Origin of the sequence: Pseudoalteromonas prydzensis (assembly GCF_001661495.1) — a bacterium.
In the GTDB taxonomy this organism is placed as follows: Bacteria; Pseudomonadota; Gammaproteobacteria; order Enterobacterales; family Alteromonadaceae; genus Pseudoalteromonas; species Pseudoalteromonas prydzensis.
On sequence record NZ_BDDT01000006.1, the window covers coordinates 171,647 to 229,317 of the forward strand.

Consider the following 57,671-nt stretch of genomic DNA (forward strand, 5'->3'; position numbering starts at 1 on the left):
TGCGAACGCATTAAAACAACTCGGTTTAAATACCCATGTTGTCGAGTTTGCGCCACAGTTAATGGCGGTTCAACTTGATCAGCAAGGAGGGAAATTACTCAGAAATAAAATCGAAAACTTAGGTGTTAGCGTGCACACAGGTAAAGCAACTAGTGAGATAGTTGCTGGTGAGCAGTGTCGTTACCGCTTAAATTTTGCTGATGGTAGCCACTTAGAGACCGATTTAGTGTTGTTCTCAGCAGGTATTCGCCCATACGATACCCTAGGGAATAAAGCGGGGCTTACTTTAGGTGAGCGCGGTGGAATCGTGATCAATAACGCATGCCAAACGTCTAATAAAGATATTTTTGCGATTGGTGAATGCGCATTATGGGATAAAAAATTATTTGGTTTAGTCGCCCCTGGCTACAATATGGCACGGGTTGCAGCAAGTCAGTTGTCAGGTGGCGACCTTCAATTTAACGGCGCCGATATGAGCACCAAGCTTAAGTTATTAGGTGTTGAAGTAGGATCTATTGGCGATGCGCATGGAGCGACAGCCAATGCGAAGGAACTGATATATCAAGATCCAATTCGTGATTGCTATAAAAAAATCGTCCTCAACGAAAGCGGTGATAAGTTACTGGGCGCAGTGTTGGTTGGTGACACCAGCGACTATGACACACTGCTCCAGTATATGCTCAATGATATGGCGCTGCCAGAACATCCTGAATGCCTGATTTTACCAGACAGCGCAGGCGGCGCGCCAACACTGTCAAGCAGTGCCCTACCCGATACAGCCACTATCTGCTCATGCCACAACGTCTGTAAAAGTGACATTATCAGCGCTATCGATAATGGCGCAAACGAACTTGGCGCAGTAAAAACCTGCACTAAAGCCAGCACCGGTTGTGGCGGCTGTACCGCATTACTTAAATCAGTGGTCGATGCTGAACTTGCCGAGCGTGGCGTTGAGGTAAATAACCATCTATGTGAACACTTCGCTTATTCTCGCCAAGAACTATTACACCTTGTTAAAGTAGAGAAAATCAAAACATTCGCTGAGCTGCTTAAAAGTCATGGTGAAGGCCATGGTTGTGAGATATGTAAACCGGCTGTGGGTTCAATTTTAGCTTCAACATGGAATGACTATATCCTGAGTGAGCAACATGTCAGCCTACAAGATACCAATGACAACTACTTAGCTAATATGCAAAAAGATGGTTCATATTCCGTGGTACCGCGTATTGCCGGTGGCGAGGTGACCGCTGAGAAGCTGATTGTACTGGGTGAAGTCGCCAAAGAATTTAATCTATATTGTAAAGTGACTGGCGGCCAACGCATTGATTTATTTGGCGCACGTCTTGAGCAACTGCCTGTTATTTGGCAAAAGCTGATAGCCGCAGGGTTTGAAACCGGCCACGCTTATGGAAAATCATTACGTACCGTTAAGTCTTGCGTTGGCAGCACATGGTGTCGTTATGGCGTTCAAGACAGTGTTGGTCAAGCCATTGCTATTGAAGATCGATACAAAGGCTTACGCTCCCCGCATAAAATAAAAATGGCCGTGTCAGGATGTACCCGTGAATGCGCTGAGGCGCAAAGTAAAGATATCGGCATTATTGCAACCGAAAGTGGTTGGAACCTGTATGTCTGTGGTAATGGTGGCATGCGTCCACGTCACGCAGACTTATTTGCAACTGACTTAGACACCACCACTTTAATCACCTATATCGACCGTATTTTAATGTTTTACGTTAATACTGCTGACAAGCTACAACGTACCTCGGTATGGCTTGAGAATCTTGAAGGCGGCTTAGAATATTTACGCCAAGTGGTGATTGATGACAGCTTAGGTATTTGTGCAGAGCTTGAACAACAAATGGCGCATATCACTAACACCTATGCATGTGAGTGGCTGCGCACAATTGAAGATCCAAATGCAGTTAAGCGCTTCCGTCAATTTGTGAATAGCCCAGATACTGATGAAAACATTGTATTTGTACAGGAGCGAAATCAAATTCGCCCCGCGACTGAAGCTGAAAAAAGTGCCCTTAAATACGCACAGCAGCGCCCTATCGCAGTAACAGAAATTACACAGGAGCAAGAAGATGTCTTGGTATAAAATTGGTACATTAAATGATCTCGTTTTAAATAGTGGGATCTGCGCACAAGTTAAGAATCAACAAGTTGCCGTGTTCTATGTTCCTAACGATAAACAGTCCGTATTTGCTATTAGTAACTTTGACCCAATCGGCAAAGCAAATGTGTTAGCCAGAGGGATTGTCGGCTCACTGCAAGCACAGTTAGTTGTCGCTTCGCCATTGTATAAACAGCATTTTTGCCTAAAAACCGGTCAATGCTTAGAAGCAGAAACAATTCGCGTACCTGTCTATAAAGCAAAAGTAGAACACGATCAGGTTTTTATTAGTAGCCAGCCAGTACTAGCAGCTAGCTCGGTCAGTTAAAAAGTGAGATAACTATGAGCGTATTTTCATATTTTTCAAGGATAGAGAATAACTGGCTTGATAATATTTTGACTCGATACAGCACTGGCCAAAATCGTAACAATAAAACTGGCCAAGTATATCTGATCGGCGCAGGCCCTGGCGATCCTGAACTTATTACCGTAAAAGCACAGCGTATATTAAACAGCGCAGATGTGGTTTTATATGATTGGCTGGTGGCAGATGAACTCATTACCTCACTACCAGCCAGCTGTAAACGCGTATTTGTTGGTAAACGCGCTGGCAAACACTCAATGACGCAACCGCAAATTTGCCAACAACTAGTTAAGTTTGCTCAGCAAGGCCTTACCGTGGTGCGTTTAAAAGGCGGTGATCCGAGTATTTTTGCACGTATTTGTGAAGAAGCTGAAGCACTCCAACAAGCTGCCATAAAGTTCGCCATTATACCCGGTGTAACAACCGCATGCGCCACGTCCGCTTATACCGGTATTCCACTCACTAAACGCCATGTAGCAGCAAGTATTACCTTTATGACGGCTCAATTTAGCGATCCTAAAAAACAACCTGATTGGCATAAATATCGTCACATGCCTAATGGTGATAATTCCACACTGGTGGTTTATATGGGATTAAATAGATTAGAGCAGTTGGTGTCGGGGCTGGTTTCGGTCGGTTGGCCGAAAAATACCCCCATCGCGCTGGTTGAGCAAGCAACCACCTTAGAGCAGCGCGTTAATACATCAACCTTGGAGAAAGTATCTAAAATCCCCTCATCAGAGGCGATCCATGGCCCTACGCTGATTATTATCGGTGAGGTTATCAATCACACTATGCCAATTAGTCCCGAGTTATTAAATGTCACAGCCTATGGCGTTTAACGCCTATTAAAACAAATCATACGCGCGCTTGCTCTCACCTACAGGAGAAAAAAACTGAGCAAGCGCACTTTAAGCATCTTAGCAGTGCACTGCATGCACCAAAATACACCACTGCAGGCTATCCACTTGACTTGCAATAATTCACAAACGCTCACTTTGCTATCAAGTCACTGTAATTTAATGAATTTAATTTTATCTTTAATAAATTTGTGATTTATTTTTAACTGGAATGAAGGTTGCAGAGTTAGCATAAATAACAACACAAAAATAACTATCTATGGCTCACAATAATTCGCTTACTAAAAAATTTCTATTAGCCGCTAAATACGAAGAGATCCATGCGTTAGAACAATTACAAAAAAGTTGTTACAACCTGATTAAACTCGGCCAGTTTGTGCATCAACTACAAAAAGAGCGTGCGATGAGTAATATTTACCTCGCCTCAAACAGAACGCTTTTTGAACAGCAACTACAACAGCAAATAAAACATTCTGATGTATTACAACAAGCCTTGTTTGAATCACTTGCGCAAACTTATTTATGTACAAAACCTGGGGTTGGTAATAGCCGCTTATATAATTTAATAACTATCAGCCTGCAATCCCTTGATACACTTTATTCCTTACGTGAAAAGGTAGCCAAGCAAGCACTCAGTGCGAGTCAATCGACGCAGTCTTTTACGCAAATAATTAGCAGTTTATTAAATGTATTTTTAGAAACCGCGGATGGTGCCAGTGATCCTGTGATCACCCGCCTGTTAGTTGCTTATTTTAACTTTATGCAAGGCAAAGAATACGCAGGACAAGAGCGTGCATATGGTGCAATGGCTTTTGCCAGTAATAAATTTGATACCGAACAAAAAGCATTGTTAAGCCATTTTCAACACAACCAACAAACCAGCTTTGAATTTTTTAGCCAATATGCCGATGAGCAACTCATAGCAAGCTACAAGCTACTGTTACAGGATGAGTCAAACCAAGAAATAGACAAATTACGCACTATGCTACAACAATTAGCGCCAAACAATAACCAAGAACTGTCACAGCTCAGTGAAGTCTGGTTTGACGTAGCAACTGCAAGAATCGATATCATGCATCAAATAGAACAACAAATTTCTAAACGTTTGATAGCAGCGGCTAAAGAGCAAATTGTTGCAGCAAAACAAAGTTTAGACACTCATCAAGGCACACTGGCTATAATTACTAAAGACAGTCCTGATTTTAGTATATCAACCACCGCGACCCTTTTATCTGCAGAGCTAAATGGTTATACCAACACCAATATTGCCGCCGAAAAACTCGCTGCAAATAAAACCATGTATGATTTGATAGCCGAGCAAAGTCAGCATATAAAACTAATAAATAATGCGCTCAGTGAAGCCAGAAACGTCATCAATGAACAAAAAGTCATTAACCAGGCTAAGTTTATTTTGATTGAACAATTAAAATTAACAGAAGCCCAAGCGCATAAGAAGTTACAAAAACAAGCAATGGATAACCACATCAGTTTACATAAAGTCGCAGAGCAAATAATTACGCTGGTAGATTAAGTAGAATATTAAGCGCTGCAAACTCGCTATGATGATCGAAGTGGCTTTAAGAAAAAGACCTAGCCGGCAACGCAATAAACGACTTTGTTTAGTGATTTAGAGTTCACCATAAACGGTCAAAAAGAACAATAATGCCTATTGGCTAAAGGCTCATATGTGTTAGCTTTTTACTCACCGACATGAATTTTTAACAAAACCTCACTACCATCTAAGTTTTTAACTAGTAATGGTAATATTTCACCTGTTTCTTTAGCCATTAGTTTTTTAGCTTTATCCGCTGGGCAGCCTGGGATTTTGCAACCATCCAGTTCAATAACCAATTGACCAGCTTTAATTCCAGCTTTTTCTGCAGGGGATCCAGACTGAACGTTATCAATTTTAAACTCGGTTATTTCAGGACTAAAGAATCCATCAACAGACACACCTGCGACAATGCCAATTTTACCTTCGGCGAGAGCAGCAAATGGTAAAAACAAACTAATTAATATTATCTTCCTAATTGAATTCAAACGCCTTACTCCTTTAAAAACCGAAACACAGCATTAGCTGTGCCAAACGCTTGCCATCGTTAAGCAAGTGTTTGGATGTCCCCATAAATGCTTTGTATGCTGTGGCTAATGTAATCCTATTTCCAACTCATCACACTATCGTAGCCTTCACAACTCTCGACAGCATCAGATGCATTCGTGATAAAAACTTGTTGCTGCTGCGAAACTGGATAACTTAGATATTCTGAGCATTGGGCGCTTTGACCATTACCTACAACAACTTTCGTTCCTGCCTTCAAGGTACATTTCACCAACTTATCAAGCGGTGACCATTGATAACAAATTTCATAGTCTTCTCTATATTTGGCTGTATTTCCTGACGGGAATTGAAATGACCACCACTGACCAAACTCACTCTGCGGGTTTGTACTGTTCCATGCACGATAGATTGTCACCTCATCTGTACTTTCATAAACAGTACCCTGACATAACTTGCCCTTTAAGGGCTCACCGATTGCCTGAGCAAGAAGCGCGGAGTCTTGAACCTGCTTAAATTGGTTACCTAAATCGCCTGCAATCACAGTGCTACCGATACAAGGTGCTGGGGGTAATTGCCCGGTGTCCTTAGGTACATTCGCACATCCTTGTATCACAACGAGCAACGCACCGATTAAAATCCTTTTCATTTCTTCACCTATATTTAATTAATAGTCGCTACGGCATAACGTTTATTCGATCCAATTTGGCGGGATTATAACCGCCAAAACGGCGTATATTACAGCGTAATATACTTCCACTAAATCATGTTCATGTAAATAACTTATTGCAAATGTTATAAAATGAACTTGTTGTTACATCCCAAAACGATTGGTAATCACGTTATAGGACAAAATAACAACCACGGTATATAAATTTACGCTGATAGATGACTGCGAACTGTTTTGTTGTGTATGGTTTCAATCCGCGGCCCATTTTTGTTGTGCCTGTACATCACTGGCTTTAAATTCAACCCACTGCGAAGAATGACTGAAATGTTCTTTTTTCCAAAACGTGGCTTGGGTTTTTAAATAATCCATAATAAATTGCGCACCATCAAAGGCACTTTGCCGGTGTTTGCTACTCACGCCCACAAATACAATTTGCTCGCCAAGGGGGAGATAACCAATTCGATGATAAATGCTAATTCTGCCCAGTTGCCAACGGTTTTGAGCTTGCTCTGCAATGCTTAACAGTAGTTGTTCGGTCATTTGTGGGTAATGCTCAAGCTCCAGTGCCACCACGTTATCGCCATGACTGAATTCTCTCACTAAACCTGTAAAAGTAACCACTGCGCCTTGCTGCACATTACCTATTTGCAGTGCATCATGCAGTACTGCAATGTCAAAATCATCATGGCTGATGGTTATTTCAATACTCATTAGCCACCTGTTACGGGTGGGAAAAAAGCTACTTCATCACCCCCTTTAACAATCGCTTGCTGTTGCGCTATTTGCTGATTCACTGCCGCTATCAGTAAGTCATTATTAAGCGCTGCTTGCCAACTAGGCTGTAAGCTAATCAAATGCGATTTTAATTGTTTAATTGAAAGCGGTTGCTTAATAGCTAAATTATAACTTGCGCATTGTAAGCGCTCTTTTAGTTGACCAAAAAACAATAGCTTTACTTGCTCAGCGTCGTTGCCAGTCACCATGTTTACCTCCTGATTTTTTTATCACCCGAATAGAGTGAATTTCCATATCCGGATCAGCGGCTTTGCACATATCAAATAATGTCAGTGCGGCAACTGATACTGCGCTAAGCGCTTCCATTTCAACTCCAGTTTTGCCTGAGAGTTTACATAAGCTGGTTATTTTTATAATGCAGTCTTGCTCGTCTAGCTCAAAATCAACGGCCACTTTGGTCAACGCCAACGGATGGCACAGCGGGATAAGATCAGCGCATTTCTTTGCTGCTTGAATACCCGCAATACGTGCAACCCCGATGACATCACCTTTTTTATTCTCATTGGCCACTACCTGTGAAAAAGCTTCTTTCGACATCGATATCATCCCTTGCGCAATCGCTTCTCGGGTGGTGATTTGTTTTAGTGAAACATCAACCATATTCGCTTGGCCGTGTTCATCAATATGACTTAACATGTTTAACCCCTAGTTGCACAGCGACTGCCAACACTAATATGTGGCACAAAATTACATGGCTTAAATGTTGCGCTTAATTGCTGCTCAATAATGCCCGTCCACGCAGTTTTGCACGCTCCCGTTGAACCTGGCATGCAAAAAATAACGGTGTTGTTTGCAAGTCCCGCAAGCGCCCGAGATTGAATGGTCGAGCTGCCAATTTCACTGTATGAAATATGTCTAAATAGCTCGCCAAATCCGTCGACCGTTTTATCAAATAACGGCAGCATTGCTTCAGGCGTTGAGTCTCGCTCAGTAAACCCTGTGCCACCGGTGACTAAAATGGCTTGAATAGTTTCATCTGCAATCCATTGCGAGGCAATTGCCCGCATTTGATATACATCATCTTTAACGATTTTTTTATCAAGCAATTGATGCCCAGCATCTTGTAAAGCTTGCACTAGATAATGTCCTGAAGTATCAGTATTTTCATTGCGAGTATCACTGACGGTTAAAACCGCAATATTGACCACGCTGTTATCTGTTGTATTAGCCATAATTTTATTACTTCTTTTTAATAAATTAATTGATTCAATTCTTTAATACCGTGCGCCTTACATAATTGGTTGTATTGCACTGGGGTATTAATATTACTAAATGCGTCGGTTTGTGCGCTTTCAAGCGACTCACCTTGGCATGTTTTTATAAACTGTTTAATCGATAAGTTACTGTCAGTTACACTGAGCACAGAAAATAAATAGTCCTGTGTCACTTGATTATTTTTAATGTAAATGGGTAATGGAAAGTCACTAAAATGCACTAAATTCATGGTTTCAGTGTGCATTTTATGCTGATAAAAATTAACTAAGCGTGTTAATAACGCGCCATTGAGTAATGGCATATCAATCGCCACGACCAGTAAATCGTTCTTAGTGTGTTTAAGGGCGCTGTAAATTCCCCCAAGAGGCCCTTTATTTGGATATATATCAGCTAGATAATTTGGGCAACCGTTGCGACTGATCAATACCTCACTAAGCCCAACGCTGTGCAATAAATCAACACTGTGTTGCTGCAAGGTTTTATCGCCAAACAGCAGCTCGGCCTTATTGGTTTTCATGCGTGAAGATTTACCACCAGCGAGCACTAACCCAGTCACAGCCATTGCTCTATCCCCCTAACATCGCTAAATGCTTAGTTGCGCCCGTTAAGCGCTTATCAAGCTCGTGACTAATGGTTTTGTTACTCATGGCGCTGCGGATCAGTTTAATCGTTTGCTCAGCGGCGTGTTCAGTGGTACAACTATTTAATGCACTGCGTAAGTCGATACCTTGATCAGCAAATAAACACAAATGTAATTTACCCAGCGCCGAAACACGCAAACGATTACAGCTTTGGCAGAAATCTTTGCTGTAAGGCATGATCAAGCCAATACGGCCTTGATAATCGGGATGCCAAAATTCTTGCGCAGGACCATTCAACGTGCCCTTTACGACTTGTAACCAGCCTGCTGCTAGCAAACTATCTTTAACGCCTTGGCCACTTAAATGATTTTGTTCAAAAAATTGCGTGCCATTACCGGTTTCCATCAATTCAATAAAGCGCACTGTTACTCTCTGGTGCTTTATCCAAGCAAGGTAATCTTTTAGCTGGTTATGATTAAATGCTTTCGCCAATACGGCATTAACTTTAATACGCTTAATGCCAATCTGCTGAGCTCGTGCAATGCCGTTTAAAATATGTTGTAGCTTGTCGTGGCCAGTTATTAGTTGAAACATTTTCGGATCTAAGCTGTCGATACTGACATTAATGGCATCAAGTCCAGCGGCTTTATATTCATCAACATTATTTAATAAGTTAAAACCGTTGGTTGTCAGCGCGACTTCGCTAATTCCGCTAGTCGCTTTACAGCGTTTGATGATCTCTGGCAAATCTTTACGTAGGCATGGCTCGCCGCCCGTTAAGCGAATTTTTTTAGTGCCTAACTTGGCAAAAGCACTCACTACAGTAGTAATTTCTGCTTGTGTCAAGAACTCACGCGGCGTATCACACTGATAACCATTCGGTAAGCAATAACTACAACTAAAATTACAGACATCAGTAATCGAGAGTCTTAAATAATTAAAACGGCGTCCAAATTTATCTTCAAGTTGATAGTTGTCTTCACGCATAAATTGTTCTACTTATTATTTTTATATACATCTGCTTTGGCATAACAACTACACCGTGACCAGCACATCAATTTGCTGCCCTTGAGCAATCACAGCATGGCGCTTAATGAGCTGACTTAATTCAGTTTTACATGAGCCACAATTAGTCCCGCACTGTAACTGCAAGCCCAGTTCATCAACCCGATGCGTCCCCGCTTTTATGGCATCAACAATTGGCTTTTCTCTGACTTTAAAGCAGCTACAAATTTGTCGCCCTTGGCTAAACTCTTCGTCAGGTGTGGCCGTTAATAATGACTGCAGTTGTGCAAAGTTCAGTGCCGATTGGCTAAACAAGTGATTGATCCACTCAATTGATGTGGTTACTTGCTCATTCGTTACCATCGCCACAAACACTAATCGACCATTGGCAATACATTGAATACGTTGCGTAGCGCCTTCATAAAAACCTGACCACTGCCCTTTTATGCCACTGCTTTGTTGGCACCAGTAAAGTGCATCTGCGATAACATCGTTAAATGCGAGCTGATATTGGCTGCAATTACTGGCATTAACTTTTAACCAATAATCACTTTGCGCCGTTAGATCAGCCTGGCAGTTACTTTGCTTATTAACAAATACATCCATATATTGGCTAAACTCTACCGGTTGCAGCTTTATGGCCGTAAACTTCGTTTCTGGTTGACCTGAAATAGGATCAGCAATGGACGAATATAATTTGCCAACATTAGCTGATGAGGCAAATTGCTGATTCCAATGGATCGGCATAAAACATTCACCCGCTCTGAGTGAGTCGGTAATTTTGGCATTCGCTATTACTTCGCCCACCTTTGACTGCGCTCGAACTAAATCATCATTGTTGATGCCAAGCCGACTAGCATCCTTCGGATGAAGCTCAATATAAGGACGCGTAATATGGGTTGAAAGCGTTGCAGATTTGCCCGTACGAGTCATGGTATGCCATTGGTCGCGAATACGCCCAGAATTCATCACTAACGGATATTCACTTGAGGTAACTTGCTTAGGGAGTTGCGGCGTAATGGCAATAAAACGCGCTTTTTTATTCGTTGTGCTGAATTGATTTTGGCTGAACACTTGCCCGTGTTGGTAGTTATCGCCTTTAATACAGGGCCATTGGATAGGCCTCAAGGCATTATATTCGCGACTGCTCATGCCCGCTAAAGCAGATAAATTAAGCTGTCGTGACCCGTTATTCTCAAAGCTTGTTAATCGCGCCCACTCATCAAAAATTTCACTTGGCTGGGTAAAATCAAATCCACTGAAACCCATTTTTTTTGCGACATCACAGAGTATTTGCCAATCGTTTTTTGCGCCAGCGAACGGCGCGATAATTGCTCTTTGGCGAGAAATACGGCGCTCTGAATTGGTCACGGTGCCTTCTTTTTCTCCCCAACCAGTGCTGGGTAGTTTGACATGGGCATAATCAAGGGTGTCGTTACTTGCCACGCAATCCGATACCACCACCAGTTCACAGGCTTTCAGTGCTTCAGCTATTGCATCGGTATTTGGTAGGCTAACCATCGGATTGGTCGCCATGATCCACACCGCTTTGATTTTACCAGCGCGGATCGCATCAAACATATCCAGCGCTTTCGCGCCTGCTTGAGTGGCGATAGTCGGTGATTGCCAAAAACGCTTTACTAATGATTGATGCTGCTCATTTTCAATGTCTAAGTGCGCAGCAAGCTGATTTGCCAACCCACCCACTTCGCGTCCGCCCATGGCATTGGGTTGACCTGTGATAGAAAACGGCCCAGAGCCTGTTTTTAATAACTTCCCTGACGCTAAATGGGCATTAATAATCGCATTACATTTATCAACCCCTGACGATGATTGATTAATGCCCATTGAGTAAAAGCTAATGGCTGAGGCGCTAGTGGCAAACTCGCTATAAAATTGGCTAACTTCGTGGCGACTTAGTTCACAATAGCTGGCAACCTCATCTATCGTCCATGACTGCGTTGCTGCTAATGCAGTTGCAAAATCATCGGTGTGCTTTGCAATAAAATCATCATCAAGCAGTTGGTTATCCGCTAAGTAACGTAATAAACCGTTATACAGTGCGGCATCTGTGCCTGGCTTTAGTTGTAAAAACCTATCGGCCAGCTCTGCGCTATCGGTGCGTCTTGGATCGATAACCACCACTTTCATGGTTGGGTTCATGCGCTTTGCTCGTGCGATGCGCTGATATAACACAGGATGTGTCCATGCCGCATTAGAGCCAATTAAAATAAGCAGTTCAGTGTGCTCTAAGTCTTCATAATCACAAGGCACTACATCTTCACCAAAAGCGCGTTTATAACCCGCCACCGCAGAAGACATACACAAGCGTGAATTGGTATCAATGTTGGCCGAACCAATATAACCTTTCATGAATTTATTGGCGATGTAATAATCTTCGGTTAACAACTGCCCAGAAACATAAAAAGCCACCGCATCTGGGCCGTGCTCGGCAATTATTTTGCTGAATTCACTCGCCACGTAATCACTCGCCTCAGACCAGCTTACTTGTTTATTGTTAATTTCTGGTGCGCTAAGGCGATTCTCGTTGCTAATTGTATCTAATAAATGGGTGCCTTTTACGCATAACCGGCCGTAGTTTGCCGGATGCTCAGGCATCCCTTCTAGCTGTGTCGGTTGATTGCCCGCTAAGGCAACATCAACGCCACAGCCTACACCACAATACGCACATGTTGTTTGAATTAAACTCTCTTTTAAAGTGGTCATGGCGCTCTCTTATGCAAGTTCGGTTACGGGGATCAATGCGCTATCACTGAGTCGCTTAGGCTCTGCTTGAGTGACGGCTAAGCTGTGTTCGGTTACACAGTGTTCGATAATGCAATTTACTCGGCTTTTGCAGCTGCCACAGCCAGTGCAGGCTTTAGTGACTGTTTGTACACCCACTAAATCGATGGCGCCGGCTAACACGGCTTGTTCAATCGTGTGTTTAGTTACTTGGTGACAACTGCAGATCATTGCTTCAGCAGGTAAATCAGCAATTGAAATCGTATCTGCTGTCGGGGCCAGCGGGAAAATAAGTGATTCAGGGGCAACACTAAGTGCCAAATCGTTCAAGTGATATTGCAGTAAGTTGTCATAATCGCTGGTATCACCCACCAATACTGCACCAATCAAACGGGTACCGGCTGGATCAGTGACTATTTTTTTGTAAACACCGCTGAGTTGATCATCAAAAACATAACTACGAGCATCCTGCGTCCGCCCATGAGCGTCACCAATTGAGCCTACTTCAACGCCCATTAGTTTTAATTTGGTGCTCATATCAGCACCAGTAAATGCACAATCACTATGACTAGACAAAATATGTTTAGCAGCAATTTTCGCCATAGCGTAACCCGGTGCCACTAAACCAAAGATAAAGTTACTCCACAGCGCACATTCGCCAATAGCATAAATATTTTGATCTGATGTTTGGCAATGATCATTAATAACAATGCCACCACGCTCACCAACAGCTAAATCAAATTCTCGGGCTAAATTATCATAGGGACGGATACCCGCTGAAAATAAAATAAGATCGGTTTCTAGCGTTTCACCACCTTTAAAGCACATTTTGTAGCGACAGCTATCTCCATCGACAATTTCTTCTGTGGCCATCGAGGTATGAACCTGCACACCTAATGCGCTAATTTTATCTTTCAGTAATCGCCCGCCGCCGCCATCAACTTGTACGCCCATTAATTGCGGGGCAAACTCTACAACATGAGTTTCAAGACCCAACTGCTTCAGCGCATTCGCCGCTTCTAAACCGAGTAAACCACCACCAATCACCACCCCCACTTTACTGCTGCTGGCAGAGTGTTTAATCGCATTTAAATCAGCAATGGTGCGATACACTAAGCAATGTTCACGGTCTTTGCCTGGGATAGGCGGTACGAAAGGAAATGAGCCAGTTGCCAGTACCAGCTTGTCATAATCAAAGATTGCGCCTTCACTGGTCGTTACTTGCTGCTTTTCCCGGTTTATATGAGTGACTTTTGCATTGGTGTAAAAACGCACTTGCCAATCCGCATATATTTGCTCGTTTGTTAGCGCAAGGTCATCGGCTGTTTTGCCAGCAAAAAATTCTGATAAATGCACTCTATCGTAAGCTAAACGCTCTTCACCACTGAGTACTGTCACTTCAGCATCTGAACTAGGGTTTATAAGGCTGGTAATTTGCTCCACGAAATGATGCCCAACCATTCCATTACCGACGACAACGACTCGTTGTTTGTGGTTCATCAGTTCACCCTACTTGCTATATATTTATTGTTATTAGCAATTAAAGCAAGGGCCATACCAAACATTTAAATTCAATATATACAACAACTTAAATTTTAAATAAATATTAAAAGCTAGGTACAGCACCACGACGATCCATTGCTTGCACCACAGTGATACTGCGTTGTTATTTAATGATAAGCACCGTGAGTAAGCAAAGGAATAAACAAATAGCGATCACTTGCCATACCATCACGGGATTACGCTGATAAAAACCAGGTTTATCTATTGGCGTGATACTCAGCTGTGAGTTTGGGGTATTGAGATCGTTAATAAACTCTGAAAATGAACTATAGCGATGCTCAGGCTTTACCGCTGTGGCTTTCATTAACGTTTGGTCAAACCAAAATGGGATATCACTACGATAGTCACGAATACTGCGATAATGCCAAAGAGTACTACCTGAAGGTGCTTGTTGAACAGAAGATAACGATTTATACGGTAACTGCCCAGATAATAGCTCGTAGATAATCACTGCAAGTGAAAACAAGTCACTTTTAAAATCGGCGTTTAAAGTAACCAGTGTTTCTGGCGCTGTGTAACCAAGCGTACCTTGCGGACACTCATCCACTATTTGATTAATATCATCATGCATAGCAGCAATTTTTACGGTGCCGTAATCAATCAAGGTGACTTTACCATGCGCATCAATCATGACGTTATCTGGTTTTAAATCACGATGCACCATGTCAAGACGCTGAAAAGCTCGCAACGCTTGAACCATTTGCAAAGCAATGTTTCGCACTTGGCTTATTTGTGGATCGGGCGTGTCTGCTAGCCACTGTCTTAGAGTTTGGCCATCCATATATTCACAAATATGATATAAAAAATCACTGTCATCGGCAGTATTAAGGACTTTCATAACATTGGGATGGTTAATACGCTGGCCAACCCACCCTTCCCGCATAAATCCTTGCAAGTAATGAAGGTCGTCTGCGAAGTTTATCGAGGGCGTTTTTAATACTACCGGTGCGGCATACTCGTTACTTTGCACTAAGTAAATATGTGATCGCGTACTGGCGTATATTTGCCGAAGTACTGTGTACTGATCAAGTTGCTGACCAACCTGCAATACCGCTGGGATTTTACGTTTAGTGAGATCGCGATATCGTTCATCTAAACATTTTTTGGGGATCTGCTGCACTTTTACCAGTAAACAACTCACATTGTCATCACTGCCTTGGGCAATCGCGCGCTGCGTGATAGCTTTAGCCGCAGCTTCAAGATCATTATGACTATTAATACACTCAATAATCTGTGTTTGAGTGACAAAATCGTGCACACCATCACAGCTCAATACATAAATATCATGCTGTTTTATTTCAAACTGATAAACATCAACTTCTTGGTGTAACTCTGCCCCTAAGGCCTTGGTTAAATGTTGATTAACTTTATGATCACGGGTTAATTGAGTGAGTTCACCATCGCGTAATTGCGCAACACGCGTATCACCCAAATGGAAAATAAAGCCACTGGTTGATTTTAAAATCAGTGCAGTAAACGTAGTCATCCAGTGGGCTTGACGGTGCATTTGTTGACTATTAGTCGGTGTTTGCGAATAAAGCCACAAATTTAAACTCGCCAGCACTTTTGATACTGATTTTTTTACCGACCAACTAGGCTCGGTAGCTAAATATTCATTAATAAAGTGACTGACCGCTAAATTAGCCGCTTCTTTGGCGAATTTAGCGCTTGAACAGCCATCCGCAATACACGCAACAATACCTTTGTAATCACGGTCATGACCTTTGGTATGCAGGGCTGCAAAAGCGTCTTGATTATCGGCTTTATTGCCTGGCGCTGAATGACCACCAAATGACACCTGTAGCTCATTTTTAGCATGCATATTTACAGTCCGTTTATTAACTTGGCTGCTCGCTTTGGCGGTTTCAGCTATCATCTAATTTGCCTTATGTGACAGAAATTAATTCAACCGAGCCGTCTTCATTCACTTCTGTGATATGGCCCTTCGGTTCTTGCATAAACATTAACGCTATCAGTCCCACTAACGCACTGCCTGCGATAACAAAAAAGAAGGTTTGATAATCAACCATTGATAATACCGTTAAATACACCACCGCCCCTACGTTACCATAAGCCCCTGTCATACCGGCAATTTGCCCAGTTAAGCGACGCTTAATAAGTGGCACCGCCGCAAAAACAGCGCCTTCACCGGCTTGCACAAAGAACGAGCACGCCATTGCAGCCACAACCGCTAACCAAAGCGGCCAACTTGCATCAACTAGCCCCATAACAAAATAACCTACTGCTAGACCCATGGTTAGCACGATTAAGGTAATTCTACGTCCGAGTTTATCAGAGATCCAACCACCACCTGGGCGCGATGCGAGATTCATAAAAGCATACGCAGAGGCGAGTAATCCGGCATAAACCATATCCAGACCAAAAACCTCACTAAAAAATAACGGCAACATAGAAATAACCGCCAACTCTGAGCCAAACGTTGTAAAATATAAAATATTCAACACCGCTACTTGTTTAAACTCATAACGCTGTGACTCTGGGACAGGATGCTTAAAAATAGCTTTATTGATATCGTAGGTTTTATATACTTCATAAACATAAAGTGAAATAAGAACAACATATACGCCTAGCACAAAGTTAGCTGATATAAGATTGGCACCACTTGGCGAAAGTTTCCAACTTAGTAATGCCAATGCCGCATACATAGGAATTTTCATGATCAACAGTAAGACAAAATCGCCTTTACTGGTTACTTCCATTGCGCCAATTTTTTTCGGTTTAAAATAGGTTGCCCCTTTTGGGGTATCGCTAACATTAAAAAACCAAATTAGCCCAAATAGGATGCTAATTACCCCAGTTACAGCAATCGCATAACGCCAGCCATCATCACCGCCAAATAGCAGTGCAATCGCAGGCAATGACATCGCAGCGGCAGCTGAGCCAAAGTTACCCCAACCACCATAAATACCTTCGGCTATGCCAAGTTCATTAGCAGGAAACCATTCACTAACCATGCGAATGCCCACCACAAAGCCAGCTCCGATAAAACCCAGCGCAAAACGGGCAATTGCAGCTTGTTCAAAGGTCGTAGCCGCAGCAAACATAAAACACGGAATACTACAGGTAATAAGTAATGCCGAATAAACAATGCGCGGGCCATATTTATCGGTGAGCATACCCACCACCACCCGTGCTGGTATCGTTAATGCGACATTCAAAATCAATAAGGTTTTAACTTCACTCATACTGATACCCAATGAACTGGCTATTGCACCTAACATCGGTGCATGATTAAACCAGACAAAGAATGACACGAAAAAAACCATCCAACTAAGATGGAGCACTTTCATCTTGCCCCGAAATGATAATAAATTGAATCCTGTAGTTTGCTGCATACGACACGCTCCTGACGCTATTTTTATTAGAATAAAATCTTAAAATACTTTTAATACTATTTTTTAGTTCTAAGTAAGTTAAAAGCAGGTAAGGGCGAGCAAATTATGAGCCACATAATTATTTTCAATTATTTCAATATGGTAGGGATTTAAAATTATCTAAAGCAGGCCTGTTGCACTATTAAGGGAATGTTAATGTGCTGTATCGGTGCAAAATAGCGTACTAAATTGCATGCGGTTGTGCATACAAGGTTTGTCCTGTCGTTATCGCCAACTGCTGCCATGCCAGCGGGTTGAGACTACACAATAATGTTTGCCCATCAACATCAAGATACAGTAGCGCTTCATGCTGCTGCAGCTGACAACCCACAAACGTACAGTGCAGAGTATTGATGCAGCTGCTATTTTTTTCAGGCGCTGTGCTAACACTGATGTCATTTGCGTTTATACAAATTTTATAGTTGTTTCGATCATCAAACTGATTGATATAAAGTACTTGTTGGCTTTGGCTAAGCGTGACTTTTGTTAAGTTATACTCAGGTAATGGGCTCGGTTGTTGAAAGTTAATAAAACTAAAATGTGTAGTACCTTGCTCATTATTAATATGTTGGCTAATAATATCTGTATCGCCAAATCGAATTATTTTTCCTCGGCTTAATTGCAGTAGTTTATCAGCGCAATAACTAAGCTCTTTCAGAGAGTGACTGACAATAATAAAGGTAATCTTTTTATTTTTTGCTAAGTATTTAATTGCCGAGAGTAACCGCTGTTTTTTTTGCCAATCTAGTGCAGAAAAAGGCTCATCTAACAAAATAATATTTTGGCCAAGCAATAAAGTTCTAGCAAAAACAATTCGTTGCTGCTCTCCACCGGATAAGCTGCCAACCTCACGGTTTAGCAAGTCTGCAACACCTAGTAACGAGACAATCTCGTCGATCATTAATTGATTATTATTTTTAGGGCGATGCTTATAGGCAAAATTTAAATTTCCCTGCACATTTAAATGGGGGAACAACGGACACGCTTGCAATTGTAAGCAAATACCGCGTTTATCTGGTGCAAGCGTTGCTAAATTTAGCTGGTTATTAATAATAGACTGCCCAGTACTAATACCACTAATTGCAGCTAATAAACTCGATTTTCCTGCACCAGATGGACCATAAACACCAACAATAATGCCCTGTTCAACTGCAAACTCTACATCTAAAACAAAGTTTTCAAGTGGCTGATTAATATTAACTTGTAGCATTAGCGCCTCTAAAGCCAAGGTTTGATCTATTAAACTTAAACAGTAAAACTAGGCAGATAAATGAAATTGCAAATAAAATCAGTGATAACTCATGGGCGGCTTGATAGTTAAGTGCTTCAACGTGATCATATAAAGCAATTGAAACAACTTGTGTTTCACCGGGTATATTGCCGCCGATCATAAGCACTAAACCAAACTCGCCAAGTGTATGGGCAAACCCAAGCGAAAAAGCACTTAAAATTGTACTTTTGAGTAACGGGATCAATAAATAGAAAAACCGCTTTCTCGCACTAAAACCAAGCGCAATCGCCGCGCTGTTATATTGACTATTTACTTGGCTAAAACCAACCAATAAAGGTTGCATAACAAAAGGCAGTGAGTAAATGAGTGAGCCAAGCACAATCCCTGAAAAGCTAAAAGCTAACTGATGACCCGTCAGGCTTTGCCAAAACTCCCCTAAAATTGTATTAGGTGAAAAAGCCACCAGCAAATAAAAGCCAAGCAATGTTGGCGGTAAAACTAAAGGTAGCGCAATGACCGCTTCAAAATACGGTTTCAAACGACCTCTGTAGTTTGATAATAGCCAAGCAATTGGAAAACAAATAATCAGCAATAATAAGGAGGTTATAACCGCTAATTTCACAGTCAAAAATAATGCTGTAAAGTCTGTCTCTAGCATTGGCTACAGGCCTTTTGATAGCCGAGTTCTGTGATCTCACTTTGCACTGCGGGGGAGAGTAAATAACTCAGTACCTTATTAGCGGCAGCTAAATTGTCAGTTGATTTTAACACCACAACTTGTTGCGTTATGGCTGGGTACTGCTGATAAGGGAGCTGCGTATATGCTAAATATTTATCATTAGCGTGTTGCTGATACGCAGCTTTTAAACTAGCCAAAGCAACAATGCCCTGCCCCGCATTGCCGCTGTCTACAAACTGAAATGCCTGCGTAATATTATGCGCCAGTACAAATGATAAGTTGGTTTTAAGATAACGGTCGTTATAATATTTTGCAGCTTCGCCATAAGGTGAAGAGCGAGGATTAGCTATCGCTATATAAGAGTTTGACGAATTTAATTCAGGTTGCCAAAGTGCCAATACTCCCGTTGCATAAGTATGAATACTCTCCTTAATAATTAGGTCTTGTTGCTTTAGTAATGCCGGCCTTTTAGCATCTGCTGAAAGAAACATATCAAAAGGCGCACCATGAATTATTTGCGAATACAATACACCACTTGCGCCAGCTGACAGGGTTATTTCAATTTCATCAGCAAAAGGGGCTTTATTTAAAAGTTGCTCTAAAGGGGCTTTAAAGTTACTGGCAACCGCAATATGCAGGTTTTCTGTTGCCGATACGCTATTAATATTGAGTAATAACACAAACCAAAAATAGTAACAGACTCTATTGTAAAGCATTGACATTATGAGTATTGTTTTAATTATCTAATGAATAAGAAGAATCAATATATATGAATGACTGCTTTAATGCATCCGCTTTATTATCGGTTGAAGACGCGATTGAAAATATCTTATCGACAATAAAACCCATTGCACAACATGAACAGATCAGTCTGTTCAATTCTTTAGATAGGGTTTTAGCCAAAGAGCTAGTCTCCAACATAAATGTGCCTATTCATGATAACTCTGCAATGGATGGCTACGCTATTTGTTATCAATCGTCAGCTAATAGCTATCAACTTATCGGAACCGTGCTTGCTGGCGAATACTTTGAGCAGCCGTTACGCCCAGGCGAGTGCGTTAGAATTATGACCGGTGCTCCCATACCTAAAGGCTGTGACGCAGTTATTATGCAAGAAAATGCCACTAAAGTAGGCAATCACGTCACTATAAATCAAAAAATCAAAATGGCCGATAACATCCGCCGCGCCGGTGAAGACATCACCAAAGGTGAAACCGTTTTAACCATTGGCCATAAGCTAACCCCAGTTGACCTAGGTTTACTTGCCTCGCTGGGCATTGAGCAATTAACAGTTTATAAAAAATTAACCGTCGCTGTATTTTCAACCGGTGATGAACTAACACTGCCCGGCCAGCCATTAAAAGCCGGTGCAATTTATGAAAGCAATCGCCCGGTACTTATTTCATCACTGCAAAAGCTTGCGTTTGACGTTATTGACTTAGGGATCATTAAAGATACTAAAACAGCGATAAAAGACGCATTTTTAAAAGCTGACCAAGCTGCTGATGTTATCATTAGTTCTGGTGGGGTCTCTGTAGGTGATGCTGATTATACTAAGGAAGTGCTGAACGATATTGGTGAGATCGGATTTTGGAAAATAGCCATGAAGCCAGGTAAACCTTTTGCGTTTGGTAAACTTCCTAACAGCTATTTTTTTGGTTTACCCGGCAACCCAGTCTCTGCAATGGTGACTTTTATGCAACTAGTATGCCCTGCACTTAATTACCTTTCAGCCCAACCTCGCGCAGAACAAACAAATAAACTCACTGCTATTACCACCACCGCAATTAAAAAACGCCCTGGACGCACTGATTTTCAAAGAGCGATTGCAACGATTGATAACGAAGGCTTTTACACGGTAAGCGCGCTGCCTTATCAAGGTTCTGGCGTGCTGACATCGATGAGTAAGGCAAACTGCTTTATCGTCCTCCCAGCGGATTCAGCAAATGTAGCTGAAGGCTCGCGGGTAGAAATTGAAATGTGTAAATAGATTGGCATTAGCAATTCATTCTTTTTATTAACTTTAGTTATCGTCTTTTTTAAGTTGTTAAATGTACATATGCGACTAAGCTGTAAGGATAATTACAAAAACTTATCAAATAAATGAGAAAGTACTTACTCTTTTTATTTTTGTTCAGTGGGTGCGGCTACGCGACTATGACCACTGTTGCTTATCAAGTCGGTGAGCAAACGATCATTGCACCAGCTGTACGCTATGAATATGGCTATGCTTATAACCTTGAAGCCAAAAAACGTTTAAAGCTAGTCACTTTAAATTGGCCCCCCTATATTGATGAATCACTTTGCAACAATGGCTGGCTTTTTCAACTAACCGTTAAACTACTGCTGCAAAAAGGCTATGGTGTACATATAGAGTTTTTCCCATGGGCGCGAGCGCTTAGAGCAGCAGAATTAGGCAATGCGGATATTTTGTTTCCTGAGTATTTTATTGATGCTGAAGTTATGTCAGAAAATAGGCAAGGTAAAGCACGTAACGACTTAATGGCTTTATCCACGGAGATACCCGGTGGCAACTTGTCACTGATCGGGCTAAGCGGCAGAGAATCAAACTATGACGGCAGTTTAGAGTCAATAAAAGGTCAAACTCTTGGTGTCGTTCGCTCGTATAAAAACACTCCAGAACTCGACAAACTGATTAACTCAAAACAAATTAGTACCATTGTTGCTAACAATGAGTTCCAGCAAATTCATTTACTCATGAACCTGCGGGTTGATTTGATTGTAGCTGATTTTGACGTGTTAATTGCAAGTATTGAAAAGTCTCAGCTCTTCGAAACAGAAAAACAGCAAATGAAAAATGCGCTGGTGGCATTGTCCCCTGCACTTGCTTACAAGCCTTTATATTACTCGGTAAGTAAAGCAAACCCACAGTGGCAGGAAATTTTAGCCGATCTCAATAACGAGATAAATAAAATGAAAGAGCAAGGTGAACTTTTAAGCTATATTGAAGAAAAGAAAAACCAGTGTAATCGCAAATAACTGGGCGCTTAAATGTTCGCAAATAAGCGCCTTTATATTGTTAAAACAATGACTCAAATGTGCCATCAGGGAATAAAATACCCGGTACACCTCTTACCGCTGTTACATCTGCGATTTGCGTGTCGCCAAAATATAATCCGCCACTGTAATTACGGCCTTTTTGTTTAACGTCTAACCAACGCCCTTGCGCACCTTTGATCACTGCGTTGATATTATTTCCTACCGTACGTAGGTTTATTTCAAGTGCTCTGTTTTTTAATCGTAAGGCAAGCTCTGCATTGGAAATTTCAGCTAAGCGATTCAACCTACCTACATATGCAAATTGAAAATCTTTAGCACCGTTTAATGACATCATCAATTGCACTGCAAATACAATATTCGCAGATACTTCATCAATAAATGGTGTGGCTTCTATCGCTTGCAAATTAAACGGGGTTGTTTGATTTTCGCTGATCAGTTGCCCTTTAAAATCAAAGCCTGACAGTACTGTAACAAGTTCTTCAAAGGGTGTTACAAAGCGATTGGCTGTTAGCTTGATATCCCCTGTTAACGAACTGTGTTCGTTTTCTAAACTAACGTTTGTGGCAATTTTTAGTTGCCCGGTTGTTTCACTTTGTTCAGCTGAGAATGGATCGTCAGTGCCATCAAACGACACGACTAATTCTCTCGCATCTACATTTAATTGCGTATCTGAGCCAGTCACTTTAGCGTTCATAATGCCACTAACTTGATTTCCTAATAGGCCACTTACACGCCATTGTGGGATACTTAAATCAATTTGCACATCATGGTTATCATACTGCCCTGTGATCTCCCACGAGTAAGGCGAGTGTTGATAATTAATTGTCAGCCCTTGTAAAGTATAAATGCCTGCGTCAGTATCATTCAGAGGTGAAAAATTATAAATCACATCATATAGTACGTTCGCCAGCACGATGAGCGTCTGTTGTGACTCTTGATCTAATATATCCTCAAACTCAGTTAAATTTTCGGTTAATTCATCACTGTATTTTTGCTCTTGTAGCCGCGCAACGCCCAATATGTTGCGTACATCTTCTAGTAGTTCTTTAGAGTGTAATTGCGGTTGTTCAAGTGCTCGTGTAGCTATGTTTTGTGCATCACCGATGCTTGCCAACTTTTGTTTCACTTCCCCTACTACTGCTTGCAGTAACTGGTTGCCGTTCACATTTAGTAAGTTTTCTGACACATAACGATCTGCATAAGTGCGATAAAATGGCAAGCTAACTAACTGGGCTTGTTGTTCGATAACACTATTACCAGTTGTATTTAAACTCTCCTCAAGGTCAGCGGCTCTTTTTAAAATAACACCAAAGGTCAATGCGTTAGTTAATAATTCGGCTTCTAGATTATCATTTAACTGACTATGCGTAAGGTGGTAAAAAGGTGTCGCACTTAAACTTTCTAAAGTAATATCTAAATTCTCATCGCTGATAACTGAACTGACTGGCGATAAATACAGTTTATTTTCACCCGGTGCAGCAACAAAATCAGCCCGATAACTCAGCGTCATGTCCATCACTTCTTGATAATCAAGACGCCGGTTGTTGTTCTCATCATACGGGTTATCTCTAAAGGTACGACCACAACCTGCAAAGCTTGGACAAGGGATCGTTGTGCCATCTGAGACAAATTCAACACGATAGAAATTTAATGTCGCTGCAGATAACGTCACATTGTTAATATCTGCAACCGCAATGCTTTGTACATTTCCCGTATTATCATTAGTTAGGGTTAACGTGCCTGTTTTAGATTGCCAAGGAGCAATGTAAAAGCTCACTAATGACGAAGTGCTTTCTACTGTCACTGGCGCAATACTGGTTTGCCTATCATCTGATGAACCACCACAGCCGACCAATGACATAAGTAAACTAACTGATAAAAGTTTTTTTAACATCATGATCCTTAAAACGCCCACTTCAGATACCAATTAATATTGGCATAATAGGCTTTATCTATATCTAAGTTATCTGTTTGAATATTTAAACCAAAATAATCATTTTCGATACCAAGCAAGAAGGCCTCACTTTTTGTTTCGTAGCCACCAATCACGGCCCAATGATCCCAAAAATGCATCCGCCCTTTTAACTGCGAAAAGGTATCTTGATCAAATCGTTTAACCATAAGCTCCGTTGAGAACAAATCATTGATCCGATAATCCGCGTAGACTTTTATGCGCATTGGCATGTCGAATTTATGCGTGACTTGGTTACCATTTTCAGAGGTTGCTAAACGAACTGTAGGCTCAGTAACAATATCGCCATCGTCATTTTCGGTAAATGGTACTTCTGTGGTAAACCCATTTACAAAACCACTTTGTTCATACTCAGTTTCATAAAATAGGTCTTGTGCAAGTACGCCTAAAGTTAGATCTTGATTTACTTTCCAATGCGCAGACAAATCAAAACTGTAGCCTATCCCTGACGGGTTCTCATCCGGGGTAAATCTTTTAAATAAAATATCTTTTGAGAAGTAATAATCGACCGTCAATGCGCCTTGAATTTCATCACTATATACTTGCCCTTGCACATTAGCATCTTGATAGTGCGTACTGGAAAATATGGTTAATTTAGGGGTGATGGTCAGCGCATCCGCCTGTAAAAACTTAAAGTCATATGAGAGGAATAGGCCATTACTGGTTGCTTGTTTACCGTCTAAATAGTAGTTGTAGTGTCTGTCTTCAAAAGGTAAGTCATTTTTTTCAGTATGTAGATACAAAGCAGTATCGGGATCAAAATTTAATGCATAATCAAAACGACTTTGAAAACCAAACTTAAAATTACCGTAACCAACACCAAATTCAAAAACATTATAAGTGAATGCGCTGTCACCAGATGTCAAAGGCGCATCAAAGTCATCAATAAAAGCTTTTACAGGTTGTGCTTCTGTGTAAACTTCAGAATCGAAGGTGGTGAATATTTGCAGCTTGTCTTCAGCGTAACTAAATGGGGTAATTAAAAATGCAGAAAATCCTAACGTGAGAATTTTTTTTTTCATACTTATATCACTTGTTATTATTTAAGAGGGAGAATCACTCCCCCCTCTTATTTTTTATGTTACTTAGATGAGTCTAAGAAACTAATGTCGGTGTAATCGATTACTTCGCCATCGATATACTCAACAGAAATACCATTCGTGATTTCTGTTACTGTACCAAACTTCATCATGGCGCCTGCAAAATTTGCATTGACGCTGCCCATAAAGTCTTCACCTTCTTCAGCCATTAACGACAGTTTGTAACCTATATCATTATGAAGCTCGACATCTACTGCATAAATATCGTCTTCATTTTCCCAATCAAGAGATAGCATTGCAGTGAAATCTATTTCACCTGTCATACCCATTGCACTTACCGTAGCAAGTTCAGACATATCAGTGCCACTAAGGCTCAATGTACCTACAAAGCCTGAGTCTTGATCGATTATCTCAACACGACTCCAGCCATCAACCGATAAAACTTTGCCATCAATAGCAGTATCAGAGGATACTTCGTCTTCAAAGTTAATGACTAAACAAGAATCTGCTTGGTCTTTAGGTATACTACCAGTATTTGCAGCTATACAGTCTTCTAATGCAATACTCATATCATCAATGGTTTGCACATGAATTTTGGCACCATCTGCAGTTTCAACCATGCCACCAAATGCAAATATAATTGCCTTGTTATTGATTGAGCCATTTACTGTTATCATATCGCCAGTTTCAGTATTAGCTAAATCAAGCTCTAACGCATCTTTATCAAAACTATAAGTCCAATCTGGGTAACGAGTAGAAACCACATCGCTACCTTCGTCACCTAAGTCCCAGGCCTCACTCAGCACATCGTAAATCACTTCTGCGGTATCAAATAATGCTTTACCGCCAGATTTTGTCACCAAGGTTACATTACGAATATCATCGGTGCTTGCTTTCACATCGACTAACACTGTAAAGGTAGCAATAGCAGCCATAGCCTCTGATTCAAGTGAGGTAGCGCTTGCAAGGGCAATACTTGCTTGTTCATCTGCTGCGATTGCAGCAGTTGCACTCAACTGTGCGTCTTCTGCCAAGGCAGTTGCTATTTGTTTATCAGCATCTTCGGTCGCTAGATCCATCAGTGTGGCCGCAGCTGATTTTGCTTGTTCGGCTGCAGTTGCCAATGCAGATGCTTTTGCTAGTAAGTCTGTAGCAGCGACAATAGCCGTTTGTGCTGATGTTAGCGCAAGCTGCGCATTGGTTTGGTTATCAAGCATAGCTGCATCAACAGCAATCATTGCTGTTGCTAAATCAGCTTGTGCAGTCATTACAGCATCGCTTGCTGCATCTAAACTTGCAGATGCAAGCTGTGCATTATTTTTAGCTACATCAAGTTCTAAACCTAACGCTGCGACCGCTTCATCTGAGCGGGTAACTTCATCACTAATACCAGCAACTAAAACAGTCACTGCTGCTAATTGTGTTGCGACATCATTAGCAAGTGCACTCGCTTGATCAGCTAATTGTTGATATTGCTCACCTAAGCTAGCAGCAGTTGCAGCAATCGCTCGTGCTGATGCCAGTTTACCTGTTAGTTCTAGTTGTAACTGGCTATACATTACTTGTTGAGCTGACAAACTAAATACAGCACCGCTATACGCTAAAACTTGCTCAGTTGTATCTAAGCCTGCGTCGCCTAATGCTTTTACTGTAGCAAGCTCAGCCGCTCCTGCCGAAACGGAAGTTTCTGCAGTTGCTAACTCAGCTGTCAAAGCCGTTATTTGTAGTTCTAACTCTGCTGCAGCTTTTGCGATAAAGTCATCGCCTGCTTCACAGTTGTTTTCACAACCAATTTTCTTAAGTATTTTTTTAAGTTGCTTAGCCGTTTCTTTTAAGTCTTTATCAAGACCCTTTTCTTTTGCTTTTGCTTGAACTTTCTCTACCGCTTTGGTGGCTTTATCTTTTAATTTTGCAATCGCATCCGCATCTGTAATGCCTAAGTTTTCAGCTACTTTTGCAAATGCTTCGTCGATACCTTCACCGGTGATCACAGCAGCAAAAATTAAACTGGTGTTTTCAACTGCCTTTTGTAATTCAGCAGCAATTTTTTGCACAACTTCATTGTCGCTATTGATTACTTTACCTTCTTGAACCGCAGCAGATAAACTTGCGATCAAATCTTTTAATGAACCATTCGCACCAGCCCCTGCAATAGATTGTAAAGAAACAGCTGTTTGCACTAATGCCAGTGTACCTGCATCAAGCGAATCGCCATCAACAATATCACTAAAATCAACAGCCCCACCGAGTGAAACGTCACCTAACAGACCAGCGGCTTTTATAGCAGCTTCAGGACCTAATATTTGAATCAAAGTTTTTAAACTTGCTGCAGCAACAGCTTCATCTGACACTGCATTTCCATTTTTAGCGCCATCAACGAGCATTTTTGCGGCAATACTTGTGAAAAGAGTCACATTAGCAAAATATTGCTCTACACCCGTGCCATCACCTTCAGCAAAGTTAATACCACGAACACTCGCAGCAGCTGCGGATGGGGCTTTGATAAATTTAACAACTTGTAATTCAAGATCGTCTTTATACCATTCACCAAAATCAATGCTAGTATCACCATTGTTAACCATACCAGCGACTTCTGACATTTCAGGTGCGCTGTCATAATCACCACAGCCAGTGAAAGAATCGCACTTCACCATACTGTCGTCACCTTCTTTCGAAGTGCTTACCGTAATATAAAGTGGACCAGTAAAACCATCTTCAAGGTAAATGCTATAACCACCTGAGGCTGATGTCATTGCATCAGCAGGATTAGCAGCCGTTAACATAGCAAGAGCTTTTGCATCGGCATCCGCTTGAGACGTTGTCGACTCTGCAGTATAACTTGCATCCGCAGCGGCTTCTAAACGAAATGCAACTGGCACAGTTTCACCTGCCTCATTTAGCGTCGACACGGCCACTGCCGCATTCATCAACGACCCTTTTACGGCTTTACCTGACACTTGAGTATTGAAGTTAGTACTGATCTGCGCTTTATATACAGTAGCTGGAACTGGTTTGTTATTATCATTATCCGAACCACAACCCGCTAATCCGAGGGTCAATGCAACCGAGGCTGCAATTGGGGTAAATTTTATTATTGTTTTCGCCATTAAAATCTCCTGATGCTTGTTAGCAAATATCACTGTTAAAACGTAGCCTATATGATTATCAACAGTCATTTAAGTTAAAATTATGTATCCAACCGTATCTGGTTAACGGAATAATCTACATTTGTTATTACTTGTTATCAACTTACCACTAATATATGACAATTTATGGAAAAATGTAATTTTAATTATTAGTATAAAATATGAACTAACCGATTGTTCAACTTCTTATTCTCAACCTAGAAATACAAATAAAATATTTTTAAAAACATTAACTTATTTAATTTTGATTATTTTTGGCCAGCAGATACGCACACAAAGCGTTAATGAGTTGATACAATTAAGTACAAAACCGTTCACATTTCTTCACATAACGATAAGAACAGAAGTGGCCAGGAAGCCACTTTGACGTTTATTTATAATTTAATTACCTACAGCAGGTACCCTTACTACACCTTCCATAAGTACCCGAGCGCTGCGGCTCATACTGGCTTTTGTAACCTGCCAATCACCATCGACAAGCTGTGCTTCTGCGCCAACTTTTAGCGTGCCAGAAGGATGACCAAAGTTCACTTCGTTTAGTTGACCGCCACCCGCAGCCAAGTTCACTAAAGTGCCATTGATAGCCGCTGCGGTACCAATTGCCACTGCGGCAGTGCCCATCATGGCATGATGCAGCTTACCCATCGACATAGCGCGAACCAGTAGATCAAAACTGTCTTGGCTGATCGCTTTGCCACTTGATGAGGTATAGCTCGTAGGTTTACTGACAAAAGCCACTTTTGGTGTATGTTGACGCGCTGCCGCTTCACTAATATGACCGATCAAGCCCATTTTTACGGCACCATGCGCACGAATAGACTCAAGCTTAGCTAACGCTTGTTCGTCATTATTTATATCATCTTGCAGCTCAGTGCCGGTGTAACCAATATCCTGCGCATTAACGAAAATGGTAGGAATGCCGGCGTTGATCATGGTCGCTTTTAGTACGCCAAACTCCGGCACTTCAAGCTCGTCAACAATATTGCCTGTAGGAAATAACGCGCCATCACCATCGGCAGGATCGATAAACTCAAGTTTTACCTCAGCGGCTGGAAATGTCACGCCGTCGAGTTCAAAGTCGCCAGTTTCTTGGACTTCTCCATTAGTTATAGGCACATGCACTAAAATACTTTTTTTGATATTCGCTTGCCAAACCCGCACTACAGCCACACCGTTCTCGGGAATGCGACTAGCGTCAACAAGACCATTGCTAATCGCAAATGCGCCTACCGCCGAGGTTAAATTACCGCAGTTCCCGCTCCAATCAACAAACGCTTTATCAATAGCAACTTGGCCAAATAAGTAATCAACATCGTGATCAACTTGCTCACTTTTACTTAAAATAACGGTTTTACTGGTACTAGAAGTCGCCCCGCCCATACCATCGGTTTGCTTGCCATATGGATCTGGGCTACCAATCACACGCAATAACAAGTTATCGCGCGCAGAGCCAGCCACTTGGGCGGCCTCTGGCAAATCAGTTAAATTAAAAAACACCCCTTTACTGGTGCCACCGCGCATATAGGTGGCAGGCACTTTAATTTGTGGTTTAAATGTCATTAGGGTTCCTTAAGCGCTTTGCGTGGCTTCTAAAAAGTCTTGCGCAAAGCGTTGTAATACACCCCCTGCGGCATAGATAGATAATTCTTCTTGGGTATCGATTCGGCATTTAGTTGGTACCGTAAGTACTTCGCCATCGACTCGCGTGATGATTAAATTAACGTTTCCACCAGGAGTAAGCTCGCCTGCTACGTCGTAACTTTCACTGCCATCAAGCTTGAGTGTTTTACGGGTAGTGCCCGCCGTAAATTCCAGCGGTAATACCCCCATACCAATTAAGTTAGTACGGTGAATGCGTTCGAAGCCCTCTGCAGCAATCACTTGCACCCCCGCTAAACACACGCCTTTGGCCGCCCAATCTCGTGATGAACCTTGGCCATAATCGGCACCGGCAACAATAATTAATGGCTGTTTACGTTGCATATAAGTTTCGATTGCTTCCCACATCCGAGTAACTGTGCCCTCTGGCTCAATTCGCGTATACGAGCCCTGTTTTACCTCGCCATTTTCAATCGCCATTTCATTGAATAATTTAGGGTTAGCAAACGTTGCGCGCTGCGCGGTTAAATGGTCGCCACGGTGCGTGGCATAGGAATTAAAGTCTTCTTCTGGCACACCCATATGTGTTAAGTACTCACCTGCTGCGCTGTCGGCCATAATTGCATTCGAGGGCGATAAATGGTCCGTTGTTATGTTATCGCCAAGCACCGCTAATGCACGCATGCCTTTCATGGTGCGCTCACCAGCAAGCGCCCCTTCCCAATATGGCGGGCGACGAATATACGTACTTTGTGGGCGCCAATCGTAAAGTGGGTCGTTATCTTCACCGTAATCAACGGTTAAATTAAACATCGGCTCGTAAACCTTCTTATACTGCTCAGGTTTTACGCTTTGTTTAATAACCGCATCGATTTCTTCATCCGACGGCCAAATATCTTTTAGCGTAACATCGTTACCTTGCTGATCTTTACCCAGCACGTCTTTTTCAATATCAAAACGAATAGTTCCTGCAATGGCATAGGCAACTACTAATGGCGGAGACGCTAAAAATGCTTGCTTAGCGTACGGGTGAATACGGCCATCAAAATTACGATTACCCGAAAGCACTGCCGTGGCGTATAAATCACGATCTATCACTTCTTGTTGAATAACGGGATCCAGCGCGCCACTCATACCATTACAAGTGGTGCAGGCAAAGCCAACAATACCAAAACCAAGTTGCTCTAGTTCTGACAGTAATTTGGCATCTTCAAGATACGATTGCACTGTTTTTGAACCCGGTGCTAATGAGGTTTTAACCCATGGCTTGCGAGTTAAGCCCTTAGCGTTAGCATTACGCGCAATAAGACCAGCTGCAATGACGTTACGTGGATTACTAGTATTTGTACAACTAGTGATAGCAGCAATAATACACGCGCCGTCCGGCATTAAACCTGCTTCATTTTCAACCACCCCAGAGATCCCCTGCGCTGCCAAGTCACTGGTTGCAACACGACGATGCGGATTTGACGGTCCAGCAATGTTGCGGCCAACGCTTGATAGATCAAATTTTAATACCCGATCATACTGCGCTGTTTTTAAACTATCACTCCACAGACCGGTGGTTTTTGCGTAGTTTTCAACGAGCGCAATTTGCTGTTCTTCACGCCCTGTAAGGCGTAAGTAATCAATGGTCATCTGGTCGATATAAAACATCGCGGCAGTGGCACCAAATTCTGGGGTCATGTTTGAAATTGTGGCACGATCACCTAAAGTCAGTGCATCAGCCCCTTCACCATAAAATTCTAAATAGCTTGATACTACACGCTGGCCACGTAAAAACTCGGTGATCGCAAGCACAATATCTGTTGCCGTAATACCAGGCTGGCGCTTACCACTGAGTTCAACACCGATGATATCAGGCAAACGCATATAAGAGGCGCGGCCAAGCATCACGCTTTCGGCTTCAAGACCGCCCACACCAACTGCAATCACACCTAACGCATCAACATGCGGTGTGTGGCTATCAGTACCGACTAAGGTATCAGGAAAAGCAATGCCATCGCGGTTTTGGATCACCGGCGACATTTTCTCAAGGTTGATTTGATGCATAATGCCGTTACCCGGTGGGATCACATCAATATTTTTAAACGCAGTTTTGGTCCAATTAATAAAGTGGAAACGGTCATCGTTGCGTCTATCTTCAATAGCGCGGTTTTTTTCAAAAGCATCAGGATCAAACCCTGCGTATTCAACGGCTAATGAGTGATCAACAATCAGCTGTGTTGGTACCACAGGGTTAACTTTGGCCGGATCGCCGCCTTTGGCAGCAATGGCATCGCGCAGGCCAGCTAAATCAACTAAAGCGGTTTGCCCTAAAATATCGTGGCAGACGACCCGCGCTGGGTACCATGGGAAATCTAAGTCTTGCTTGCGCTCTATAATTTGTTTGAGCGCATCATTGAGCATATCGGGGTCGCAGCGACGTACTAAATTCTCGGCTAATACACGGGATGTATAAGGCAGTGTTGCGTATGCGCCCGGTTTGATAGCATCAACCGCGGCTTGGGTGTCAAAATAATCGACGTTGCTATTTGGTAACGGTTTTCGGTATTGGCTGTTATTAATAATAGTCATGGTAAGACTCGCTAAATTGGGTGACGGTGGCTGCACACAGGTAGCGTGGTTAAGGAAAGTTTGAGAAAAACTGTCAGCTCAAGGCTATGTGCAAAAAACGGTGGGCTCATATGCGCCCACCCTGTGTCTTAACGTGATTCAATCGGCGTATAGCTGCGTGCTTCCGGCCCGGTGTAATCAGCACTTGGACGAATAATGCGGTTGTTAGCACGTTGCTCTTTTACATGCGCAGTCCAACCGGTCACTCGGCTCATCACAAAAATAGGGGTAAATAATTTCGTTGGAATACCCATAAAGTGATATGCCGAAGCATGGAAAAAATCGGCATTACAGAATAATTTTTTCTCACGCCACATAATTTCTTCACAGCGTACTGACACGGGATAAAGTACATCATCACCTACTTCTGCCGCGAGTTTTTCTGACCATTTTTTAATGATCACGTTACGCGGATCGGATTCACGGTAAATGGCATGGCCAAAGCCCATAATTTTATCTTTACGCGCTAACATGCCCATGATTTCTTGCTCAGCATGATCGGCATCTTTAAAACCTTCAATCATGTCCATGGCAGCTTCATTTGCGCCGCCATGCAGTGGCCCACGTAAAGTACCAATAGCACCGGTTACACATGAGTGAATATCAGATAATGTTGATGCGCACACACGACCAGTAAAAGTTGAAGCATTAAACTCATGCTCTGCATAGAGAATAAGCGACACGTTCATCACTTGTGCAAATAATTCAGACGGTGCTTTATCATGTAATAACGTTAGAAAGTGCGCACCAACTGAATCGTCATCAGTTTGCGTTTCAATACGCACGCCATCATGAGTAAAGCGATACCAGTAACAAATAATACTTGGGAATACCGCAACCATACGATCAATGGCATCATTCGCTTGACTAAAATCATGCTCCATTTCAAGGTTACCCAACATAGAGCAACCGGTACGCATCACATCCATTGGATGCGCGTCTTTTGGAATATTCTCAAGCACTGTTTTCAGTGCTGTTGGCAAGCCGCGTAGGCTTTTGAGTTTTGCTTTATATTCTGCAAGTTCGGCTGCAGTGGGTAGTTCACCACGTGAAAGTAAAAATGATACTTCTTCAAACTGTGCTTTTTCTGCAAGCTCTGCAATATCATAACCACAGTAAGTTAAACCAGAGCCTGTTTGCCCTACTGTACATAATGCTGTTTGACCCGCTACTTGACCACGTAAACCTGCGCCACCTAATGCTTTATCGACCATGAGTGTTCTCCTTAAATGTTGTTATTATTTATTTGCTGAAAAAAGGCTATCAAGGGTGTTTTCATAGCTGTGATAGTCTAAAAAGTCATACAGTTCAGCACGTGTTTGCATGTTTTCAATTTGGCTTTGTTGTGAGCCTTCATTTAAAATAGCTGAATACACATTTAATGCCGCTTTATTCATCGCTCTAAACGCACTTAACGGGTAAAGCACCAGTTGCACACCCACATCACTTAACTGCTCTTTGGTATAAATTGGCGTTTGCCCAAACTCTGTAATGTTGGCCAAAACAGGCACGCTAAGCGCTTTTGTAAATGCTTGATAATCAGCAAGGTCGTGTACGGCTTCTGCAAATATCGCATCGGCGCCTGCTTCAACGCAGGCAGCAGCACGGTCAATCGCGGCATTTAAACCTTCTTTTTGAAACGCATCAGTACGCGCCATAATGTAAAAATCGCTATCCGTTTTTGCATCAACCGCCGCTTTAATACGATCAACCATTTCCGCTTGCGAGACTATTTCTTTATTAGGACGATGGCCACAACGCTTTTGTGCTACTTGATCTTCAATATGAAACCCTGCAGCCCCCGCTTTAGTCATTTCTTTTACTGTACGGGCAATATTAAACGCCCCGCCCCAACCGGTATCGGCATCCACTAACAGTGGCAAGTCACTGGCACCAGTAATACGGCGAATATCTTCCAGCACATTATCAAGGCTGGTCATACCGAGATCAGGCATACCGAAAGAGGCATTCGCCACTCCCGCACCTGATAAGTAAATAGCTTGATGGCCCATTTTTTCAGCCATCATTGCAGTGTATGCGTTGATTGTGCCCACCACTTGCAGTGGATGATTATTGGCAATCGCCTGTTTGAACTTTGATCCTGCTGACATTGCTGTCTCCTTTGAACGGGGTTGCTCTATAACAACTTGTATTTTTTAATGGTTTAATATGACGTTTTTACTGCTCTGCGCGCTCATTTTGCGCGGCATGTAAGTTAAATTTTGTTTGTATGTTGGCTTGCGATGCTCTGATATGGCGCTTCATTAATAACTCAGCCAGCTCACCATCGTGATTTTCAATCGCATTGATAATAGCTAAATGTTCATCAAACGCTTTTGATACGCGCGGCCCAACCATGCCCATTTGCACTCGATACATACGAATTAACTGATAAAGCCCGTTACTCAATAAATGAATAAGGTGGTCATTTTTACTGCCTTTAATAATCCGGTAATGAAAATCTAAATCGCCCGCTTCTTGGTAGTAAGACTCACCTTCTTTGACTCGCTGAGTTTGTAAATGCTGATTGAGTAATTGTTTTAAACTTTGCACTTCATCAGGTGCCATATTGTCGGCAGCTAAACGACAGGCTAAGCCCTCAAGGGCGCTGCGAACTTGGTATACTTCGATTAACCGCTCAGCGGTCAAGGCAACAACCCGACACCCTACATTGGCTTTTCGCTCAACCAAGTAACAACTTTCAAGGCGGTTTAATGCTTCGCGTAATGTGGCACGGCTTACGCCATAACGCTTTGCCAGCTCCGGCTCAGAAATCTTGCTACCTTGCTCAATGCTGCCTTCAACTATCTCACGGCGCATATCTACAAACACTTGATCTGAGGCTGTGGTAATGAGTGTTTCGCTAAAAGCATCTTGGGTCATTAATCACTTCTTTAAGATTGTCGACAATTCGTATTGACACTATGGTAGTTCGTGCTAACAGAGTCAAGCCTAATTCAGCAGAAAAATCACAAAAACACAATTATTGTCGACATGGCAAGTACTGTTAAAATCTCAACTCAGGCGCTGCTCTTGTGCGTTAAAAGTGCTAAAATGCGCTTTTATTTTTATCTGTGAGCTTAGTCTTGGACGCCAACACGTATATTCCTCAGCATTTTATCGATGACGTAAACACCTATATACCTGAGCACTTGGATCTTGCTGATTTTATTAGTGCCTGTCGCAGGCCACTGCGTAAATCAATTCGCGTCAATACCTTAAAAATGTCGGTTGTTGAATTTAAACGTATTGCTGAACAAAAAGGCTGGCAGTTAACACCTGTGCCTTGGTGCGAAGAAGGTTTTTGGCTAGAGCGCCCTGCAGAGGAAGAACAAGCACTGGCACTGGGTAATACCGATTTACATTTAAGTGGTGCTATGTATGTGCAAGAAGCAAGCTCCATGTTGCCACCTATGGCACTAAAAGAGTCATTAGCCCAGGCACAGCATGTCCTTGATATGGCCTCGGCGCCAGGCTCTAAAACCTCACAGCTCGCCGCACTAATGGATAACCAAGGCGTACTGGTTGCCAATGAATTATCGTCATCACGGTTAAAAGTACTCAGTGCCACCTTAAAACGCATGGGGGTGGGTAATTGTGCCTTATCGCATTTTGATGGAGTGATTTTTGGCGACTACATGTTTGAATGCTTTGACAGTATTTTACTCGACGCCCCCTGCTCAGGCGAAGGTACCGTGCGCAAGGACGCAGATGCGTTAAAAAACTGGTCAATCGAATCAAATATTGATATCGCAAAAGTACAAAAGGATCTGATCAAAAGTGCCTTTTATGCATTAAAACCAGGTGGCACGTTAGTCTATTCAACCTGCACATTGACACCGCTTGAAAATCAACAAGTGTGTGAGTACCTTTTAAATGAATTTCCTGAGCAATTGGCCGTGCAACCTTTAGATAACTTATTTGCTGGTGCTGAGCGCGCTACAACAGCAGAGGGTTATTTACATGTTTGGCCGCAAACATTCGACAGTGAAGGGTTTTTTATTGCTAAATTTAAAAAGCTTGCAAGCACTGATAATCCGAATCTAAAAGTTAAAAAAGGTGCATTTCCGTTTCAGCCGTTTGACAAAAAGCCCAGTCAGGCTTTTTACGCTGAATTAAAAAAGCAATTTGGCATCACGGCGCTGAGCGGTTCGTTAATGCAACGGGATAAAGAGCTGTGGTTGTTTCCAGAAGAGTTTGCTGCCATTGAAAATAAAATAAAGTACGCGCGTTTAGGGATCCAGCTTGGCATGCTCCATAAAAATGGCGTACGGCTAAACCACGAATTTGCCACTGTGTTTGGCGATCGTTGTAAACTTAATACCTTCGCACTGACTGATCAGCAAGCTAATGATTATTTTCAAGGCAAAGATATTCGCTTAGATAAACCCACCAACGCCTTAGGTGAAGTAGTTTTAACCTTATGTGGCTGCCCTATCGGGCTGGGTAAATGGCAAAAAAATAAAATTAAAAATTCCCTACCGCGGGATCTGGTACAAAATAATCAATTAATAACCTGGTGAGAATAAGCTGTGCATAAGCTGCCTACAAGTGATGGATAAAATTCATACTGTTTGAGGAATTTTAAGACAAATAACTGTTTTATAAGCAGTATAAAATTTCATCATTTATTGGGCATTTTTACATCTGTTAACTACACTTAATATTACTTTCTACTTCTCCCTTAATGAATTTAGAAGGTGTTTTTAAAGTTAGCGCAGGCTCACTAGAGCCATCCCCTAAGCCCAGAACAATGCGGATTCGTTCTGGGCGTTTTTTTGCCATTATCTAATAGTCGTAATTTATGATAATCAATTGCTTTTACACTCATTTATTGTTTCTATAATGCGTAAAAACAATAACGATGACCTGCTATGCTTAAACAACTTTCAATCATTACAATGGCTGCACTATTTGTCAGTAACGCAAGCTTTGCTAAAGATTCCAGCCTATACCTTGGTTTCCAGTATCCAGGTAAAGCACAAAATGCCGTGAGCATTACTTTTGATGATGCCCGACACAGTCAAGTTGATATCGGCACGGCAATATTAAACAAACACCATGCCAAAGCCACTTTTTATGTTTCCCCTTTTAACGTTAAAGAACGTCTAACTAAATGGCAAGACGCTGTAAAATCGGGCCATGAAATTGCAAACCATACCAGCAGTCATGTCTGTACGGGTAACTTTGAATGGTTACGTAAGCAAAACCTATCACTGGAAGAAACCACCCTAGCTTGGCTTGAAAATGATATTCTCAGTGCACAAACATACATAAAAGAGCAACTCGGCGTCACACCGCGCGCTTTTGCCTACCCTTGCGGTAACACCTTTGTTGGCCGCGGGATTAATACTAAAAGTTATGTGCCAATTATTGCCAAGCATTTTGATAGTGGCCGCACTTGGTTAGATGAATCTGCAAATAACCCAAATTTTACCGACTTTGCACAGCTAACCGGGCTAAGAATTGACGGTCTGAGCTTTGCTGAGATCATCACTATGTTAGAACAACTTCGTGAAAATAATGCTTGGTTAATTTTAGCAGGCCATGAGATTGGTAAAGGGGATCAATACACCACAGATGCTAAAGTGCTCGAGCAGTTGCTTGTGTATTTACAAGACCCTGACAATGGATACTGGATTGATACCGTCAGTAATGTGGGTGATTACGTTAGAGCTAACCGTAAAAAGTAGATTAGCTCAAGCCACTTAATTATCATTTAAATCAAACTCTGTGGTGCGGCTATCAGCATGAATAAGTTGATAGCGGGCAAGCTTACCTGCTTTGAGGTCAATCAAACTAATTGCTGCATCACTGACTAAATACTTTTGGCCATCGCCCTTCGTTTGATGTTTATCAACCTCCATATGCCAACGCTTGGTAAAAAAGTTTAACGGGCTTTTTGGTGCGTATAGAATCGAGTCGAGCTTATCAAGAATATTAATTAATTTACGGGGAAACTCATTTTTGATGCCACTGGCGGTGAGCTGCCAAATGCGGTTTGGATGTTTGCCAAAGCGTTTTTGCACTGAGAAACAAAATGAATAATGCACATCTCCCGATAAAATCAGGGTTTCTTTGGGGGTATCGTCGCGGCGAAAGGTATCGAGTAATTTTTTTGCAGAGCCTTCGTGCGCCATCCAATTTTCTACATCGACCAATAAAGGCTGGCCACACATATTAAATAACGCTTGAATAGCTTCTATTGATTTCACCCCAAACACGGGCGCAGGCGACACTATAATAACTTGTTCATGGGTTAGCAGACTGTTTTCAAGTTCAGTAAGGCGCTCCCAATCAAGTAAGCCCGAAGGTTCATTAAAGTTTTGCTCATTGCGCCAGCGGTGCGTACGCGTATCCAGCACCACTACTTTAGGCACCGTATTGAGCTCATAATGCCAATGATTAAAGTCCAATACCGTTTTATCAAATGCTTTAAATTGCCATTGCTTTTGATTGCTTAAACTGGCTTTAAAATCATCAACTAACGCTCCCGTTTTAACCCCTGCATCATTACCAAAGCCTTGCATCAACCAATAACTGATCAAGCCATTATTAACAATCCGCCTACTCACTGGATGCTGATAAATCACTTGCTCCCAGCCGGCGGTTAAATTCCAGTCATCAGTGACATCATGATCATCAAACATCATCAGTGTTGATACATTGGCAAATAATCGCTGTACCTCTTGTAGTCCTTGACTAAATTCAGTTAACGCCTGCTTTTCACTCTCAAAAAGTTGTTGGCATTTAGCTGTTTTAGCCTGATAGCTGATTGACTGTAAATCAATTAACGACCAAACAACGGGACTAAAATTAAGTAAGTACAGCGCGATAAACTCTTCAAATGAGACTAAGTGATTAGCAGCTTTTAAACTGGAGAAATGCGGTTCGTCTTTTTTTAGCCAATAGCCCACACCTATTTTATTTCTCTGCTGCCACGGCATTTTAGGTAAAAATAGGTGACGTTGATAAAGTTGCTCTGAGAGTTCCTCTGGCAATGCAATATCCAGTGGCTGTTCTTTGTAAATGCCCAGTAATTCAATCAGCCGATAGATGGCGATTAACATCGCGCCTGCAACATCATCGGCATACACTTGATCGCCCGACAGTAATAATATATCTGCTCCCGGTTTGCCTTGCGTGCGCTGTGCTGCTTGCCATCGCTGCGCTGCAACTAGGCTATCTTGCGCTGGGTGATGCGGATTACGGCACGAGCCATGAAATATCTGCTCAAGTGTTTGCGGGATCACAAACTCTGGGGTTGTTTTGCCATCATAACAAAAAAGACTGAGATCAACTTGCTGCTTATCGTTATATAAGCGATAGCTAAGCAATTCATCCGTCGGTAGGTTTTCATTAATCGATTTTAATACAATGAAATGCAAAAACAGTTTGCTACCAAGTGCAATGCTGTGCTGTTCACTATAGGTATCAATGTTATCCAGCTCAATGCGATATTGTGAAGGGGTGCTGGTAGCAAATTGAAAACACACCCCTTTGGCATCGGCACGGCGCACCATCGGCCCCATTAATAGTTCTGGGAGTGATGCTGTGCTCATACGCTAATTAACCTTTAGCTACTAAATTAAATAACGAATAAAAATTCGCCGTTGTCGCCTCGGCCAGCTCTTTGTAACTAATGCCTTTGAGCTCTGCAATATAATAAGCAACATCTTGCACATAGGCTGGCTGATTAGTTTTTCCACGATATGGCACTGGCGCTAAATAGGGTGAATCCGTTTCAATTAACAGCCTATCAAGGGGGATTTTCTTAACCACGTCTTTAAGTTCAACGGCATTTTTAAACGTCACAATACCTGAAATAGAAATATAAAAACCCAAGTCGATGGCTTTTTTCGCCATCGCCCAATCTTCTGTAAAACAATGCAAAACGCCACCGCAGTTTTCAGCGTTATGCTCACGCATTAAATTAATGGTATCTTCGCGGGCATCGCGGGTATGAATTATCAACGGCTTTTGCAACTCGTTAGCCACCTCAATATGGCCAACAAAGCTTGCCTGCTGCACTGCATGGGTGTCTTTGGCGTAATAATAATCAAGCCCAGTTTCACCGATAGCCACTACTTTTTCATGGTTTGCTAAATCAATTAAGCGCTGTTTATCAAGTGCGTCTTTTTGATCAAGCGGATGAACCCCACATGATGCAGAGACATCACTGTAACCGTTAATTTTTTCCAGCATAGTTGGGAATTGATCAAGTGTTACGCTCACACATAAAAAGTGCTCTACTTGCTTTGCTCTGGCATTATCAAGTACTTGGTCTAAGTTTAAATCGAGTTTATCAAAATCGAGACGGTCTAAATGGCAATGAGAATCTACAATCACGGTACTGCTTACTACATGGTATAAGTTGGATTACCAGAGTTTAACATAGTCCCTAGTAGTTTTTCGATCTTCGCATTCAGGTTTGTTTTATCATCAATAAAACTGATCCCGATACCTGGTGGGTTTGAGCTCTGTGCACCTTGCGGAGTGATCCAAGCAACTTTGCCTGTTATGACGTCATCTTCAAGTGCATCAGGTAAAGTGACTTTAAGTGCCAAAGAATGGCCCATTTCATAACGCATGTTAGTACGCACAAATAAACCACCGGCTTTTAAATACGGCATATAACAGCGGTATAACTCATCTAAATCATCTATATCGACTAATAATTCTTGCACAATAAATCCTATTTATGACCGTTACGTAAACAATACGCTAAACGCGAAACTGCCAATGGCAAATTCAATCCGAGTACCTGAGTGGTGTTTTGCACAAACTCGGCCAAGGCGTTTTGTGCATTTTGGTACGAGTCAAAATCCATCCCACAGAGCAGTTGTTGTTTTAATTGCTCGCTTAAAAATAAGTTAAATACACGAATGCGTTCATTATCTTTACTAATAATATCAACTAACGCACTGAAATTATGGCCTTGTTTTAACTCAGTTGCAAATTTATAAAGTTGATCAATTACCTCAAGCTGCTCGTCCTGTTGCCAACGAGCAACTAATAACGGCTGTTGACTAAACAAGTTTAACCATGGATAAGCAGGCACGTTTAATTGGCTAATCCACTGCATTGCAACATCCGTATCTTGGACTTTCACTTCACTAAGCGCACAGCGACTTAAAATAGTGGCGGGTAATTGTGCTGTCGCATTGGTAGTTAGTAATAAAAACCGCTGTGGGCTTGGCTCTTCTAAAGTCTTTAATAATGCATTCGCTGCCGCTGTGGTCATTTTATGACAATCATTGATCACCACGACTTTATTAGCATTTTGCGCCGCAGATTGATGCATGAAATCACTGACATTACGGATATCGTCAACCCCAATACTTTGTCCGTCAGCTTGTACTGTATATTTATCAGGATGAGTAGCGGCTTGATTTAACTGACAGCTTTTACAGTGTCCACACGCAACTAAATTTTGAGGCGCGCTACACAGTAATGCATTAGCAAGTTGTTCAACTAATGCACGTTTGCCTACACCTTGTTGGCCATTAAATAATTGCCCATGATGAAAGCGTCCTGCATTAAAACTAGCGCTTAATTGCTGGTGAACATCGTTAAGCCAAGGATAAATCATATTAAGGATTACTTTTTACAAATTGCTCAAGCACCGCGATGATGTCTTGATGAACGAGTTCCATACTCTGCCCTGCATTGACTGTTTTAATGCGCTCATCGTTATTGGCAAGTGCTAAGTAGCGCGCTCTGGTACGTTCAAAAAAGCTTAATGCTTGCTTTTCGATTCTATCAAGCTCACCACGGCCTTTGGCACGGGCAAGGCCCACTGCGGGGTCAATGTCTAAATAAATAGTCAGATCTGGCTTTAAGCCTTTTAACACAATGTCGCCAAGTGCAGCTAACGTGCTTGCCGCAATTTCTCTACCACCGCCTTGGTAAGCTTGTGATGATAAATCATGGCGATCCCCTAATACCCACTGCCCTTTTGCAAGCGCTGGGCGAATTACATTATGTAACAGTTGCGAGCGAGCAGCGTACATCAACAATAACTCAGTTTCGCTGGCAAGATCTTCATCGTGGCTATCTTTAACTATATTACGTAGCGCTTCAGCAATCGGGGTGCCGCCTGGCTCTCGCACATTAACAAAGTCAATATTGTGTTGTGCTAAAAATTGTTGGCAAATAGCAATTGCCGTTGATTTTCCAGCACCTTCAAGGCCTTCAATCACAATAAATTTTGCTGCTGTCATGATCTCTCTTTTTAGTTTTAAATTCTTTAGTCTAATTTGTTTAACTGTTTTAGATAACGTAAATAAGCTTGCACTGCTTTGTTATGTTCTTTTAAGGTTTTCGAAAACTGATGGCTACCATCACCTTTTGCCACAAAATACACATACTCGGACTCAGGCGGATTGACTGCCGCTAAAATTGCCGCTTTTGATGGCATGGCGATCGGTGTTGGCGGTAAACCATTTATTCTATAAGTGTTATACGGCGTATAAGCAGTTAAATCTTTACGCTTAATATCACCATTAAAATCAGCGCCCAAACCATAGATAACGGTAGGATCAGTTTGCAAACGCATATTAGCGTTTAAACGATTACTAAATACTGATGCAATCAATGGTCGTTCACTAGCAAGGCCGGTTTCTTTTTCAATAATTGACGCTAATATCAACGCCTGATATTGGTTTTCATACGGTAATACGTCTGCTCTTTGCGACCACGCATCATCAAGTACGCTCTGCATTTTTTGATAGGCACGCTTTAATACACTACTGGCAGAATCATTGGCATGATAATGATAGGTGTCAGGAAACAACCAGCCCTCTAAATGCTGTTCAACACCGGTAATTTGCACGCCAAGCTCCGTTGCCTGTAGATTTTGCTGCAGATGTGGGGCTAATTTTATATTGCTCAGCACATCACGCAAGGTTTGACCTTCAATAATAGTGAAACTAAAGCTCACTTGTTGGCCTTGATTAATACGACGAATATTAGCAAGTACAGTGCCCTCATCAAGCTGATATAAACCTGCTTTTAAATCGGTCAAGCTAGGATCAAGCTTGGCAAGGACTTGATAACGAAAACACCCTTCTAGCCACTTTTTAGCCTGCCACTGTTGGCATAGTTGATTAAACCCCGTGCCTTTTTTAACTTCAAAAAACGTACTCGCTGGGGCAGTGAGTGTACTGTTGATAGTGCTTTGTAATTGCTGATAACCAATGCCGGTGACCAGCAACGCTAACAATACAATAGAGATAATCACTCTTAACACGCAGACTCCTTGGCTAATAAACCATGCAATAGTTTTAAACTTGTTGTTAAATCAAACTCAGTATCAGCAATGGCAATGACAGGCACGATTGCCATTAAACTGTTACACAGATACACCGCATCCATTTGCAGTAATTCGGGCAAGGTCATATCAATAAATTCAACCTCCAACTTATCACACAGTGATTGCAGATAAACCCCTTTGATACCACAGTTTTTTAAATTTGGGCTGACAACACAGCCACTGTGAATGGCAAAAATATTCGCAGCAGAGGCTTCAATCACATTATTCTGGTAATCGCAGACCAACACATCATCACATGTTTGCGCCTCCATCGCGCGTTTGATCATCACTTGCTCTAAACGGTTTAAAGTTTTTAAACCCGCAAGTAACGGCTGTGAAGCAAGCTTTATAGGACTTACAGCAAGTTTAACACCGTGCTGTGCTTGTTGCGCATACTGCAGAGGAAAAGCTGACTGTGATAACAAAATAGTGCTCTGTGGCTGTTCAGGTAATGCATACCCTCGCCCACCTTCACCCCGAGTAACAACAATTTTTAGCACACCCAAAGAGACATTTTCAATATACTCGTTAACGGCTTGCGTTAATGCAGTGATATCAAGCGCATCAAAACCCAACCGTGCGGCACACTCTTCTAAGCGTGCACAATGTAACGGCCAGTGTTCAACCTCGCCATTGTGCACTTTTGCGGTCGTAAAAAAGCCATCGCCATAATTTAAGCCGCGGTCTTTATTACTCACGGTGCTTGTTGCATCAGTAAAAATTATTGTTTGCATCGGTTTTTGCTTTTTTGCATATAAAAAAGCCCAGTCACAACTGGGCTATTATTTTGTCTCGTTGTTAAAAAAGATTATACCTTTTTAAATAGCAACGAGCCATTAGTACCACCAAAACCAAACGAGTTACATAATGCGTAGTCTAATTTCGCATCACGTGCTGTATGCGGAACATAATCCAGATCGCAGCCTTCGTCAGGGTTATCAAGGTTAATTGTTGGCGTTACCTTTTGTTCTTGTAATGACAAGATAGTGATAATTGACTCAACAGAACCTGCTGCACCCAATAAGTGACCCATCATAGATTTTGATGAGCTCACCATTACATCTTTTGCTGCATTACCAAAGATTGCTTTAACCGCTGAGGTTTCAGCTTTATCACCGGCGTTAGTTGATGTACCGTGAGCGTTGATATAACCCACTTGCTCAGCATTTACACCCGCATCATTGAGCGCATTTTCCATCGCAAGTGCAGCACCGGCACCATCTTCAGGCGGTGACGTCATGTGATACGCATCACCACTCATACCAAAACCAACTAACTCAGCGTAGATTTTAGCGCCGCGAGCTTTGGCGTGTTCATACTCTTCAAGTACAATTACACCCGCTCCATCAGCTAGTACAAAACCATCACGGTCTTTATCCCACGGACGAGAAGCGGCTTGTGGGTCATCGTTACGGGTTGATAAAGCACGAGCGGCATTAAAACCACCCATACCAATCGGTGTCGATGCTTTTTCAGCACCACCGGCAACCATAGCATCTGCATCGCCATAGGCAATCATACGCGCCGCATGGCCGATATTGTGCAAACCTGTAGTACAAGCTGTCACAATTGAAATATTTGGACCACGAAGACCGTGCATAATCGATAAATGACCTGAGATCATATTGATAATGGTCGACGGCACGTAAAAAGGAGAAAGCTTACGTGGGCCACTGTTTAATAGTTTTATGTGGTTCTCTTCAATCAAAGTTAAACCACCAATGCCTGAACCCACAGCAACACCAACGCGCGGTGCGTTTTGCTCTGTGATCTCAAGGCCAGAATCTTGTAATGCCTGCACACCCGCTGCTATGCCATATTGGATAAACAAATCCATTTTTTTAGCATCTTTAGGTGACATATAGTTAGATGCATCAAAATCATTCAGCAAGCCTGCGAATTTGGTGCCAAAACTTGAAGTATCGAAATGCGTGATAGTTTGAATACCACTTTTGCCATTTAACAAGCCTTGCCAGGTTGATTCAACATCGTTACCTAGCGGTGTCAACATTCCTAAGCCAGTTACGACTACTCGACGTTTAGCCACGGGTTGCCTCCAATAAGGGAATTATTATTTTAGGTGGGTGTGTACTAAATTAATTAGTATCATATTATGGATAGATTAAGGGCAGCGAATGCTGCCCTTAATATGCGATTGATTACTCAGCGTGAGCTGTTACGTAATCGATTGCAGCTTGTACTGTAGTGATCTTTTCAGCTTCTTCATCTGGGATCTCAGTGTCAAACTCTTCTTCAAGAGCCATTACTAATTCAACAGTATCAAGTGAATCGGCGCCTAAGTCATCAACGAAAGAAGCTTCATGCTTTACTTCTTCTTCTTTAACACCTAGTTGCTCAATGATGATTTTCTTTACGCGTTCTTGGATGTCGCTCATTCTTCTTTCCTTTATTAAAAACGCCAATGCGTTATTTTCAGATTGCGGCGTAGTTTACGGCGCATAATTCTGTGATTCAAGGATTTGCTGATAAATATTTATCTGGTCAAACCTCTTGAGGGTTATTTGTGTCTTTTATCGCTTATTTTCAATGCGAATTCAAGTATGTTTAAAGCAAGATCACAAAAAATTCAACATTTTTCGATAAACTTATTAAAAACAAAAGAGGAACAAAGTTCCTATACCATGTACATGGCACCGTTTACATGCAAGGTTTCACCCGACACATACGCTGCTGCATCAGATGCTAAATAGCATACCGCTGCTGCAATTTCATCCGGTTGACCTAAACGTCCAGCAGGAACATTAGCAAGCGTAGCTGCTTTTTGCTCATCTGTAAGCTCATCAGTCATATCTGTTTGAATAAAACCAGGCGCTACCACGTTTACAGTAATGCCACGAGACGCAACTTCGCGTGCAAGTGACTTAGAAAAACCAATTACGCCCGCTTTAGCTGCTGCATAGTTAGCTTGACCTGCGTTGCCCATAGTACCAACAACTGAACCAATATTAATAATACGGCCATTTTTCTTTTTCATCATCGGGCGTAACACAGCCTTAGATAAACGGAAAATAGAGCTTAGATTAGTATCAATGATATCGTCCCATTCAGCATCTTTCATGCGCATAAGTAAATTATCACGGGTAATACCAGCATTATTTACTAATACATCGATATCGCCAAAATCTGCTTTTATCGCCGCAAGTGTCGCCTCGATCGATGCAGGATCAGTTACGTTAAGCGCATAACCTTTACCGTTATCACCTAAATATTCACTGATATTCGCAGCACCTGACTCGCTGGTTGCCGTACCGGCTACTTTAGCACCTTGAGCCACAAGCGTGGTGGCGATTGCTTTACCAATACCACGGCTTGCACCAGTAATAAGGACAACTTTGCCCTCTAAAGAAAATAAATTTGCCATTGTTTCCTACTCTTATTTTGCTGCATCAATGCTAGCTTGGTCATTTACCGAGCCACACACCATTGCTTTATCAATACGTTTTGCAAGACCAGTCAATACTTTACCTGGGCCAAACTCGTAGCTTTGGGTAATGCCTTTTGCAACTAATGCTTGCACTGTTTCAGTCCAACGTACTGGGCTGTATAACTGACGAACTAACGCATCTTTAATTGCATCCGCTGAATTTGCAGCTGTTACATCTACATTATTAATTACATCACACTTAGGTGTATTAAATGTTAAAGCGGCTAAATCCGCAGCTAACTTTTCTGCCGCTGGCTTCATTAACTCACAATGTGAAGGCACGCTTACTGACAATGGTAGCGCACGCTTTGCACCCGCTTCTTTACAGGCTTCAGAAGCTCTGTCTACGGCAGCTTTATGCCCTGCGATCACTACTTGACCTGGAGAGTTATAGTTTACCGGTGCAACAACCTCGCCTTGCGACGAAGCTTCACAGGCAGCTTTAATTTCGTCATCGCCTAAACCGATAATTGCAGCCATAGAGCCAACGCCTGCTGGCACAGCTTCTTGCATGTATAAACCACGGTTTTCAACCAATTTTACCGCTTGCGCTAAGCTTAGTACATCAGCACAAACCAGCGCTGAATACTCGCCTAAACTGTGACCGGCCATTGTCACTTCTGTTTCTGGGTTTGCAGCAAGCCATTGGCGGTAAATCGCCACTGATGCTGTTAATAATACAGGTTGCGTTCGATGGGTTTGATTGAGTTCTTGTTCTGGACCATTAAGTACTAACGCTGCCAAATCATAACCAAGTGCTTCTGATGCTTCTGCAAACGTTGCTTTAACAACGTCAGATTGCTCTAAAAGCTCACTTAACATACCCACTGACTGGGAGCCTTGACCTGGAAAAACAAGTGCAATTTTTTGTGCCATACTTTGCTCTTTTAATTAAACAAATAAATAAATGTTTAAGTACACATCTGACAAAGTAATTAATCGTCAGTTGCGACTTTTTTAGTTGAATGTGTTTGCTCGAAGATAGCCGCTATTTTTTCAGGAAGTTGACGTTCAACTTCTCTGACAGCTTCATCGATTGCAGCATGAAATGCTTTAGCTGAAGCATTTCCATGGCTTTTTACGACAATACCACGCAATCCTACCAGAGAAGCGCCGTTATACTGGTCGGGGTTCACCCGTTTATAGAGTTTTTTTATCACTGGCTGTAACATAAACGCTAAACATTTATAGAAAAAATGCTTCTGCAAGGCTTTAGTAAGCTTAAACATGATAAGTTTAGCTATGCCTTCGCAGGTTTTTAACGCCACATTACCGACAAACCCTTCGCAAACGATCACATCTGACTTACCAGTGAAAATATCGCTACCTTCACTGTAACCAATATAATTGAGATGATCGCATTGCTGCATCAGTTGCGCAGCTTGTTTGATATCTTCATGGCCTTTAATGTCTTCTGAGCCAATATTTAATAAACTTACTTTCGGGTTGTCACAGCCCAGCGCTTGTCCGGCCACCACTGAACCCATTATGCCAAACTGATATAAAGTTTGCGCATCACAATGCACGTTAGCACCTAAATCAAGTAAGTAGACAGGATTTTTTCGTTCGGTTGGCACCGCAGAAATTAATGCTGGGCGTTTAACACCTGGCAGCATTTTCAATACGTAATGGGCCATGAATAGCAATGCCCCGGTATTACCGGCACTCACACACGCTTGTGCTTCGCCTGATTTAACTAAATCAAGGGCAACGCGCATGGAAGAATCTTTTTTTGATCGCACAGCGGAAGATGGCTCACAGCTATTAGTGACGACTTCTTTGCAATGACGAATAATTAGACGAGGATGAGAAAGAGAATCGAGGGACTCGAGTTCTTTAGATATTACTTTTTCATTGCCACATAAGATGAGTCTTAAGTTGGCATTGGCATTTACCGCGTTAACGGCTGCGGGGATAGATGAACGGGGGCCATAATCGCCCCCCATCATATCTAACGCAATGGTTAGATTGGTCAGCATAAAAGCAATCTCTTATTTAGAAATTACTTGAACGCCTTTGTAGTAACCATCTGCAGTCACGTGATGACGACGATGAGTCTCACCAGATGTTTGGTCTACAGTTAAAGTTGGACCACTGATCGCATCGTGTGAACGGCGCATGCCGCGTCTTGCACGAGACTTTTTGCTCTTTTGTACAGCCATAGTCTTCTCCTAAGAATCTTTCTTAAGTTGTTTCAAAATATCAAATGGATTTGGTTTATCCTCTTCCGCTTTTAATACACCAAAGCTGGCAGGCTTTGCTGAATAACTGCATGAAGCTTCGTTGTGGGTAGCTACTAATGGCACTGCTAAAATTAGTTCGTCTTCGATTAAATCAAACACGTTAATTTCACCATTTTCATCAAGTGCTACTTCATCGTAGTCTTCTGGAAAATTATCTAACTCTGTATCCTCACCTACCGGGGAATAAACAAAGTCTTGAACCAAATCCAACCCTAAATCACCATTACAACGTTGACAAGTTACAGTTACGTGTGTGGACAAATTGCCTCTAATCACAGCGAAACCTTGCTCATCGTTTTTGCAATGAATTTTTACCGCTATTTCACCTACTTCTTCCTGCACAACTTCCCGTAAACGGACAAGTTTTTCAAGCGGGACAATGCCGTCATACTTTAAACGGTGTTGCGCTGCTTTGCCTGGATGAAGAGTGATGGGAATTTTCACCTTTTGCATAGGGGCTGCATCATATAGATAGTTACTTGGTTAGTCAAAGTAAAAAACCATTTTTAGCTGGTTTTTCGCGATTCATTCCTTTGTTTTGCCGACGGATCTGATTTATCCTAACTCAATCTGATTTTCATTAGGAAAGCCATCCATGCAGCACCCTGTTATTTTAGCCTCAAGTTCGCCCTTTCGTCAGTCTTTATTGCAAAAATTTAATCTACCTTTTAGTACTTTTTCACCGGACGTTGACGAAACGCCGCACCCTAAAGAAACACCACAAGCGCTTGTTGCGCGCCTCAGTGAGCATAAAGCCCGTGCCGCTGTGCAACATTTTAGCCAAGGTTTAGTGATAGGCTCTGATCAAGTCGCGGTGTTCAACCAGCAAATTTTAGGTAAACCGCACAATAAAGAAAATGCCATAAAGCAACTTAGTTTATTTAGTGGCAATACCGTGACATTTTTAACTGGCTTATGTGTGTATGACATTCAAAGCAATCAAACAAAAACCCTTGTTGAGCCGTTTAATGTCACCTTTAGAACACTCTCACAAGGGCAAATAAGTGCCTATTGCGATGCAGAGCAACCTTACAATTGCGCGGGTAGCTTTAAAAGTGAAGGCCTTGGTATTTGTTTATTTGAAAAGCTCAGCGGCGATGACCCTAACAGCTTAATCGGCTTACCACTTATCAAACTCAACCAGTTATTGGCTGAGTTTGGCTTAGATGTACTTAATCAACAAGCTCAGCTGCGTTAGTTAACAGCCCATGTAATTGTTGATACGAGTCAACCGTTGCAATAGGCGCAAATTCGCTAAGTTGTAGCGCGTTATGCACCCCCATTGTTACACCCAAGCGGTCAACGTTGGCCGCTTTAGCCATTGCCATATCAATTTTAGTGTCACCAATCATTAGCGCATCTGCATGGCTAACATTAAGCTCTAAAAGTAATTGCAACAACATGTCAGGAGCGGGTTTTGATAACGCATCATCACTGGTGCGCGTTGCGACAAAATACTTTCTAAGCTTGGTTTCGTCTAACAAACGTTCTAACCCTGCCCTGCCTTTACCTGTTGCCACCGCTAATAGTGTGCCCTGCGCGTGCAACGCAGCTAAGGTCTGTTCAACATCTGCAAAAAGCGGTGTTGGCGTTACATCTAAGTGTTTATATTGGTGTTTATAGCCTGCAATTAACTCGCTATGAAGCGTTTTATGCTCAGTAAACAACGTTGCCACCGCACACTCTAATGACAACCCAATAATATTTTTTATTGCCTCATCACTTGGCGGTGCTACGCCACACGCTAAGGCCGATTGGTGCATACAGTTAACAATTTTAGGCACTGAATCCATCACAGTGCCATCCCAATCAAATATTACTAATTTATACGATTTCACGATTTAGCAGCGCGTAATGTTTTAATACAATTAACCAAGGCTTTATCCAGTGGTGCTTCTACGCGCATGGTTGTTTCGTTTTTAGGATGATAAAAACTCAAGTCATGGGCGTGTAAAAATAAGCGACTCAAACCAATGTTACGCATTGCAGCATCAAACGCTTGGTTGCCGTATTTATCATCACACGCAATTGCATGACCACGGCACTGAGTATGAACACGAATTTGGTGCGTACGACCAGTAACCGGTGATGCTTGTACCAATGAGCATTCATCAAAACGCTCAAGCACTTTAAAGCGGGTATGAGATGGCTTACCTTCGGTGTTATTAACACGCACAATGCGCTCACCTGATTGTAAGGTGTTCTTTAACAGCCCTTCGGTGACGTTTTTATCTTTTGAATCCCATTGTCCGTCAACCAATGCCCAGTAATTTTTTTCCATGGTTTTTTCGCGTAACTGTTCGTGTAAGCTGGTTAACACTGACCGGCGTTTCGCAATCAACAAACAGCCAGAGGTGTCACGGTCTAAACGGTGCACTAACTCTAAACTACGCTCTTCAGAACGCAGTACGCGTAATGCTTCAATTAAGCCATAACTTAAGCCACTGCCGCCATGAACAGCCATTCCTGATGGCTTATTAATGACCATTAGGTATTTATCTTCAAATAAAATAGCGTCTTCAAGCTTGGTGACTACATCAAGGTTTTTTGGCACAAACTCTTCACGCTCAGCCACTTTAATTGGCGGAATGCGCACTATGTCATCTAGTTGCAATTTATACACAGGTTTGATGCGTTTTTTATTAACACGCACCTCACCTTTACGAAGAATTCGATATACAGCGCTTTTAGGCACCCCTTTTAAATGGGTAATAAGAAAGTTATCAATCCGTTGACCTAAATGGTCTTCGGTAATCGTGACGAAAGATACTTGTAAGCCGGTTTTTTCTGACATTGCCTAATCACTGATTTAAGTAAAATAATTTTAGTTGCTAACACAGTTATAATAGTGGGATAATCACCGACGCAAATATGTATTTGCAAATAACAACGGTGCTTTTTAACACATTAAAACATTCGTGATGCACATTCTGGGTAATTGATCATACAGATCCGAGATAAGTTTTCCAAAGCTTTTATACATACCCAGTTTACACGTGCGTTCAAGTAACTCCGATGCGTGTAATATATCGCCAGTTAAGTTTGAGCATGAAGTGTTATTTAATGTTGATGAAAAAAGCAATTTGAACAGATAATTTGTCTGATAGTGACGGCGTACGATACGCCGTTCAGCAGATGTACTGTAAAACACCTAAGTTAATTTAATAAATGGTCGACTCTGGACAGAACTCGAATACGTCACTGTAAAAAAACAGCCGATAGTTTTGGCACCATAATAGAATTTAATAACGTGACAACACGTTATTGTCAGCCAGCACCATAAAGATACTTAGTGTACGAATACAGTACCAAGCTCCCCACAGATCCAGTCGTGAGACTGTACAAAAAGAAGCGATGGAGCAACTGAACAGGCGAAAAGTTTCGTCATGTCAGAGACATAACACAGTAGAGTAACAATATGAAACGTATGCTAATCAATGCGACGCAGCAAGAAGAAATGCGCGTAGCACTGGTTGATGGCCAGCGCCTGTATGATTTAGATATCGAAAGCCCGGGTCACGAACAAAAAAAAGCCAATATTTATAAAGGCAAAATCACACGTATCGAACCGTCATTAGAAGCCGCCTTTGTTGATTATGGTGCTGATCGTCACGGATTCCTTCCTTTAAAAGAAATCGCCCGTACTTACTTCCCACAAGGTTATACTTTCCATGGTCGCCCGAATATTCGTGACGTGATCAAAGAAGGTCAAGAAGTCATTGTCCAAGTTGACAAAGAAGAACGTGGCCAAAAAGGCGCAGCCCTTACTACTTTTATCAGTGTTGCTGGAAGCTACCTTGTTTTAATGCCTAATAACCCACGTGCAGGCGGTATTTCTCGTCGTATCGAAGGTGATGAGCGTACAGAACTTAAAGAAGCATTAAGCCGTTTAGAACTGCCTAAAGGCATGGGCTTAATCGTGCGTACTGCCGGTGTTGGTAAATCGTTTGAAGAACTAAACTACGATTTAAAAGCACTATTAGTACATTGGGATGCCATTCAACAAGCATCAGACAGCGGTAAAGCCCCCTTTTTGATTCACCAAGAAAGTAACGTAATTTTCCGCGCTATCCGCGATTATTTACGTCGTGATATCGGTGAAATTCTGATTGATAAAGCCCGTGTATTTGAAGAAGCAAAAGCGCACATTGAGCGTTTTCGTCCTGACTTCATGAGCCGTGTAAAACTTTACCAAGGTGAAGTACCGCTGTTCACGCATTATCAAATCGAAAGCCAAATTGAATCTGCATTCCAACGTGAAGTGCGCTTGCCTTCTGGTGGTTCAATTGTAATCGACCCAACTGAAGCGTTAACCTCTATCGATATCAACTCATCTAAAGCCACTAAAGGCGGCGATATCGAAGAAACAGCACTGAATACCAACTTAGAAGCTGCAGACGAAATTGCTCGCCAATTACGTTTACGCGACTTAGGTGGCTTAATCGTTATCGACTTTATTGATATGACGCCACCGCGCCATCAACGTGAAGTAGAAAACCGCTTAAAAGATGCGGTTCGCCCTGATCGTGCTCGTGTACAAATTGGCAAAATTTCACGTTTTGGTTTACTTGAAATGTCACGTCAGCGCCTACGTCCTTCACTTGGTGAAGCAAGCCAAGGCCCATGCCCACGTTGTAGCGGCCAAGGCACAATTCGTTCAAACGAATCGATTGCATTATCAATCCTACGTTTAATCGAAGAAGAAGCGATTAAAGACAATACCTCACAAGTTAATGCACAAGTGCCTGTTGCAGTGGCTTCATACCTGTTAAATGAGCAACGTCGTAGCGTACACCGTATTGAAAAACGTCACAGCTGTGATGTGGTGATCATTCCTAATAAACATATGGATACACCACACTATGAAGTGATGCGTTTGCGTAAAGATGAAACCATTGAAGCGGCAAGCTACGAGCAGATCACAGCGCCAGAGCCTGAAGTGTATGAAACATCAAAAACACCTACGGTTGCAGTACGTGAAGAGCCGGTGCTAAAAGGCGTTGTAATGCCTTCAACACCAGCGCCACAACAAGCTCAAGTAACACCAGCAGCGCCACAAAGTGCTGCAGCACAACCGCAAGTAAGCTTGTTCACTGCTATTGGTAATTGGTTTAAGGCTTTATTTGCAACACCTGCTGAGCAGACTGAAAGCAAACAACAGCAACAAAAACCAGCGAGCGAATCTCGCAATAATCAACGTCGTAATAACGAGGGTGATACGCGTCGTCGTAATAACCAACGTCGTCGTAATAATAATTCGCGCGGCAAACCACAAAATGAGCGTACCGAGCGCGTAGCTGAAGAAACACCAGCAGCTACAACAGCAAATAACGAGCAACAGGAAAGAAACGAAAATCGCAATAAGCGTCGTCGTAATCCTAACTCTCGTAAACGCAACGACACGCGAAACGATGACAGCAAAGTTGTAGCAGAGAAAACAGAAGCAAAAGCTGACGTTAAAGACACTGCAGCAGCTAAAGATGTCGCTGTTGAAGCAACTGAGCAAAAGCCTAAAGTACGTCGTCAACGCCGTAACTTACGTAAAAAAGTTCGCTTGCAAGATGAAAACGCCCAACAAGCAGTTGCAACAAACAATGACGCTGAACAGCAAGCTACGCCAGTTGTTGATGAAAAACCAGCTAAGCCAGCTGTAACACAACGCGAAGAAGTGAAAGCAGCTGCTGAAACTGCGCCTGTAGATGCACCTGAGCAAAAAGTTGCACAATCAGCAGCTCCTAGTGAGCAAGTGGCACCTAGCGAGCAAGACGCTGTACAAACTGATGAAGAGCAAAGCCAAACACGTACACGTTCACGCCGCTCACCACGTCATTTACGTGCAGCAGGCCAACGCCGTCGTCGCCCTGAAGGTGAAGAAGCTACGCCAACACAAGGTACGCAACCGCCAGCGTTTATTCCTGTGGCCGACCAAGCCGCTGCTGAATATGAAGCCGAGTTAAAAGCGAAGCAAGATGCGCAAACAGCTGAAGCTGTAGAAACACCAGCAGCTAAAGAGCCTACTCAAGAAGTAGTTGAAGAAACACCTGTTGTTGAACCTTCTCCAGAAGTAGCTGAAGAAGCACCTGTTGTTGAACCTTCTCCAGAAGTAGTTGCAGAAGCACCTGTTGTTGAACCTACTCCAGAAGTAGTTGCAGAAGCACCTGTTGTTGAACCTACTCCAGAAGTAGTTGAAGAAGCACCTGTTGAACCTACTCCAGAAGTAGTTGAAGAAGCACCTGTTGTTGAAGCTACTCCAGAAGTAGTTGCAGAAGCACCTGTTGTTGAACCTACTCCAGAAGTAGTTGCAGAAACGCCTGTTGTTGCTGAACCTGCTCCAGAAGTCGTTGAACAAGCGCCTGTTGCTTCTGAAGCAACTGAAGAAGTGGTTGAACAAGCACCTGTTGTTGAAGATACTCCAGAAGTAGTTGAAGAAGCACCTGTAGTTGAAGAAGCACCTGTTGTTGAAGCTACTCCAGAAGTAGTTGGAGAAACGCCTGTTGTTGCTGAACCTGCTCCAGAAGTAGTTGAAGCTGCACCAATGGCAGAGACTAAGCCTACTACAAAACCTGTCGCGCACACTAAAACAGTGATCACCTCAGGTAAAGCAAGTGCGCCAATGGCACAACCTACTGCCGTTGCAGATAGTGAAGTTGCCCACACGCCTAAAGCGATGGCACACGACAAACGTGAAGCTATTCCTGATAGTGGCTTACGTGCCGGCTCTATCAAGCCAGCTGGTCGTGCAAATGCCGCAATGACTAAAACTATGAGTGTTGATTAACACCTTTGGTTTAGCTTAAAAGCACAGTAAAAAGCCGCGCTAATGAAAATTAACGCGGCTTTTTTAATAGCAATCACAGGCTTAGGGAATTCCATCTAGCTTATTTATCAACAATTTTTAAGGAGCTATTATTCAGGTTATATTAGTTTTCCGAAGTGAAAATTTCCAAAATTTAAAACCAAGAATCTTTTTACACCACTCTTCAAAAAGGTAGCTGTGTCCTTAAGGTGATCATTTTAACTTTATGAATTTTAATCTAAAACAAACCTACAGTCGCAAGTAAGCAAACAAAAAAAGCGCGGTGTGAACACCACGCTTTCAACTAACTCAAATCTGCTTAAAACTTACCGCTTATGGCTTAAAGCTGACGGCTAAAGCTCTAGTCTTCACTTTCCATAAACCGTTGTAGTTGGTCTTTAAGATTAGGTGGTATGCCTTTAATGACTAAGGTATCAGTGGCTTCGTTGTACATTACCCGTTCGCCTAGATGTTTGCGTTCAAAGCTGATGCTCACGCCGCCGCCAAGGCCGGAGAATTTAACCATGCTAGTGACGGTTTTTTTATCAACTGGGAATGACTCTTCTAAATCATAGCTTTGCTCTTTGCAAAAGCTTTCGAACGGGTTGTCGTCGCCTTTGGTGAGCGTTGCGGATAATTCACTAACGTTGGCATCTTCGCCGGTGGTGACGCAGTCATTACAGTAATCAAACACTTGCTTACGTAGGTCGTCTTTTTCTGATTTATCGAATTGTTGCTCTGATAAATAATCTTCCACGGCATTAAGCATCACTTGGCTTTGCTGTTTTGGATCAATCCCTTCTTCACATCCTAAAAAGTCTAAGAAGAAGTCGGCGACTTTGCGCCCTGCTCGGCCTTTTATAAAGGAGATATAGCGATTGTCTTCTGCTTGCGTATCCCAACCGGTTAAATCGATGCGGGCCGCCAGTTGCATGCGCGAAATATCTAAATGACGCGACGACGCTAAATCAAGATCAGAAGTAATTGAGTAATGCTCTTTGATGTTGATCATAGCAATCAGCATGTAGTCAGTGGCTACATATTGGTAATGACAAAAAATTAAATAACCGGTTTCGTTAAACGCGTATTTATTTAACTCTTCTTTTAAAACCGTGGTAGCTTGCTCGGTCATGTGCCAAAAACCAAGTTCGTGATTACGGTAGCTTTGCATCGCTGATGCAACCACAGAGTTTTTATCACC

The 57,671-nt window shown here is 42.2% G+C and carries 50 protein-coding genes (2 of these 50 running past the window's edge); 10 read left to right on the forward strand and 40 right to left on the reverse strand.

The window, feature by feature from the left end:
* The 4 genes from nirB to A7968_RS13185 all read left to right on the forward strand — a co-directional run.
* A protein-coding gene (nirB, locus tag A7968_RS13170) for a nitrite reductase large subunit NirB (RefSeq protein WP_064667028.1) crosses the window boundary here: on the forward strand, positions 1-2,104 show its 3' portion. The gene continues 470 nt to the left of window position 1, outside the view; the window shows 2,104 of its 2,574 coding nt (coding positions 471-2,574); its start codon lies off the left edge, out of view; its stop codon occupies positions 2,102-2,104.
* On the forward strand, positions 2,091-2,447 hold the full coding sequence (gene nirD, locus A7968_RS13175; protein WP_064667029.1) for a nitrite reductase small subunit NirD: 357 nt from the start codon (positions 2,091-2,093) through the stop codon (positions 2,445-2,447). The genes nirB and nirD overlap by 14 nt, the downstream gene beginning before the upstream one ends.
* A gap of 14 nt (positions 2,448-2,461) precedes the next feature.
* The gene (cobA, locus tag A7968_RS13180) at positions 2,462-3,325 is read left to right on the forward strand and encodes a uroporphyrinogen-III C-methyltransferase (protein WP_064667030.1); all 864 of its coding nucleotides are present in this window, start codon (positions 2,462-2,464) and stop codon (positions 3,323-3,325) included.
* A gap of 277 nt (positions 3,326-3,602) precedes the next feature.
* Entirely contained in the window at positions 3,603-4,874 is a 1,272-nt protein-coding gene (locus A7968_RS13185) for a nitrate- and nitrite sensing domain-containing protein (protein ID WP_064667031.1), read from the forward strand.
* 167 nt (positions 4,875-5,041) lie between these two features.
* Here the strand turns inward: A7968_RS13185 and A7968_RS13190 are convergent, their stop codons facing one another.
* The 15 genes from A7968_RS13190 to modA form a co-directional block, all read right to left on the reverse strand.
* The gene (locus A7968_RS13190; RefSeq protein ID WP_084448197.1) at positions 5,042-5,383 is read right to left on the reverse strand and encodes a PDZ domain-containing protein; all 342 of its coding nucleotides are present in this window, start codon (positions 5,381-5,383) and stop codon (positions 5,042-5,044) included.
* 116 nt (positions 5,384-5,499) lie between these two features.
* Positions 5,500-6,048 carry a hypothetical protein gene (locus A7968_RS13195; protein ID WP_064667032.1) on the reverse strand — a complete coding sequence of 183 codons (549 nt, stop codon included), beginning with the start codon at positions 6,046-6,048 and terminating at the stop codon, positions 5,500-5,502.
* A gap of 270 nt (positions 6,049-6,318) precedes the next feature.
* Positions 6,319-6,780 carry a molybdenum cofactor biosynthesis protein MoaE gene (locus A7968_RS13200; RefSeq protein ID WP_064667033.1) on the reverse strand — a complete coding sequence of 154 codons (462 nt, stop codon included), beginning with the start codon at positions 6,778-6,780 and terminating at the stop codon, positions 6,319-6,321.
* A complete protein-coding gene (locus A7968_RS13205) occupies positions 6,780-7,052 on the reverse strand; it encodes a MoaD/ThiS family protein (protein WP_064667034.1) in 273 nt (90 codons plus the stop codon). The genes A7968_RS13200 and A7968_RS13205 overlap by 1 nt, the downstream gene beginning before the upstream one ends.
* Positions 7,030-7,500: a cyclic pyranopterin monophosphate synthase MoaC gene (gene moaC, locus A7968_RS13210; RefSeq protein ID WP_064667035.1), complete on the reverse strand. Its 471-nt coding sequence runs from the start codon at positions 7,498-7,500 to the stop codon at positions 7,030-7,032. Before moaC ends, A7968_RS13205 begins: the two co-directional genes overlap by 23 nt.
* A 2-nt stretch (positions 7,501-7,502) precedes the next feature.
* Positions 7,503-8,036, reverse strand: coding sequence for a molybdenum cofactor biosynthesis protein B (gene moaB, locus A7968_RS13215; protein WP_064667036.1), 534 nt, complete (start codon positions 8,034-8,036; stop codon positions 7,503-7,505).
* A 17-nt stretch (positions 8,037-8,053) separates the two neighbouring features.
* The gene (mobA, locus tag A7968_RS13220; protein WP_064667037.1) at positions 8,054-8,641 is read right to left on the reverse strand and encodes a molybdenum cofactor guanylyltransferase; all 588 of its coding nucleotides are present in this window, start codon (positions 8,639-8,641) and stop codon (positions 8,054-8,056) included.
* Positions 8,642-8,645: 4 nt separating this feature from the next.
* Positions 8,646-9,647: a GTP 3',8-cyclase MoaA gene (moaA, locus tag A7968_RS13225; RefSeq protein WP_064667038.1), complete on the reverse strand. Its 1,002-nt coding sequence runs from the start codon at positions 9,645-9,647 to the stop codon at positions 8,646-8,648.
* A gap of 48 nt (positions 9,648-9,695) precedes the next feature.
* Positions 9,696-12,392: a nitrate reductase gene (locus tag A7968_RS13230; protein WP_064667039.1), complete on the reverse strand. Its 2,697-nt coding sequence runs from the start codon at positions 12,390-12,392 to the stop codon at positions 9,696-9,698.
* A 9-nt stretch (positions 12,393-12,401) separates the two neighbouring features.
* Positions 12,402-13,910: an FAD-dependent oxidoreductase gene (locus tag A7968_RS13235; RefSeq protein ID WP_064667040.1), complete on the reverse strand. Its 1,509-nt coding sequence runs from the start codon at positions 13,908-13,910 to the stop codon at positions 12,402-12,404.
* 166 nt (positions 13,911-14,076) lie between these two features.
* Positions 14,077-15,849, reverse strand: a complete 1,773-nt coding sequence (locus tag A7968_RS13240) for a bifunctional protein-serine/threonine kinase/phosphatase (protein WP_084448198.1) — start codon at positions 15,847-15,849, stop codon at positions 14,077-14,079.
* A gap of 10 nt (positions 15,850-15,859) precedes the next feature.
* On the reverse strand, positions 15,860-17,329 hold the full coding sequence (locus A7968_RS13245; RefSeq protein WP_064667041.1) for a NarK family nitrate/nitrite MFS transporter: 1,470 nt from the start codon (positions 17,327-17,329) through the stop codon (positions 15,860-15,862).
* Between the two features lie 223 nt (positions 17,330-17,552).
* Positions 17,553-18,578, reverse strand: coding sequence for an ATP-binding cassette domain-containing protein (locus A7968_RS13250; protein ID WP_064667042.1), 1,026 nt, complete (start codon positions 18,576-18,578; stop codon positions 17,553-17,555).
* Complete coding sequence (gene modB / locus A7968_RS13255) at positions 18,565-19,257, reverse strand: molybdate ABC transporter permease subunit (protein ID WP_064667043.1); 693 nt, start codon at positions 19,255-19,257, stop codon at positions 18,565-18,567. The genes A7968_RS13250 and modB overlap by 14 nt, the downstream gene beginning before the upstream one ends.
* Positions 19,251-20,000: a molybdate ABC transporter substrate-binding protein gene (gene modA, locus A7968_RS13260; protein WP_064667044.1), complete on the reverse strand. Its 750-nt coding sequence runs from the start codon at positions 19,998-20,000 to the stop codon at positions 19,251-19,253. Before modA ends, modB begins: the two co-directional genes overlap by 7 nt.
* Positions 20,001-20,047: 47 nt before the next feature.
* Between modA and moeA the strand changes: the two genes are divergently transcribed.
* Together moeA and A7968_RS13270 are read left to right on the forward strand one after the other, a co-directional pair.
* Complete coding sequence (moeA, locus tag A7968_RS13265) at positions 20,048-21,268, forward strand: molybdopterin molybdotransferase MoeA (protein WP_064667045.1); 1,221 nt, start codon at positions 20,048-20,050, stop codon at positions 21,266-21,268.
* A gap of 167 nt (positions 21,269-21,435) precedes the next feature.
* Complete coding sequence (locus tag A7968_RS13270; protein ID WP_064667046.1) at positions 21,436-22,278, forward strand: substrate-binding periplasmic protein; 843 nt, start codon at positions 21,436-21,438, stop codon at positions 22,276-22,278.
* 40 nt (positions 22,279-22,318) lie between these two features.
* Here A7968_RS13270 and A7968_RS13275 read toward each other — a convergent pair whose 3' ends face one another.
* The 8 genes from A7968_RS13275 to A7968_RS13310 all read right to left on the reverse strand — a co-directional run bounded on the left by A7968_RS13275 (position 22,319) and on the right by A7968_RS13310 (position 35,555).
* Positions 22,319-24,193: a hypothetical protein gene (locus tag A7968_RS13275; RefSeq protein ID WP_064667047.1), complete on the reverse strand. Its 1,875-nt coding sequence runs from the start codon at positions 24,191-24,193 to the stop codon at positions 22,319-22,321.
* 8 nt (positions 24,194-24,201) lie between these two features.
* Positions 24,202-25,293: a hypothetical protein gene (locus A7968_RS13280; protein ID WP_064667048.1), complete on the reverse strand. Its 1,092-nt coding sequence runs from the start codon at positions 25,291-25,293 to the stop codon at positions 24,202-24,204.
* A gap of 59 nt (positions 25,294-25,352) precedes the next feature.
* Complete coding sequence (locus A7968_RS13285; protein WP_064667049.1) at positions 25,353-28,418, reverse strand: hypothetical protein; 3,066 nt, start codon at positions 28,416-28,418, stop codon at positions 25,353-25,355.
* 420 nt (positions 28,419-28,838) lie between these two features.
* On the reverse strand, positions 28,839-30,017 hold the full coding sequence (prpF, locus tag A7968_RS13290; RefSeq protein ID WP_064667050.1) for a 2-methylaconitate cis-trans isomerase PrpF: 1,179 nt from the start codon (positions 30,015-30,017) through the stop codon (positions 28,839-28,841).
* Positions 30,018-30,026: 9 nt separating this feature from the next.
* Positions 30,027-32,633 (reverse strand): Fe/S-dependent 2-methylisocitrate dehydratase AcnD, encoded by a 2,607-nt coding sequence (gene acnD / locus A7968_RS13295; protein WP_064667051.1) that lies wholly within the window; start codon positions 32,631-32,633, stop codon positions 30,027-30,029.
* A gap of 128 nt (positions 32,634-32,761) precedes the next feature.
* On the reverse strand, positions 32,762-33,886 hold the full coding sequence (gene prpC, locus A7968_RS13300; protein ID WP_064667052.1) for a bifunctional 2-methylcitrate synthase/citrate synthase: 1,125 nt from the start codon (positions 33,884-33,886) through the stop codon (positions 32,762-32,764).
* A 24-nt stretch (positions 33,887-33,910) separates the two neighbouring features.
* Positions 33,911-34,783 (reverse strand): methylisocitrate lyase, encoded by an 873-nt coding sequence (prpB, locus tag A7968_RS13305; protein ID WP_064667053.1) that lies wholly within the window; start codon positions 34,781-34,783, stop codon positions 33,911-33,913.
* Between the two features lie 67 nt (positions 34,784-34,850).
* Positions 34,851-35,555, reverse strand: a complete 705-nt coding sequence (locus A7968_RS13310) for a GntR family transcriptional regulator (RefSeq protein WP_064667054.1) — start codon at positions 35,553-35,555, stop codon at positions 34,851-34,853.
* A 203-nt stretch (positions 35,556-35,758) separates the two neighbouring features.
* On the opposite strand from A7968_RS13310, the gene rsmF reads away from it, so the two are divergent.
* Positions 35,759-37,195, forward strand: a complete 1,437-nt coding sequence (gene rsmF / locus A7968_RS13315) for a 16S rRNA (cytosine(1407)-C(5))-methyltransferase RsmF (RefSeq protein ID WP_064667055.1) — start codon at positions 35,759-35,761, stop codon at positions 37,193-37,195.
* Positions 37,196-37,546: 351 nt separating this feature from the next.
* Complete coding sequence (locus A7968_RS13320) at positions 37,547-38,365, forward strand: polysaccharide deacetylase family protein (RefSeq protein ID WP_064667056.1); 819 nt, start codon at positions 37,547-37,549, stop codon at positions 38,363-38,365.
* Between the two features lie 15 nt (positions 38,366-38,380).
* On the opposite strand, the gene A7968_RS13325 is transcribed toward A7968_RS13320, so the two are convergent.
* From A7968_RS13325 to yceD, 14 genes are all read right to left on the reverse strand, one after another.
* Entirely contained in the window at positions 38,381-40,234 is a 1,854-nt protein-coding gene (locus tag A7968_RS13325) for a metallophosphoesterase family protein (protein ID WP_064667057.1), read from the reverse strand.
* Between the two features lie 7 nt (positions 40,235-40,241).
* Positions 40,242-41,021: a TatD family hydrolase gene (locus A7968_RS13330; protein ID WP_064667058.1), complete on the reverse strand. Its 780-nt coding sequence runs from the start codon at positions 41,019-41,021 to the stop codon at positions 40,242-40,244.
* Between the two features lie 11 nt (positions 41,022-41,032).
* A complete protein-coding gene (locus tag A7968_RS13335; RefSeq protein ID WP_064667059.1) occupies positions 41,033-41,359 on the reverse strand; it encodes a PilZ domain-containing protein in 327 nt (108 codons plus the stop codon).
* A gap of 8 nt (positions 41,360-41,367) precedes the next feature.
* Positions 41,368-42,264 (reverse strand): DNA polymerase III subunit delta', encoded by an 897-nt coding sequence (gene holB, locus A7968_RS13340; protein ID WP_064667060.1) that lies wholly within the window; start codon positions 42,262-42,264, stop codon positions 41,368-41,370.
* 1 nt (position 42,265) lies between these two features.
* Positions 42,266-42,895, reverse strand: coding sequence for a dTMP kinase (tmk, locus tag A7968_RS13345; protein WP_064667061.1), 630 nt, complete (start codon positions 42,893-42,895; stop codon positions 42,266-42,268).
* A gap of 26 nt (positions 42,896-42,921) precedes the next feature.
* Complete coding sequence (gene mltG / locus A7968_RS13350; RefSeq protein ID WP_064667062.1) at positions 42,922-43,923, reverse strand: endolytic transglycosylase MltG; 1,002 nt, start codon at positions 43,921-43,923, stop codon at positions 42,922-42,924.
* Positions 43,917-44,720 (reverse strand): aminodeoxychorismate lyase, encoded by an 804-nt coding sequence (pabC, locus tag A7968_RS13355; RefSeq protein WP_064667063.1) that lies wholly within the window; start codon positions 44,718-44,720, stop codon positions 43,917-43,919. Before pabC ends, mltG begins: the two co-directional genes overlap by 7 nt.
* A gap of 74 nt (positions 44,721-44,794) precedes the next feature.
* Complete coding sequence (fabF, locus tag A7968_RS13360) at positions 44,795-46,033, reverse strand: beta-ketoacyl-ACP synthase II (protein WP_064667064.1); 1,239 nt, start codon at positions 46,031-46,033, stop codon at positions 44,795-44,797.
* 112 nt (positions 46,034-46,145) lie between these two features.
* A complete protein-coding gene (acpP, locus tag A7968_RS13365) occupies positions 46,146-46,382 on the reverse strand; it encodes an acyl carrier protein (protein WP_016707440.1) in 237 nt (78 codons plus the stop codon).
* A 239-nt stretch (positions 46,383-46,621) separates the two neighbouring features.
* A complete protein-coding gene (gene fabG / locus A7968_RS13370; protein WP_064667065.1) occupies positions 46,622-47,368 on the reverse strand; it encodes a 3-oxoacyl-ACP reductase FabG in 747 nt (248 codons plus the stop codon).
* Positions 47,369-47,380: 12 nt separating this feature from the next.
* Positions 47,381-48,307 carry an ACP S-malonyltransferase gene (fabD, locus tag A7968_RS13375; protein ID WP_064667066.1) on the reverse strand — a complete coding sequence of 309 codons (927 nt, stop codon included), beginning with the start codon at positions 48,305-48,307 and terminating at the stop codon, positions 47,381-47,383.
* Positions 48,308-48,366: 59 nt separating this feature from the next.
* Entirely contained in the window at positions 48,367-49,410 is a 1,044-nt protein-coding gene (plsX, locus tag A7968_RS13380; RefSeq protein ID WP_064667067.1) for a phosphate acyltransferase PlsX, read from the reverse strand.
* A 12-nt stretch (positions 49,411-49,422) separates the two neighbouring features.
* Positions 49,423-49,593 carry a 50S ribosomal protein L32 gene (rpmF, locus tag A7968_RS13385; protein WP_002962381.1) on the reverse strand — a complete coding sequence of 57 codons (171 nt, stop codon included), beginning with the start codon at positions 49,591-49,593 and terminating at the stop codon, positions 49,423-49,425.
* A gap of 9 nt (positions 49,594-49,602) precedes the next feature.
* On the reverse strand, positions 49,603-50,127 hold the full coding sequence (gene yceD, locus A7968_RS13390) for a 23S rRNA accumulation protein YceD (protein ID WP_064667068.1): 525 nt from the start codon (positions 50,125-50,127) through the stop codon (positions 49,603-49,605).
* 142 nt (positions 50,128-50,269) lie between these two features.
* Here yceD and A7968_RS13395 point away from each other — a divergent pair, with 142 nt between their 5' ends.
* The gene (locus tag A7968_RS13395) at positions 50,270-50,872 is read left to right on the forward strand and encodes a Maf family protein (RefSeq protein ID WP_064667069.1); all 603 of its coding nucleotides are present in this window, start codon (positions 50,270-50,272) and stop codon (positions 50,870-50,872) included.
* Here A7968_RS13395 and A7968_RS13400 read toward each other — a convergent pair.
* Together A7968_RS13400 and rluC are read right to left on the reverse strand one after the other, a co-directional pair.
* Positions 50,847-51,512, reverse strand: coding sequence for an HAD-IA family hydrolase (locus A7968_RS13400; RefSeq protein ID WP_064667070.1), 666 nt, complete (start codon positions 51,510-51,512; stop codon positions 50,847-50,849). The genes A7968_RS13395 and A7968_RS13400 overlap by 26 nt on opposite strands.
* On the reverse strand, positions 51,509-52,468 hold the full coding sequence (gene rluC / locus A7968_RS13405; RefSeq protein WP_064667071.1) for a 23S rRNA pseudouridine(955/2504/2580) synthase RluC: 960 nt from the start codon (positions 52,466-52,468) through the stop codon (positions 51,509-51,511). Before rluC ends, A7968_RS13400 begins: the two co-directional genes overlap by 4 nt.
* A gap of 624 nt (positions 52,469-53,092) precedes the next feature.
* Here rluC and rne point away from each other — a divergent pair.
* Entirely contained in the window at positions 53,093-56,452 is a 3,360-nt protein-coding gene (gene rne, locus A7968_RS13410) for a ribonuclease E (RefSeq protein ID WP_064667072.1), read from the forward strand.
* Between the two features lie 379 nt (positions 56,453-56,831).
* Here rne and yejK read toward each other — a convergent pair whose 3' ends face one another.
* Positions 56,832-57,671 carry the 3' portion of a nucleoid-associated protein YejK gene (gene yejK, locus A7968_RS13415; RefSeq protein ID WP_064667073.1) on the reverse strand. 174 nt of this gene lie beyond the right edge of the window, so only the last 840 of its 1,014 coding nucleotides appear in the window; the start codon falls outside the window, past its right edge; its stop codon occupies positions 56,832-56,834.

Bases quoted from the DNA above. Each gene is read 5' to 3' on its own strand.
- nirD (WP_064667029.1), top strand. From the start codon at position 2,091: ATGTCTTGGTATAAAATTGGTACATTAAATGATCTCGTTTTAAATAGT.
- cobA (WP_064667030.1), top strand. From the start codon at position 2,462: ATGAGCGTATTTTCATATTTTTCAAGGATAGAGAATAACTGGCTTGAT.
- A7968_RS13185 (WP_064667031.1), top strand. From the start codon at position 3,603: ATGGCTCACAATAATTCGCTTACTAAAAAATTTCTATTAGCCGCTAAA.
- A7968_RS13195 (WP_064667032.1), bottom strand. From the start codon at position 6,048: ATGAAAAGGATTTTAATCGGTGCGTTGCTCGTTGTGATACAAGGATGT.
- A7968_RS13200 (WP_064667033.1), bottom strand. From the start codon at position 6,780: ATGAGTATTGAAATAACCATCAGCCATGATGATTTTGACATTGCAGTA.
- A7968_RS13205 (WP_064667034.1), bottom strand. From the start codon at position 7,052: ATGGTGACTGGCAACGACGCTGAGCAAGTAAAGCTATTGTTTTTTGGT.
- moaC (WP_064667035.1), bottom strand. From the start codon at position 7,500: ATGTTAAGTCATATTGATGAACACGGCCAAGCGAATATGGTTGATGTT.
- moaB (WP_064667036.1), bottom strand. From the start codon at position 8,036: ATGGCTAATACAACAGATAACAGCGTGGTCAATATTGCGGTTTTAACC.
- mobA (WP_064667037.1), bottom strand. From the start codon at position 8,641: ATGGCTGTGACTGGGTTAGTGCTCGCTGGTGGTAAATCTTCACGCATG.
- moaA (WP_064667038.1), bottom strand. From the start codon at position 9,647: ATGCGTGAAGACAACTATCAACTTGAAGATAAATTTGGACGCCGTTTT.
- A7968_RS13230 (WP_064667039.1), bottom strand. From the start codon at position 12,392: ATGACCACTTTAAAAGAGAGTTTAATTCAAACAACATGTGCGTATTGT.
- A7968_RS13235 (WP_064667040.1), bottom strand. From the start codon at position 13,910: ATGAACCACAAACAACGAGTCGTTGTCGTCGGTAATGGAATGGTTGGG.
- A7968_RS13240 (WP_084448198.1), bottom strand. From the start codon at position 15,849: ATGATAGCTGAAACCGCCAAAGCGAGCAGCCAAGTTAATAAACGGACT.
- A7968_RS13245 (WP_064667041.1), bottom strand. From the start codon at position 17,329: ATGCAGCAAACTACAGGATTCAATTTATTATCATTTCGGGGCAAGATG.
- A7968_RS13250 (WP_064667042.1), bottom strand. From the start codon at position 18,578: ATGCTACAAGTTAATATTAATCAGCCACTTGAAAACTTTGTTTTAGAT.
- modB (WP_064667043.1), bottom strand. From the start codon at position 19,257: ATGCTAGAGACAGACTTTACAGCATTATTTTTGACTGTGAAATTAGCG.
- modA (WP_064667044.1), bottom strand. From the start codon at position 20,000: ATGTCAATGCTTTACAATAGAGTCTGTTACTATTTTTGGTTTGTGTTA.
- moeA (WP_064667045.1), top strand. From the start codon at position 20,048: ATGAATGACTGCTTTAATGCATCCGCTTTATTATCGGTTGAAGACGCG.
- A7968_RS13270 (WP_064667046.1), top strand. From the start codon at position 21,436: ATGACCACTGTTGCTTATCAAGTCGGTGAGCAAACGATCATTGCACCA.
- A7968_RS13275 (WP_064667047.1), bottom strand. From the start codon at position 24,193: ATGTTAAAAAAACTTTTATCAGTTAGTTTACTTATGTCATTGGTCGGC.
- A7968_RS13280 (WP_064667048.1), bottom strand. From the start codon at position 25,293: ATGAAAAAAAAAATTCTCACGTTAGGATTTTCTGCATTTTTAATTACC.
- A7968_RS13285 (WP_064667049.1), bottom strand. From the start codon at position 28,418: ATGGCGAAAACAATAATAAAATTTACCCCAATTGCAGCCTCGGTTGCA.
- prpF (WP_064667050.1), bottom strand. From the start codon at position 30,017: ATGACATTTAAACCACAAATTAAAGTGCCTGCCACCTATATGCGCGGT.
- acnD (WP_064667051.1), bottom strand. From the start codon at position 32,633: ATGACTATTATTAATAACAGCCAATACCGAAAACCGTTACCAAATAGC.
- prpC (WP_064667052.1), bottom strand. From the start codon at position 33,886: ATGGTCGATAAAGCATTAGGTGGCGCAGGTTTACGTGGTCAAGTAGCG.
- prpB (WP_064667053.1), bottom strand. From the start codon at position 34,783: ATGTCAGCAGGATCAAAGTTCAAACAGGCGATTGCCAATAATCATCCA.
- A7968_RS13310 (WP_064667054.1), bottom strand. From the start codon at position 35,555: ATGACCCAAGATGCTTTTAGCGAAACACTCATTACCACAGCCTCAGAT.
- A7968_RS13320 (WP_064667056.1), top strand. From the start codon at position 37,547: ATGCTTAAACAACTTTCAATCATTACAATGGCTGCACTATTTGTCAGT.
- A7968_RS13325 (WP_064667057.1), bottom strand. From the start codon at position 40,234: ATGAGCACAGCATCACTCCCAGAACTATTAATGGGGCCGATGGTGCGC.
- holB (WP_064667060.1), bottom strand. From the start codon at position 42,264: ATGATTTATCCTTGGCTTAACGATGTTCACCAGCAATTAAGCGCTAGT.
- tmk (WP_064667061.1), bottom strand. From the start codon at position 42,895: ATGACAGCAGCAAAATTTATTGTGATTGAAGGCCTTGAAGGTGCTGGA.
- pabC (WP_064667063.1), bottom strand. From the start codon at position 44,720: ATGCAAACAATAATTTTTACTGATGCAACAAGCACCGTGAGTAATAAA.
- acpP (WP_016707440.1), bottom strand. From the start codon at position 46,382: ATGAGCGACATCCAAGAACGCGTAAAGAAAATCATCATTGAGCAACTA.
- fabG (WP_064667065.1), bottom strand. From the start codon at position 47,368: ATGGCAAATTTATTTTCTTTAGAGGGCAAAGTTGTCCTTATTACTGGT.
- fabD (WP_064667066.1), bottom strand. From the start codon at position 48,307: ATGGCACAAAAAATTGCACTTGTTTTTCCAGGTCAAGGCTCCCAGTCA.
- plsX (WP_064667067.1), bottom strand. From the start codon at position 49,410: ATGCTGACCAATCTAACCATTGCGTTAGATATGATGGGGGGCGATTAT.
- rpmF (WP_002962381.1), bottom strand. From the start codon at position 49,593: ATGGCTGTACAAAAGAGCAAAAAGTCTCGTGCAAGACGCGGCATGCGC.
- yceD (WP_064667068.1), bottom strand. From the start codon at position 50,127: ATGCAAAAGGTGAAAATTCCCATCACTCTTCATCCAGGCAAAGCAGCG.
- A7968_RS13395 (WP_064667069.1), top strand. From the start codon at position 50,270: ATGCAGCACCCTGTTATTTTAGCCTCAAGTTCGCCCTTTCGTCAGTCT.
- rluC (WP_064667071.1), bottom strand. From the start codon at position 52,468: ATGTCAGAAAAAACCGGCTTACAAGTATCTTTCGTCACGATTACCGAA.
- rne (WP_064667072.1), top strand. From the start codon at position 53,093: ATGAAACGTATGCTAATCAATGCGACGCAGCAAGAAGAAATGCGCGTA.